This is a genomic window from Noviherbaspirillum suwonense, assembly GCF_900182955.1.
GTDB lineage: Bacteria > Pseudomonadota > Gammaproteobacteria > Burkholderiales > Burkholderiaceae_D > Noviherbaspirillum_A > Noviherbaspirillum_A suwonense.
The window spans coordinates 114,230-165,126 of sequence record NZ_FXUL01000015.1; the positions used below are offsets into that span (position 1 = coordinate 114,230).

53 protein-coding genes and 1 tRNA gene (1 of these 54 cut by a window edge) are annotated in these 50,897 nt (G+C 63.7%); 18 read left to right on the forward strand and 36 right to left on the reverse strand.

Features of this window, described 5'->3' with window-relative positions:
• Positions 1 to 464, reverse strand: partial view of an adenosine deaminase gene (locus tag QOL82_RS18205; RefSeq protein ID WP_283443717.1) — the start only. Its footprint begins 553 nt before the window's first position; only the first 464 of its 1,017 coding nucleotides appear in the window; it begins with the start codon at positions 462 to 464; the stop codon falls past the left edge of the window.
• Positions 465 to 716: 252 nt separating this feature from the next.
• Here QOL82_RS18205 and QOL82_RS18210 point away from each other — a divergent pair, with 252 nt between their 5' ends.
• Entirely contained in the window at positions 717 to 911 is a 195-nt protein-coding gene (locus QOL82_RS18210; RefSeq protein ID WP_283443718.1) for a hypothetical protein, read from the forward strand.
• Between the two features lie 82 nt (positions 912 to 993).
• Here the strand turns inward: QOL82_RS18210 and QOL82_RS18215 are convergent, their stop codons facing one another.
• On the reverse strand, positions 994 to 1,398 hold the full coding sequence (locus QOL82_RS18215; protein ID WP_283443719.1) for a DoxX family protein: 405 nt from the start codon (positions 1,396 to 1,398) through the stop codon (positions 994 to 996).
• 256 nt (positions 1,399 to 1,654) lie between these two features.
• On the opposite strand from QOL82_RS18215, the gene QOL82_RS18220 reads away from it, so the two are divergent.
• Positions 1,655 to 1,822 (forward strand): hypothetical protein, encoded by a 168-nt coding sequence (locus QOL82_RS18220; RefSeq protein WP_283443720.1) that lies wholly within the window; start codon positions 1,655 to 1,657, stop codon positions 1,820 to 1,822.
• Positions 1,823 to 1,890: 68 nt separating this feature from the next.
• On the opposite strand, the gene QOL82_RS18225 is transcribed toward QOL82_RS18220, so the two are convergent.
• On the reverse strand, positions 1,891 to 2,229 hold the full coding sequence (locus QOL82_RS18225; RefSeq protein ID WP_283443721.1) for a hypothetical protein: 339 nt from the start codon (positions 2,227 to 2,229) through the stop codon (positions 1,891 to 1,893).
• A gap of 127 nt (positions 2,230 to 2,356) precedes the next feature.
• Here QOL82_RS18225 and QOL82_RS18230 point away from each other — a divergent pair.
• Both QOL82_RS18230 and QOL82_RS18235 read left to right on the forward strand, forming a co-directional pair.
• Positions 2,357 to 2,446, forward strand: a tRNA-Ser gene (locus tag QOL82_RS18230).
• A gap of 468 nt (positions 2,447 to 2,914) precedes the next feature.
• The gene (locus tag QOL82_RS18235) at positions 2,915 to 4,006 is read left to right on the forward strand and encodes an acyltransferase family protein (protein WP_283443722.1); all 1,092 of its coding nucleotides are present in this window, start codon (positions 2,915 to 2,917) and stop codon (positions 4,004 to 4,006) included.
• A 179-nt stretch (positions 4,007 to 4,185) separates the two neighbouring features.
• Here QOL82_RS18235 and QOL82_RS18240 read toward each other — a convergent pair whose 3' ends face one another.
• On the reverse strand, positions 4,186 to 4,488 hold the full coding sequence (locus QOL82_RS18240; protein WP_283443723.1) for a DUF4148 domain-containing protein: 303 nt from the start codon (positions 4,486 to 4,488) through the stop codon (positions 4,186 to 4,188).
• A 321-nt stretch (positions 4,489 to 4,809) separates the two neighbouring features.
• A complete protein-coding gene (locus QOL82_RS18245; protein WP_283443724.1) occupies positions 4,810 to 5,094 on the reverse strand; it encodes a hypothetical protein in 285 nt (94 codons plus the stop codon).
• A 315-nt stretch (positions 5,095 to 5,409) separates the two neighbouring features.
• On the opposite strand from QOL82_RS18245, the gene QOL82_RS18250 reads away from it, so the two are divergent.
• Both QOL82_RS18250 and QOL82_RS18255 read left to right on the forward strand, forming a co-directional pair.
• Positions 5,410 to 6,402, forward strand: coding sequence for a bile acid:sodium symporter family protein (locus QOL82_RS18250; RefSeq protein WP_283443725.1), 993 nt, complete (start codon positions 5,410 to 5,412; stop codon positions 6,400 to 6,402).
• A 34-nt stretch (positions 6,403 to 6,436) separates the two neighbouring features.
• On the forward strand, positions 6,437 to 8,044 hold the full coding sequence (locus QOL82_RS18255) for a gamma-glutamyltransferase family protein (protein WP_430438508.1): 1,608 nt from the start codon (positions 6,437 to 6,439) through the stop codon (positions 8,042 to 8,044).
• 116 nt (positions 8,045 to 8,160) lie between these two features.
• Here the strand turns inward: QOL82_RS18255 and QOL82_RS18260 are convergent, their stop codons facing one another.
• The 3 genes from QOL82_RS18260 to lptF are packed head-to-tail and all read right to left on the reverse strand — an operon-like array spanning position 8,161 to position 10,814.
• Positions 8,161 to 8,541 (reverse strand): sirohydrochlorin chelatase, encoded by a 381-nt coding sequence (locus QOL82_RS18260; protein WP_283443726.1) that lies wholly within the window; start codon positions 8,539 to 8,541, stop codon positions 8,161 to 8,163.
• Positions 8,542 to 9,690: an LPS export ABC transporter permease LptG gene (gene lptG, locus QOL82_RS18265; protein ID WP_283443727.1), complete on the reverse strand. Its 1,149-nt coding sequence runs from the start codon at positions 9,688 to 9,690 to the stop codon at positions 8,542 to 8,544.
• Complete coding sequence (lptF, locus tag QOL82_RS18270) at positions 9,687 to 10,814, reverse strand: LPS export ABC transporter permease LptF (RefSeq protein ID WP_283443728.1); 1,128 nt, start codon at positions 10,812 to 10,814, stop codon at positions 9,687 to 9,689. The genes lptG and lptF overlap by 4 nt, the downstream gene beginning before the upstream one ends.
• Before the next feature lie 37 nt (positions 10,815 to 10,851).
• On the opposite strand from lptF, the gene QOL82_RS18275 reads away from it, so the two are divergent.
• From QOL82_RS18275 to QOL82_RS18285, 3 genes are all read left to right on the forward strand, one after another.
• Complete coding sequence (locus tag QOL82_RS18275) at positions 10,852 to 12,363, forward strand: leucyl aminopeptidase (RefSeq protein WP_283443729.1); 1,512 nt, start codon at positions 10,852 to 10,854, stop codon at positions 12,361 to 12,363.
• A 73-nt stretch (positions 12,364 to 12,436) separates the two neighbouring features.
• Positions 12,437 to 13,204 (forward strand): exodeoxyribonuclease III, encoded by a 768-nt coding sequence (gene xth, locus QOL82_RS18280; protein ID WP_283443730.1) that lies wholly within the window; start codon positions 12,437 to 12,439, stop codon positions 13,202 to 13,204.
• 515 nt (positions 13,205 to 13,719) lie between these two features.
• On the forward strand, positions 13,720 to 13,977 hold the full coding sequence (locus QOL82_RS18285) for a hypothetical protein (protein WP_283443731.1): 258 nt from the start codon (positions 13,720 to 13,722) through the stop codon (positions 13,975 to 13,977).
• Between the two features lie 85 nt (positions 13,978 to 14,062).
• Here the strand turns inward: QOL82_RS18285 and QOL82_RS18290 are convergent, their stop codons facing one another.
• From QOL82_RS18290 to prpB, 6 genes are all read right to left on the reverse strand, one after another.
• Positions 14,063 to 14,332, reverse strand: a complete 270-nt coding sequence (locus QOL82_RS18290) for a hypothetical protein (protein ID WP_283443732.1) — start codon at positions 14,330 to 14,332, stop codon at positions 14,063 to 14,065.
• Between the two features lie 58 nt (positions 14,333 to 14,390).
• Positions 14,391 to 16,292, reverse strand: coding sequence for a propionate--CoA ligase (locus QOL82_RS18295; protein ID WP_283443733.1), 1,902 nt, complete (start codon positions 16,290 to 16,292; stop codon positions 14,391 to 14,393).
• Positions 16,293 to 16,350: 58 nt separating this feature from the next.
• A complete protein-coding gene (prpF, locus tag QOL82_RS18300; RefSeq protein WP_283443734.1) occupies positions 16,351 to 17,541 on the reverse strand; it encodes a 2-methylaconitate cis-trans isomerase PrpF in 1,191 nt (396 codons plus the stop codon).
• A 64-nt stretch (positions 17,542 to 17,605) separates the two neighbouring features.
• Positions 17,606 to 20,200: a Fe/S-dependent 2-methylisocitrate dehydratase AcnD gene (gene acnD, locus QOL82_RS18305; RefSeq protein ID WP_283443735.1), complete on the reverse strand. Its 2,595-nt coding sequence runs from the start codon at positions 20,198 to 20,200 to the stop codon at positions 17,606 to 17,608.
• A gap of 12 nt (positions 20,201 to 20,212) precedes the next feature.
• On the reverse strand, positions 20,213 to 21,367 hold the full coding sequence (gene prpC / locus QOL82_RS18310; protein ID WP_283443736.1) for a bifunctional 2-methylcitrate synthase/citrate synthase: 1,155 nt from the start codon (positions 21,365 to 21,367) through the stop codon (positions 20,213 to 20,215).
• Positions 21,368 to 21,385: 18 nt separating this feature from the next.
• Positions 21,386 to 22,276 carry a methylisocitrate lyase gene (gene prpB, locus QOL82_RS18315; RefSeq protein WP_283443737.1) on the reverse strand — a complete coding sequence of 297 codons (891 nt, stop codon included), beginning with the start codon at positions 22,274 to 22,276 and terminating at the stop codon, positions 21,386 to 21,388.
• A gap of 208 nt (positions 22,277 to 22,484) precedes the next feature.
• Here prpB and prpR point away from each other — a divergent pair, with 208 nt between their 5' ends.
• Positions 22,485 to 24,128, forward strand: coding sequence for a propionate catabolism operon regulatory protein PrpR (gene prpR, locus QOL82_RS18320; protein ID WP_283443738.1), 1,644 nt, complete (start codon positions 22,485 to 22,487; stop codon positions 24,126 to 24,128).
• A gap of 569 nt (positions 24,129 to 24,697) precedes the next feature.
• On the opposite strand, the gene ntrC is transcribed toward prpR, so the two are convergent.
• The 4 genes from ntrC to glnA all read right to left on the reverse strand — a co-directional run bounded on the left by ntrC (position 24,698) and on the right by glnA (position 29,534).
• Positions 24,698 to 26,230 carry a nitrogen regulation protein NR(I) gene (gene ntrC / locus QOL82_RS18325; RefSeq protein ID WP_283443739.1) on the reverse strand — a complete coding sequence of 511 codons (1,533 nt, stop codon included), beginning with the start codon at positions 26,228 to 26,230 and terminating at the stop codon, positions 24,698 to 24,700.
• 62 nt (positions 26,231 to 26,292) lie between these two features.
• On the reverse strand, positions 26,293 to 27,366 hold the full coding sequence (gene glnL / locus QOL82_RS18330; RefSeq protein ID WP_283443740.1) for a nitrogen regulation protein NR(II): 1,074 nt from the start codon (positions 27,364 to 27,366) through the stop codon (positions 26,293 to 26,295).
• 70 nt (positions 27,367 to 27,436) lie between these two features.
• Positions 27,437 to 27,961 carry a DUF4124 domain-containing protein gene (locus QOL82_RS18335; protein ID WP_283443741.1) on the reverse strand — a complete coding sequence of 175 codons (525 nt, stop codon included), beginning with the start codon at positions 27,959 to 27,961 and terminating at the stop codon, positions 27,437 to 27,439.
• A gap of 157 nt (positions 27,962 to 28,118) precedes the next feature.
• Positions 28,119 to 29,534, reverse strand: a complete 1,416-nt coding sequence (gene glnA, locus QOL82_RS18340; protein WP_283443742.1) for a type I glutamate--ammonia ligase — start codon at positions 29,532 to 29,534, stop codon at positions 28,119 to 28,121.
• 374 nt (positions 29,535 to 29,908) lie between these two features.
• On the opposite strand from glnA, the gene QOL82_RS18345 reads away from it, so the two are divergent.
• Positions 29,909 to 30,373, forward strand: coding sequence for a rhodanese-like domain-containing protein (locus QOL82_RS18345; protein WP_283443773.1), 465 nt, complete (start codon positions 29,909 to 29,911; stop codon positions 30,371 to 30,373).
• Positions 30,374 to 30,376: 3 nt separating this feature from the next.
• Here the strand turns inward: QOL82_RS18345 and QOL82_RS18350 are convergent, their stop codons facing one another.
• The 7 genes from QOL82_RS18350 to QOL82_RS18380 all read right to left on the reverse strand — a co-directional run bounded on the left by QOL82_RS18350 (position 30,377) and on the right by QOL82_RS18380 (position 35,243).
• Positions 30,377 to 32,050: a peptide chain release factor 3 gene (locus tag QOL82_RS18350; protein WP_283443743.1), complete on the reverse strand. Its 1,674-nt coding sequence runs from the start codon at positions 32,048 to 32,050 to the stop codon at positions 30,377 to 30,379.
• A 115-nt stretch (positions 32,051 to 32,165) separates the two neighbouring features.
• Positions 32,166 to 32,783, reverse strand: coding sequence for a DUF2799 domain-containing protein (locus QOL82_RS18355; RefSeq protein ID WP_283443744.1), 618 nt, complete (start codon positions 32,781 to 32,783; stop codon positions 32,166 to 32,168).
• Positions 32,784 to 33,031: 248 nt separating this feature from the next.
• Positions 33,032 to 33,322 carry a hypothetical protein gene (locus QOL82_RS18360; protein ID WP_283443745.1) on the reverse strand — a complete coding sequence of 97 codons (291 nt, stop codon included), beginning with the start codon at positions 33,320 to 33,322 and terminating at the stop codon, positions 33,032 to 33,034.
• Positions 33,323 to 33,470: 148 nt separating this feature from the next.
• A complete protein-coding gene (locus QOL82_RS18365) occupies positions 33,471 to 33,674 on the reverse strand; it encodes a hypothetical protein (RefSeq protein WP_283443746.1) in 204 nt (67 codons plus the stop codon).
• 146 nt (positions 33,675 to 33,820) lie between these two features.
• A complete protein-coding gene (locus QOL82_RS18370; protein WP_283443747.1) occupies positions 33,821 to 34,156 on the reverse strand; it encodes a hypothetical protein in 336 nt (111 codons plus the stop codon).
• A 40-nt stretch (positions 34,157 to 34,196) separates the two neighbouring features.
• Positions 34,197 to 34,658, reverse strand: a complete 462-nt coding sequence (locus QOL82_RS18375; protein ID WP_283443748.1) for a universal stress protein — start codon at positions 34,656 to 34,658, stop codon at positions 34,197 to 34,199.
• A 135-nt stretch (positions 34,659 to 34,793) separates the two neighbouring features.
• Positions 34,794 to 35,243, reverse strand: coding sequence for a hypothetical protein (locus QOL82_RS18380; RefSeq protein ID WP_283443749.1), 450 nt, complete (start codon positions 35,241 to 35,243; stop codon positions 34,794 to 34,796).
• A 209-nt stretch (positions 35,244 to 35,452) separates the two neighbouring features.
• On the opposite strand from QOL82_RS18380, the gene QOL82_RS18385 reads away from it, so the two are divergent.
• A complete protein-coding gene (locus QOL82_RS18385) occupies positions 35,453 to 35,845 on the forward strand; it encodes a DUF2237 family protein (RefSeq protein ID WP_283443750.1) in 393 nt (130 codons plus the stop codon).
• A 30-nt stretch (positions 35,846 to 35,875) separates the two neighbouring features.
• Here QOL82_RS18385 and QOL82_RS18390 read toward each other — a convergent pair whose 3' ends face one another.
• Both QOL82_RS18390 and QOL82_RS18395 read right to left on the reverse strand, forming a co-directional pair.
• Positions 35,876 to 36,097, reverse strand: coding sequence for a hypothetical protein (locus QOL82_RS18390; protein ID WP_283443751.1), 222 nt, complete (start codon positions 36,095 to 36,097; stop codon positions 35,876 to 35,878).
• A gap of 51 nt (positions 36,098 to 36,148) precedes the next feature.
• Positions 36,149 to 36,274, reverse strand: a complete 126-nt coding sequence (locus QOL82_RS18395) for a hypothetical protein (RefSeq protein ID WP_283443752.1) — start codon at positions 36,272 to 36,274, stop codon at positions 36,149 to 36,151.
• Positions 36,275 to 36,441: 167 nt separating this feature from the next.
• Here QOL82_RS18395 and QOL82_RS18400 point away from each other — a divergent pair, with 167 nt between their 5' ends.
• From QOL82_RS18400 to QOL82_RS18410, 3 genes are all read left to right on the forward strand, one after another.
• Positions 36,442 to 37,371 (forward strand): LysR family transcriptional regulator, encoded by a 930-nt coding sequence (locus tag QOL82_RS18400; RefSeq protein WP_283443753.1) that lies wholly within the window; start codon positions 36,442 to 36,444, stop codon positions 37,369 to 37,371.
• A gap of 161 nt (positions 37,372 to 37,532) precedes the next feature.
• The gene (locus QOL82_RS18405; protein WP_283443754.1) at positions 37,533 to 37,790 is read left to right on the forward strand and encodes a hypothetical protein; all 258 of its coding nucleotides are present in this window, start codon (positions 37,533 to 37,535) and stop codon (positions 37,788 to 37,790) included.
• A 193-nt stretch (positions 37,791 to 37,983) separates the two neighbouring features.
• A complete protein-coding gene (locus QOL82_RS18410) occupies positions 37,984 to 38,316 on the forward strand; it encodes a thioredoxin family protein (RefSeq protein WP_283443774.1) in 333 nt (110 codons plus the stop codon).
• 42 nt (positions 38,317 to 38,358) lie between these two features.
• Here the strand turns inward: QOL82_RS18410 and QOL82_RS18415 are convergent, their stop codons facing one another.
• The 8 genes from QOL82_RS18415 to QOL82_RS18450 form a co-directional block, all read right to left on the reverse strand.
• Complete coding sequence (locus QOL82_RS18415) at positions 38,359 to 39,111, reverse strand: endonuclease/exonuclease/phosphatase family protein (protein ID WP_283443755.1); 753 nt, start codon at positions 39,109 to 39,111, stop codon at positions 38,359 to 38,361.
• A complete protein-coding gene (locus QOL82_RS18420) occupies positions 39,099 to 41,255 on the reverse strand; it encodes a VTT domain-containing protein (protein ID WP_283443756.1) in 2,157 nt (718 codons plus the stop codon). Before QOL82_RS18420 ends, QOL82_RS18415 begins: the two co-directional genes overlap by 13 nt.
• Positions 41,256 to 41,440: 185 nt before the next feature.
• Positions 41,441 to 43,246, reverse strand: a complete 1,806-nt coding sequence (locus QOL82_RS18425; RefSeq protein ID WP_283443757.1) for an O-linked N-acetylglucosamine transferase, SPINDLY family protein — start codon at positions 43,244 to 43,246, stop codon at positions 41,441 to 41,443.
• 224 nt (positions 43,247 to 43,470) lie between these two features.
• The gene (locus QOL82_RS18430) at positions 43,471 to 44,637 is read right to left on the reverse strand and encodes an ABC transporter substrate-binding protein (RefSeq protein WP_283443758.1); all 1,167 of its coding nucleotides are present in this window, start codon (positions 44,635 to 44,637) and stop codon (positions 43,471 to 43,473) included.
• 80 nt (positions 44,638 to 44,717) lie between these two features.
• Positions 44,718 to 45,425, reverse strand: coding sequence for an ABC transporter ATP-binding protein (locus tag QOL82_RS18435; protein ID WP_283443759.1), 708 nt, complete (start codon positions 45,423 to 45,425; stop codon positions 44,718 to 44,720).
• Complete coding sequence (locus QOL82_RS18440) at positions 45,412 to 46,176, reverse strand: ABC transporter ATP-binding protein (protein ID WP_283443760.1); 765 nt, start codon at positions 46,174 to 46,176, stop codon at positions 45,412 to 45,414. Before QOL82_RS18440 ends, QOL82_RS18435 begins: the two co-directional genes overlap by 14 nt.
• Positions 46,169 to 47,200, reverse strand: a complete 1,032-nt coding sequence (locus QOL82_RS18445) for a branched-chain amino acid ABC transporter permease (RefSeq protein WP_283443761.1) — start codon at positions 47,198 to 47,200, stop codon at positions 46,169 to 46,171. Before QOL82_RS18445 ends, QOL82_RS18440 begins: the two co-directional genes overlap by 8 nt.
• A 2-nt stretch (positions 47,201 to 47,202) precedes the next feature.
• A complete protein-coding gene (locus QOL82_RS18450; RefSeq protein WP_283443762.1) occupies positions 47,203 to 48,066 on the reverse strand; it encodes a branched-chain amino acid ABC transporter permease in 864 nt (287 codons plus the stop codon).
• Between the two features lie 44 nt (positions 48,067 to 48,110).
• Here QOL82_RS18450 and QOL82_RS18455 point away from each other — a divergent pair, with 44 nt between their 5' ends.
• From QOL82_RS18455 to QOL82_RS18465, 3 genes are all read left to right on the forward strand, one after another.
• On the forward strand, positions 48,111 to 48,431 hold the full coding sequence (locus tag QOL82_RS18455; protein WP_283443763.1) for a hypothetical protein: 321 nt from the start codon (positions 48,111 to 48,113) through the stop codon (positions 48,429 to 48,431).
• A 132-nt stretch (positions 48,432 to 48,563) separates the two neighbouring features.
• A complete protein-coding gene (locus QOL82_RS18460; RefSeq protein WP_283443764.1) occupies positions 48,564 to 49,544 on the forward strand; it encodes a tripartite tricarboxylate transporter substrate binding protein in 981 nt (326 codons plus the stop codon).
• Positions 49,544 to 50,587 (forward strand): cyclase family protein, encoded by a 1,044-nt coding sequence (locus QOL82_RS18465; protein WP_283443765.1) that lies wholly within the window; start codon positions 49,544 to 49,546, stop codon positions 50,585 to 50,587. Before QOL82_RS18460 ends, QOL82_RS18465 begins: the two co-directional genes overlap by 1 nt.
• A gap of 39 nt (positions 50,588 to 50,626) precedes the next feature.
• On the opposite strand, the gene QOL82_RS18470 is transcribed toward QOL82_RS18465, so the two are convergent.
• Positions 50,627 to 50,897 (reverse strand): hypothetical protein (locus QOL82_RS18470; RefSeq protein WP_283443766.1); only part of this gene is annotated, 271 nt, incomplete at its 5' end.

Below are 50,897 nucleotides of genomic sequence, written 5' to 3' on the forward strand. Positions count from 1 at the left end.
TCCAGCGTCGCAAAGGCTTCCGCTTCCGACAGGTGGCGCAGGAAGCACAGGATCAGCGACGCGCTGAGGCCCCACTCCTTTTGCGCGTCGGTCAGCGCGCGGTGTATGCCGCCGATCACGATCGGGAAACCGATGCCGCGCTCGGTGTGCGTTTGCGGGTCGAAGAAGATCTCGGTATGCAGCACGTTATCGGCATGCGCCCGTTCCAGGTAGGCCCAGGTCATGTCGTAAAAGTCGCGCTCGGTCTGCAGCACGCTGGCGCCGGCATAGTAGATGTCGAGGAAGGATTGCAGGTCGGTGAATGCATAGGCGCGCCGCAGGTCTTCCACGGACGCATAAGGCAGCGTCACGCCATTGCGTTCCGCCAGCGCGAAAATCAGTTCAGGCTCGAGCGAACCTTCGATGTGCATATGCAGCTCGGCCTTGGGCATGGACCTGACGAGGTCCGATAATGCTTCAGTCATTGCGTTCTCCAGATGGGTACGACCGCCATGGTAAGCGCTGCGACGGCTTGCTGCAAAAACGCTTTGTTATCGGCCTGGCAGCAAATGGCGACGAAGATGTTAGCAGTCCGAAAACACCACTATGCGCAGACGCATTGAAACGACGAAACGACGCAACGCGCGCCGTTTCAGGTTGATCCTGCTCAAGCATTGCCCACCAGATCTACTTAAGATTCCCGCTAGACACTTCCCAACCCAGTTCACGGATTTGACATGGATACCTTGCGGGACACGGATCAGGCAATCATCGCCCTCATCGAGGCGGCCGGCACAATGAATGCGCGTGAACGTTATTTCTATCGTCAATCGTTACAGGCGCTGGTCAGGCTGGCAAAGACCGAACAGATGAACGAGGTTCGCGCCAGCGTCGGCATGTTGATCGGCTCGCCGGCCTACGCCGCCTCCTGACCCGCACGACCCGCGCACAATCGCATTCTCGACCGTAGCACCTGCAGGGCGCCGCCGCCCTGCAGGCGTTCGCCTGTCGTGCCTAGTTCCACTTCCCCGTTCGTCCACCGATGCTGTAGCTTCCGGCGCCCAGCAGGGCGACCGCAACGGCGGTGAAGAAATAGAAGCCCTGCAGCTCGAGCGCCCAGCCGCCGTTCTTGGTCATCGTGAAGATCTGGGGGATATGCGCGAGCGCCACGGCCACGATCATGTTGATGGCGACAATGACCGCGCCCAGCCGCGCCCAGATGCCGAACAGGATCATCAGCGGCGCAATGACTTCGCCGATATACACCAGGAAGGCCAGGCCGCTGGGCAGGCCCGCCTTGGTCACCATGCCCATGATCGGGTCGATGCCGCCGATCAGCTTGGAGACGCCGTGGAAGAGGATCAGGATCGCCAGCGTTGCACGCAGGACCAGCTTGCCGAAGTCATCATTGGATTGCATCTTTATTGTTCCTTTTTGGTTGATGAGGTTGAGCAGCCGATGCCAGCGCAAGTGCAATGGCCCTGCCGCAAAATGCACCACGACGATAAAAGACTTTTAAAACAAGCAGCTAACAAACGAAAAGGCAAGTTATCCACAGCCTTTTCCACGTTGGCCGGGGATAAGGCCGGCGCAGATAAGCGACGCGCTGGCCGAACTAACTTGCCTTGACCGTATCTTACACTGTGTATTAATTATCAACAGACTGGAGCAAGTTATGCAGAATCCGATCAAACACATGCCCACAGAAGCGGATGTCGGCAGCGGCGAAAAGGGGCCGGGTCAGAAGGAGACCGAAAAAATGATCGAGCAGGTAGGCGACAAGGTCAATGAGACCCATGCTGACCAGGGGAAGGACGTCAGCAAGGACAAGCCGGCAAGCTGATTGCGCAGCCCGTTCGGCACAAATGAAAAAGGCCTGCGACAAGCAGGCCTTTTAGCTGGTGCAGCTTGTTACTTGCCGGCGCCCGGCGCGGCTTTCGGGTGGTCGCCGCGCATCGGGTGATGGCCATGATGCGGGCCGTGATGCGCGCCACGGCGTGGACCGTGGTGGCGCATGCCATCCGGCCCGGGAGGACGGCGGTCATCCGCCATCGGCATCGGCATCCGCCCCTGGCTGCCCGCGCCCATCGACGGCTGCCCGCTGCGCAGTTCCTGCGCCCGCCGCTCGATCTCGGCTATCCGCGCTGGATCGGTGCTCTCACGAATGCTGCTTTCCGGCGCCTGAGCGAACGCTGCGGCAGCGCTGAACAGCAGAGGCAGGACAGCGATCGTAATCCGGTTCATTTTCATGATGACCTTTCGTTAATATGGATGAATGGCCTGTTGAGTGGCAAATCAGGAAATTGGTTCCTGGCAGCCTGGTACCGCCGCTGCTTCCGTCATTCTTGCACGGTATGGCATAATGCCGCTTCTTTCCGGAAGCGTGGCCGAGCGGTTGAAGGCACCAGTCTTGAAAACTGGCGACGGGGTGACCCGTTCGTGAGTTCGAATCTCACCGCTTCCGCCAGATTCCTCTGCAAGAAATCTTTCACATCTTCCTTGTTCTGACCAACTTCCCTAAAAAATTCGCGCTTAGATCGTATTGAATAATGCTGTCTACAGCTTTTTGAAGTGCGATAGCACAACTTAATTATCCAAAATTGATTTCGACGTTTATTCAAAATGCGTTGAATGTCGAATTGACTTCATAAGTCAATTCATCCTTTTGCAAGCTGCAGAATATGCGTCGTTTACATCTGCCTCCCTTTTAAAGACTACCTATTCAGCGAAGGCCTTCAAACTTAACGAACTGGAATACCGCAAATAAGACTCGGGACCAGTTGATTTTCCAGGCTGGCTGCACATGATGTTCATGTTTGCATATCCATTGCAGCGCAATAATTTCCCAGCTTATTGATAGACGTCGATACATTGGGAATATTTCTATTGGAAAGTATTTCTAGAAATACATATAATCAGGATCAGAGGAGACCACATGAATCGTCACACCGACTCGTCTGCTGGAGCGAGAAAGCTCTCCAGCATCGAGGCCGCACGCGGCATTGCCGCGATAATGGTCGTGTTTTATCACACCGCGCGGCATCTGAATTTAAACTTTGGTGTCCTGCCCTGGCATGGTGTGTCGAAGTTTGGGCATGCCGGCGTAGATTTCTTTTTCGTGTTGTCCGGCTTTATCATTTTCTTTGTCCATAGCAAGGATGTCGGCAATCCTTCGCGCCTCTGGGTATATTTCGAGCGTCGCTTCACCCGTATCTATCCATTGTTCTGGGTGTCTTTAGCGATCTCGCTGGGACTTACCTGTCTATCCAGCACGGTGACACTGCCAAGCGTTGGCACCATCCTGCAACACGCGACCTTGTTACCGTTTGGGGGCGACGTCGGGGTCGCATGGACGTTGGAGCATGAGATCCTTTTTTATCTGATCTTTGCAGCTGCCATGATCCATAGACGCACAGGCATTGCGGTGTTTGCTCTCTGGCTGTGCTTTGTCCTGGCTTCGTGGGTATACGGCCAAGCATATGAATCGTCGCCGCTACTGGCCCGACTTGCGTCTACCTACAGTCTTGAATTTTTCTTCGGTATGCTCGCCGCGTACCTGGTGATTATCCTGCCGACCGGGCTGATTTACACTTCCTTGACCATCGGCATTGGCGCTTTTGGCGGCTTTGCGCTCGCAGAAGACCTCGGACTATTTGACGGCTATGCTTCATCGGCTCGCGTTGCTTATGGCATCAGTTCCATGCTAATTGTCATAGGCATTGCCGGTGCCAACCTGAACGGGCGTCTCGCCGCGCCCCGGTTCCTTGCGCATCTCGGTACAGCGTCTTATTCAATCTACTTGCTGCACCTTGCCGCCGTCGGAATCATCTATAAACTGCTGACCGTTGCCGCGCTGCAGAAGGCTCTGCCGCTGAACCTGCTTTATCCCCTGCTGGTAGCCGCCGCAATCGCATCCTGCATCATGATTTCACGCCTGGTGGAATATCCGCTGATGCACTGGATCAGACGACTTATTTCGGATCGCATTCGAGGCCGCAAGGCTCAGATACAACCAGTGCCCGAGTAGTCCCCCGCACCCGCCCTAACTTTACCTTGCCCCGAAACACGCGGCGCGTGAAGGCATGTCGCCAGGCTGGCCTGCTGCCGCCGGGCCAGACGCAACAAAGCCGGCGCGAGGCCGGCTTTGCATAGCCCGAAGGCAGGAGCGCGCTGCCGTTGCGGCAGGCGCTGCCCTACCCTGGCGAATCAGCCGCCGAAATACAGGCTGTTCACGTCGCCGGCGCGGTGCAATTGCGCCGACTGGACTGCTTCTGCACGGACTTCCTGGCGGCTGCGGGTGCTTGCCGCGTAGACCGTGTCCTGGCCGTCATGCTGGCGCTGGGCGATGGCGCCCTGGGCAGCAGCCTGGGCCAGGTCCTGGCGCACTTCGGCGCGAGTCAGGCTGGACTTGAAGTTGGCGTCCGGTGCGACGAATTCGGTTTGCTGGGCAAAAGCGGAACCAGCGGCGGCGAATACGGCGACAGCGGCGATCAGATTCTTGACGTTCATGGTGTTCTCCAAAAAGTGTGAGTGACTCGGGGCTCGGCGGTCCAGGCATCGTTGCTGCCCGTCGGGTCCTGCCTCGCTGAGTCGCACTGGTTTGCTCGTGTGCTCATCGATGAAGCACAGTCTAATCACTCTTAATGGATCAATAAACAACGTTTTATGAAATGCATTATTGCTGATTACGGAACAATCACCGGTTCGGCTGAGGGACTTGCCTTACTTCCCAATGTATCCGCCGCATGGCGTAGTCACAGGAGCCGCTGACCCGCGCCACGCGGCAAGCCGTCAGTGCGCGCCGACCGCCCAGCCGACGCACCTGTCCTCTCAGAGCTCAGGCGGTATGCGCGCAATGGCCTTGAAATGGTGAAATCCCTGGTCCCGCAGCGGCTCGATCCGATAACGCAAATCGCGCACCCTATCGATCAGCGTCGCGTAGACCATGTCATTTTCCGCGCCGACGATGCGGTAAATTTCGCCTTCGCTGTTTTCGATGCCGAACTGCCGGATGCTCTGCCTCGTGAGGGAATCGACTTCGGGCGTTCCCAGAAACGCAATCAGCGCGCTGTCGAACTTCGGAATGGCCTTCCCTTTGATGAGTGCTGTCTCCATGCTTTTTTCCTTTTTGGAACCCGCCGGTAAAAATCACGATCCACGGACGTTGAATCGTGCGGGTTGTGATCCCATACCTTGCATAAAGCGCGCCAACGGAAAAAACCCACATCAATTCAAAGAGTTGACTAAAGCCTGGCAGCACGGGATTTCCCAACTGTAAAGCCGACCGACAGTGTTTTATTTACACAATTACAATTGAGAAACTTTTTCGCTGTTGCAGCCGGCATACGACTTGCTTGAACCGCAAGGCTTTTTTTGCGGGACGCGTATCATGCCGGCTGTTCCTGCCAACCCATAGCCCAGTAGATCGTCATGACTCGCCCCACTTACCTGCCCGATAATTTCACCTTCGCCATTCTCCTCACCGTCATCCTGGCAAGCGTGCTGCCCTGCTCCGGCCAGTTCGCGGAGGTTGCGCATGGCGTTGCCAGCGTCGCGATCGGACTGCTCTTTTTCCTGCACGGCGCCAAGCTGCCGCGCGAGGCCATCGTCGCCGGCGCGACCCACTGGCGCCTGCATGTGCTGGTGCTGTGCAGCACCTTCCTGCTCTTCCCGCTGCTGGGATGGATGATCAAGCCGTTGGCCCTGAAACTGGTCACCCCCGAGCTGTACACCGGGCTGCTGTTCCTGTGCGTGCTGCCGTCTACGGTGCAATCGTCGATCGCGCTGGTGGCCGTGGCGCGCGGCAATGTGCCCGCGGCGATCTGCAGCGCGTCGGCGTCCAACCTGATCGGCATCTTCCTCACGCCGCTGCTGGTCGGCCTGCTTGTGGTGCATGGCGCGTCGGCCGGTGCATCGCTTGAGTCGGTCGTGCCCATAATCATGCAGCTGCTGTTGCCATTCACGCTGGGCCAGCTGCTGCGGCCGCGCATCGGCGCCTGGGTCGACAAGCGCAAGGCGACGCTGCGGCTGGTGGACCAGGGTTCCATCCTGCTGGTGGTTTATACCGCCTTCAGCGCCGCGGTGATCGAAGGCCTGTGGGACAGGCTGCCGATGACGGCGCTGGCAGGGCTGGTCGTGGTCAACCTGCTGCTGCTGGGCCTGGCCCTGAGCATTTCCACGCTGGTCAGCCGGCGCATGGGCTTCAACCGCGAAGATGAGATCACGCTGGTGTTCTGCGCATCGAAAAAAAGCCTTGCGAGCGGGCTGCCGATGGCCAAGGTGCTGTTCGCCAGCCAGAGCGTGGGCATGATCGTGCTGCCGCTGATGCTGTTCCACCAGATACAGCTGATGGTATGCGCGGTCCTGGCGCAGCGCTATGCGCGGCGCGCGGACGTGCTGCTGCCCGAGACTGCGCATCGATAACGTGACACTGCCAACAATCCACAGGGAGACAGCAATGAATGCAAGCCCCAACCCGGCGCGCGGACGCCACGGCATGGCGACCGCGCCCAACGCGCTGGCGTCGCAAAGCGCAATGGCCGTGCTGCGCGAAGGCGGCAATGCGGTCGAGGCGATGATCGCCGCCGCGGCAACCATCGCGGTCGTCTATCCGCACATGAACAGCATCGGCGGCGACGGCTTCTGGCTCATCGCCAGGCCGGGGGAAGCGCCGCGCGGCCTCGAAGGCTGCGGCGCGGCCGCCGGGGCGGCCAGCATCGACAGCTACCGCGAGCGCAATCTCTCCGCCATCCCGTTCCGCGGCGGCGCCGCGGCCAACACCGTGGCCGGCACCATCTCGGCATGGGACGCCGCACACGCCTATTCGCGGGACGCGCTCGGCGGGCGGCTGCCGCTGTCGCGGCTGCTGCAGGATGCGATCGACTACGCGCGCGACGGCATACCGGTCACGCGCAGCCAGTCGCTGGGCACCGCCGCCAAGCAGGACGAGTTGGCCGCGATCGCCGGCTTTGCCGACACCTTCCTGCCGAACGGCGCAGCGCCGCCTACCGGCAGCCTGTTCCGCCAGCCGCGGCTGGCGGACACGCTCGAACACCTGACGCGCGCCGGCCTTGCCGACTATTACCAGGGTGCGCTGGCGGAAAGCATCGCGCAGGACCTGGCGAAGCTCGACAGCCCGCTGATGCTGGCGGACCTGCAGCGCCATCGCGCCGAATGGAAGACGCCGCTGGCGTTGAAGCACAGCCTGGGCACGGTGTACAACATGCCGCCGCCGACGCAGGGGCTGGTGTCGCTGCTGATCCTGGGCCAGCTTGACCGCCTGCTCGACGCCGGCATGGACCCGGTCGGCCCGGCGTTCGTGCATGCCTGCGTCGAGGCGACCAAGCTTGCGTTCGCGATCCGCGACCGAGAAGTCACCGACCCCGGCTACATGTCGGTGGTGCCGCAGGACCTGCTGGCGCCCGATGCGCTGGACCGGATGGCGGCCGGCGTCGACCGCGACCGCGCCGCGCCCTGGGGCAAGGGTCTCGGCCCGGCCGACACCGTGTGGATGGGCGTCATCGACGGCAACGGCGTCGCGGTCAGTTTCATCCAGAGCATCTACCACGAGTTCGGCAGCGGCCTAGTGCTGCCCGCCTCCGGCATCAACTGGCAGAACCGCGGCTGCAGCTTCAGCCTGGACCCGCAGTCGCGCAATCCGCTGACGCCCTTCCGCAAGCCCTTCCACACGCTGAATCCGGCGCTGGCCCGATTCGACGACGGGCGCACGCTGGTCTACGGCAACATGGGCGGCGATGGACAGCCGCAATCGCAGAGCGCGGTGTTCAGCCGCATCGCGATGTTCGGCATGAACCCGCAGGAAGCGATCAGCGCGCCGCGCTGGCTGCTGGGCCGTACCTGGGGCCAGAGCAGCGACAGCCTGAAACTGGAAGCGCGCTTTCCGCAAGAGACGGTGGCGGCGCTGCGCGCAATGGGGCACGAAGTCGACGTGATGGCCCCGATGGATGAAACCATGGGACACGCCGGCGCCATCATCCGGCATGCCAACGGGCTGCTGGAGGGCGCATCGGACCCGCGCAGCGACGGCGCGGCTGCTGGCTGGTAAGTCGATGAACCGCGGTTGAGCCGCGGTTCAATTTCGATTGAACCGCGGTTGAACCTGTCAGCTGCCCGCAGGGTGCATCGGGCGCAGCGCCCGGCACCCTGCGAACCCGACCGCATTTACGCTGCCGGATCCGGCACTGCGGCCACGCAGTACCTTGCAATCGCCTCCAGCACCGCCGCATCCTCGCCCACCGCCGGCGCAACCGTGATCTCCAGGCCCGGATGGGCGCTGCGCAGCTCGTCCACCAGCAGCGGCAGGTCGCGCAGCACATGTCCGCCCTGCCCGAGGAACACCGGCACCAGGGACACTTTCCCGCATCCCTCCTGCACCAGGCCGGCCACCGCTTCCGGCAGCCGCGGCGACATCAGCTCGAGAAACGCGAGCCTGACCGCGGTCTCCGGCAGGGCGGCCTGCGAAATCTCGCGCAGGCGCTCGAACGGCGCGGCCCAGCGCGGGTCTCTTGCGCCATGCGCAAACAGGATCAATGCTTGTTTCATCTAACGCCTTTCAACCCACATCAATGTGGCGATCGCCGCCAGCAGGAACAGCACGCTGGGCAGCACTGCGGTGGCAAACGGCGGCCAGGTATTGAGCATGCCGATATGGGAAAACAGGCGGTTCACCAGCTGGAAGCTCACGCCTATCATGATGCCCGCGAAAATCTTGAGGCTGACGCCGCCGGCCCGGAAATGCAGGTAGGCGAACGGCAATGCGACCGCCATCATCACGAAAACGGCGAACGGATAGATCAGCTTGCGCCAGTAGGCGATTTCATAGCGCTCGGTGCGCTGCTTGTTTTCGGCAAGGTGCTTGCTGTACAGCGAAAGATTGGCCGCCGACATGCGCTCCGGGTCGGCGAACAGCACCGACAGGATCGCCGGCGTGATCTCGGAGATCAGCGGCATCGCGTCGAGCTTGTGCGTCGACACCGCGGCGGTGAGATCCAGGGTGCCCGGGCCGCTGCGGGTGGCATCGCGCTTGAAGCGGCTCTCGGACACCTGCGCCAGGGTCCAGGTGTTGTTGCCGGCATAGTCGGCCCGGGCGGCAATGATGTAGGCGCTGAGATGGAAGTCGGCATCGAATTCGTAGATGCGCAATGTCAGCAGTTCGCCGCTCGGACGCATCTCGCGCACGTTGAGGAAGCGCGTGCCGACCACCTTGCCGCCGACGCCGTTTTCACGGATCACGTCCTTGGCCCACAGGCCGGAACGGAATTCCTGCGACACCGCGGCGCCCTTGACGCTCAGCTTGAGTTTTTCGGCGGACTCGGTCGCCCGCGGCGCAAGGTATTCGCCGAACACGAAAGTGAGGATGGCGAAGACGATGCCTATGCGGGCCAGCATCGCGGCCGTCTGGCGCGTCGACAGGCCGGAGACGCGCATGATGGTGAACTCGGAACGCGACGCCAGCTGCGCCAGCACATAGATGGTGCCGATCAGCGCGGCGATCGGCATCAGCTCGTAGGCATAGCCGGGCAAAGCCAGCAGCACGTAGAGGAATGCATGCTGGAGCATGTAGCCGCCGGTGCCGACCGACTGCATCTCGCTCATCACGTCGAAGAACGCGAACAGCGCCAGGAAGGCCAGCAGCACGAATGCGCTGGCGCGCAGGATCTCGGAGGCGAGGTAACGCTGCAGGACTTTCATGCGCTGCGCCTGTGGAACAGCGAGCGCTTCAGCGCATTCCAGTACGCCAGCGGATGGTGGCGGCTATTCATCAGGATGCGCCAGGAAAACAGGAAGGCGACCAGCACGGCGGTCAGCAGGTGCAGCGGCCACCATCCCGTCATCAGGCTCATGCGCTCCTGGCTCACGGCGGCCTGCAGGACGCTGACCATATTGCTGTAGACGACGAACACCAGCAGCGCCAGCAGCAGGTTGGCCGAGCGGCCGCCGCGCGGATTGACGAAGCCCAGCGGTATTCCCAGCAGCATCAGAAGCATGCCCATGAAGGGCAGCGCGATGCGCCACAGCAGTTCGCCGCGGTTCTGCGGCGTCGGGTTGTCCACCAGCTGGCCCAGCGACAGCGCGCGCGCCGAACTGGTCGCGGTGGCGCCTTGCGGCTGGCTGTTGATCAGCACGCCATACCGTTCGAACTCCATCAGCTGGAATTCCGGCTCGGATGGCGTGCCGTCGTAGCGCCGGCCATTCTTCAGCACGAGGAACTTGTCGCCCTTGGCATCGACTTCCGTCGTGCCTTCCCGCGCGACGATGACGCTGGACTTGCCGTCGCGGACGCTGTTGATGAACACGTTCTTCACATTGCTCACGTCTTCCGTCAGGCCTTCGACGAAGAACACCCGGTCGGAGGACGACGATTCCTGGAAGCGCCCGGGCGAGACCCGGGAGACGTCTTCACGCTGCTCGAAGCGTTCGCGGAACTCGGCGCTCTGGCGGTTGGCCCACGGCGTCACCGCGAGGCTCAGGACGGCGATCAGCAGCACCAGCGGCATGCCGACGGTGAGCACCGGCCTGATCCAGGCGGTGAGGCTCATGCCGGAGGCGAACCAGACCACCATTTCCGAGTCCTGGTAAGTGCGCGTCAATACCAGCAGCACGGATATGAAACCGGTCAGGATCAGGATGATGGGCAAATAATTCAGCGCCGAAAAACCGAGCAGCGCCACCACGTCCTGCGACGCGACCTTGCCGCCGGCAGCCTGGCCCAGGATGCGGATGAGCATGACGGTGATGGTGATCGAGAACAGCGTGGTGAAGACGGCGCCGGCGGTGCTGAGCAATTCGCGACGTAGAGCGCGTTGAAAAATCATTCGATACTATAATTGCGTGGACTAAAAAGGAGCATTCATGGACTTTAGCATAAAAACATTCGACGCCCGGACCACCCTGGCCCAGGCAAAAAGCGGCGTGATCGTCGTGGGCGTCTTTGAGAACAAGGTCATGACGGCAGCCGCCGCCGGACTCGACGGCGACGGTGCAATCACCGCCGCGCTCAAGTCCGGCGACCTCAGCGGCAAGGCCGGCAGCACGCTGCTGCTGCGCGGCGCGGCCGGCGCAACGGCCGAACGGGTGCTGCTGCTGGGCCTCGGCAAGGAAGAACCCGTCACGCCCAAGGACTACTCCACGGCTGTCCAGGCGCTGGCGCGCACGCTGTCCTCGCTGGGCGCAGCCGATGCGCTGGTGTCGCTGCCCTTCGAGCGCGTCAAGGAACGGGACGCGAACTGGGCCATGCAGGCGCTGGTGCTGGCGCTGTGCGAATCGCGCTATCGCTTCGACGAACTGAAGAGCAAGAAGGAACCGGCGCCGGCCGGCGTGCGCAAGGTCGCGCTGGTGGTCGACGCCTCGAGCGCCGCCGCCGGACGCGCGGTGCTGGCGCAGGCGCAGGCGCTGGCCAACGGCGTCGAGCTGGCCAAGGACCTCGGCAACCTGCCGCCGAACGTCTGCACTCCGACCTATCTCGCCAACACCGCCAAGAAACTGGCCAAGCAGTTCGGCTTCGGCGTCGAGGTGCTGGACCGCAAGCAGATGGAAGCGCTGAAGATGGGCAGCTTCCTGTCGGTCACCAACGGCACAGTGGAGCCGCCGAAGTTCATCGTGCTCAAGCACCAGGGCGGCAAGTCCCGCGAAGCGCCGACGGTCCTGGTCGGCAAGGGCATCACCTTCGACTCGGGCGGCATCTCGCTCAAGCCGGGCGCGGCAATGGATGAAATGAAATACGACATGTGCGGCGCGGCCTCGGTGCTGGGCACCTTCCGCGCGATCGGCGAGATGGGGCTGAAGCTCAACGTGATCGGCGTCATCCCGACCACCGAGAACATGCCTTCGGGCACGGCGACGCGGCCGGGCGACATCGTGACATCGATGTCGGGCCAGACCATCGAGATCCTGAACACCGACGCCGAGGGCCGCCTGATCCTGTGCGACGCACTGACCTATGTCGAGCGCTTCAAGCCGGCCGTGGTGGTCGACATCGCGACGCTGACAGGCGCCTGCATCACCGCGCTGGGCCATCACAACTCCGGCCTGTTCACACGCCACGACGACGCGCACGACGCGCTGGCCGATGCATTGCTCGCCGCCGGCAAGACCGCGGACGACACCGCCTGGCGCCTGCCGATCGAGGACAGCTACCAGGAGCAGCTGAAGTCCAACTTCGCCGACATGGCCAATATCGGCGGCGCGCCGGGCGGCAGTATCACCGCTGCCTGCTTCCTCGAGCGCTACACCCGCGCCTACACCTGGGCCCACCTCGACATCGCCGGCACCGCCTGGAAAGGCGGCGCGGCCAAGGGCGCAACCGGGCGCCCGGTGCCGATGCTGACCACCTTCCTGATCAACCGGGCCCAAGCCGCGCGTTGACCAGGCTGTAGACAGGCATTGCGCCGGTCCTGCCGCGAGCGGGGCCGGCGCTTTTCATTTCATCGGGGACACCATGAAACTAGCAAGCTGGAATGTGAATTCGCTGAAGGTCAGGCTGCCGCACGTGCTGCAGTGGCTGGCCGACACGCAGGTCGACGTGCTGTGCCTGCAGGAGACCAAGCTCACCGACGACAAGTTTCCGGTCGCGGAGATCGAGGCGGCCGGCTACCAGGTGGCGTACAGCGGCCAGAAGACCTATAACGGCGTCGCCATCCTGTCGCGCCACCCGCTGGCCAACGAGGTGAAGAACAACCCGCTGTTCCCGGACGAGCAGCAGCGCATCATCGCCGCCACCATCGAGGGCATGCGCATCGTCTGCGCCTACGTCCCCAACGGCCAGACCGTGGGCTCGGACAAGTATGCATACAAGCTGAACTGGCTGGCGTCGCTGCGCGACTGGCTGGCGGCCGAGCTGCAGGCGCATCCGTCGCTGGCGCTGCTGGGCGACTACAACGTCGCGCCGGCCGACCGCGACGTGCATGACCCGGCGGCCTGGGTCGGTTCGGTGCTGGTATCGGAACCGGAGCGCGCGGCGTTCCAGGCGCTGTGCGCGCTGAACCTGACGGACGCGTTCCGCCTGTTCGAGCAGCCGGACAAGGTGTTCAGCTGGTGGGACTACCGGCAGATGGCGTTCCGCCGCAACATGGGCCTGCGCATCGACCACATCCTTTTGTCGCCGCCGCTGGCGGCGCGCTGCACGGCCTGCATCATAGATAAGGCGCCGCGCAAGCTGGAGCAGCCGTCGGACCATACACCGGTGATTGCGACGCTCGCGTCCTGAGCGGAGGTCGATGCGGTTGCGGTTGGCTCCGCGCAGCGACGGTTGCGGTTGCCGTTGCCGTTGCCGTTGCCGTTGCCGTTGCCGTTGCCGTTGCCGTTGCCGTTGCCGTTGCCGTTGCCGTTGCCGTTGCCGTTGCCGTTGCCGTGGCCGTTGCAGTGGCCGTTGCCGTTGCCGTTGCAGTGAATCCCCGTCGATGGCGACACGTCGCCAGTGCCGAAATCGGATAAAGAAGCGTCCGCTGTCTGAGCGAAGCGAGTTTCGGACGCTTCCCGATTTCGGTGCCAGCGGCGTGTGCACCCCGCGCAGCGGGGCGCCATCATCGGGGTCGCCTTTTCTTAGTTACTTCTTTTGGCGAAGCAAAAGAAGTGACCCGGCCGCCGGGACGGACTCCCGGCTAGGTCGTCCGGCAGGACACACGTATCGCTTCACCCGCCCGCCGCCGCACCGTCGCGAAGCCGCTTCTGCAGTTTGCGACGGCTGCACGTTACGAGAACGCGCCACAGCGCAAGGCGCCGATGCTGCGTCTGCTGACGGGTGAAACCATTGAGGATTCACTGCCGTGGGGAGTAGCCGGGTGTTCGGCCCGGCAGCCGACCCGCTTTTTTGCTTCGCCAAAAAAGTGGGGCAAAAAAGGCGACCCCTACGATGGCGGTCCGCTGCGCGGACTGCACGCGCCGCCAGCACCTGAAACGGGAAGCGTCCGAAACTCGCTACGCTCAGACAGCGGACGCTTCTTTATCCGTTTCAGGCACTGGCGACGCGTCGCCATCTAACGGGGATTCGCTGCAACGGCAACGGCCACTTCACGAGCAACGGCAACGGCAACTGTCGCTGCGCGGGCAACGGCATCCGCATCCGCTACGGCTTGCCACCCACCCTACCCTTCAATTGCTTCTCGAACGCCACGTCAAGCTTGCTGACCCGCTTGATCTCCTGCGGACCAAAGGCATTGACGAAAGCAACGAACTCGTCCTGGTCCAACGGCGGGCTCAGCTGTTCCATGTCGCCGTTCTCGGTGACGATGGCCAGGGTGAACAGGCCGCTGGCGCTGCGCACCATTGAAAAATCGGAACTGCCGCTGCGGCGCTTGAGCCGCTCCACTGCCGCGCTTGCTCTGGTTGATCGCATTGCCCGTTCCCCGCTTTCCTAAGATGCAGCGATGATAAGGCAGATTGCGGGCGCGCTCTTAGCGCCGCATCACGTCCCGGATCTGCTGCAGCGACGCCGGGTCTTCCATCGTGGTCAGGTCGCCGGCGTCGCGGCCTTCGCAAACGGCCTGGATCGCGCGTCGCAGCAGCTTGCCCGAGCGGGTCTTGGGCAGCATGGAGACGATGTGCACCTGCGCCGGGCGGGCCACGGCGCCCAGCTGGCGGTCGACGGTGGCCATCAGTTCCGCGGCCAGCGCCTGGCGCGCGTCCTCGCCGGACAGTCCGTCGTTATGGCGCGGGATCACGAAAGCGATCGCGACCTGGCCCTTGAGCTTGTCCTCGACCCCGACCACCGCAACTTCCGACACGTTGGGATGGCTGCAGATGCTTTCCTCGATCTCGCGCGTGCCGAGCCGGTGGCCGGCGACGTTGATCACGTCGTCGGTCCGGCCCAGGATGAAGTAGTAGCCATCGGCATCGCGTATGCCCCAGTCGAACGACGAATAGACCGGGCGGTTGAAATTGGACCAGTAGGTGCGCTTGAACCGTTCATCGTCGCCGTAGACGGTCTGCATGCAGCCCGGCGGCAGCGGCGCTTCCAGCACCAGCACGCCCTTTTCGCCCGCCGCGCATTCGTCGCCGCTGACTTCGCTGATCACCTTGACCTTGTAGCCCGGCATCGGCACGCCGGGGCTGCCCAGCCGGGTCGGCCGGTCATCCACTGCGCGGGCGATCGACAGGATCGGCCAGCCGGTCTCGGTCTGCCAGTAATTGTCGATGACGGGCACGCCCAGCGCGCCCTGTATCCAGGCCGAGGTGGTCTCGTCCAGCGGCTCGCCGGCCAGGTAGAGCGCCTTCAACGACGACAGGTCATGCTTGTCCATCAGTTCCTGCGGTTGCTTGCGCAGCACGCGGATCGCGGTCGGCGCCGAGAACATCCGGCTGACCCTGTACTTCTCGACCAGCCGCCACCAGATGCCGCCGTCGGGCCGGGTCGGCAAGCCCTCGTACATCACGGTGGCCATGCCGGCCAGCAGCGGGCCATAGACGATGTAGGAATGGCCGACCACCCAGCCGATGTCGGATGTCGCAAAGAAGGTCTCGCCGGCTGCGCCGCCGAAGATGTGCTGCATCGACGAAGCCAGCGCGACCGCGTAGCCGCCGACGTCGCGCTGCACGCCCTTGGGCTTGCCGGTGGTGCCGGACGTGTAGAGGATGTAGGACATCTCGTTGGACTCGAGCCATGTCACCGGCACCTGCGCATCGATGTGCTGTTCGCGCAGGGCGGCGTAGTCGACGTCGCGGCCGGGGACCAGGTCCATCGGCACCATGCCACGGTCCACCAGCAGCACGGTGGCGGGCTTGTGGCTGGCAAGCCGGATTGCTTCGTCGAGCAAGGGCTTGTACGGCACGCGCTTGCCGGAACGCGAGCCGGCATCGGCCGAGATCACCAGCCTGGGCTGCGCATCGTCGATGCGGGTCGCCAGGCTGTTGGACGCAAAGCCGCCGAACACCACCGAGTGCACCGCGCCGATGCGGGCGCAGGCCAGCATCGCGAACACTGCTTCGGCAATCATCGGCATATAGATCAGCACCCGGTCGCCGCGGCCCACGCCGAGCGCCAGCATGATGGCGGACATGCGCTCGACTTCGGCCTGCAGTTCGCGGTAGGAATAGATCCGCTCGACCGGCTCGCCGTCGGCGCTCACCTCGGTGCTCACCGCGATCAGCGCGGCCTGCCCGGGCTGCGCCTGCGCCCAGCGGTCGACCGCGTTGTAGCAGAGATTAGTGCGGCCACCGACGAACCAGCGGTTGAGCGGGGCCTGGCTGTCGTCCAGCACGCGGGTGTAGGGCGTTTCCCAATGAACGCGGCTTGCTTCCCCGCCCCAGAATTCCTGCGGCTGCTCAATCGAACGTCGGTAGAAATCTGCGTAATTCATGGCCTTGCCCCCGTGTGGTCTGGTGATCGTTGCGGACTGCCCTATCCTCTGCCCTGCCTCAGAATGCGTCGCCCGGCACGCGCACCCAGCCTTCCATCAGCACCCGCGCGCTGCGGCTCATGATGGCTTTTTTGACTTCCCATGCGCCATCGACCTGCGCTGCCTGCGCGCCGACGCGCAAGGTGCCTGACGGATGGCCGAAGCGCACTGCCTCGCGTTCGCTGCCGCCGGCAGCGGCGTTGACCACTGTGCCCGGTATCGCCGCCGCGGTGCCGATGGCGACCGCCGCCGTGCCCATCATCGCGTGATGCAGCTTGCCCATCGACATCGCCCGCACAAGCAGGTCTACGTCGCTGGCAGCCACTGCCTTGCCGCTCGACGACACATAGGCCGCAGGCCGTGCGACGAAGGCGACCTTGGGCGTGTGCTGCCGTTTCGCCGCCTCGCTTACGTCCTTGATCAGGCCCATGCGCACCGCGCCGTAGGCACGGATCTTCTCGAAGCGGGCCAGCGCCTCCGGGTCGCCATTGATGGCGTCCTGCAGCTCGGTGCCGGTATAGCCGATCGCGTCGGCATTGACGAAGATGGTCGGTATGCCGGCATTGATCATCGTCGCCTTCAGCGTGCCGATGCCCGGCACCTCGAGGTCGTCGACCAGGTTCCCGGTCGGGAACATCGCGCCGCCCGCGCCTTCTTCCTCGGCGGCCGGGTCCATGAATTCAAGCTGCACTTCGGCCGCCGGAAAGGTCACGCCGTCGAGTTCGAAGTCGCCGGTTTCCTGCACCGCGCCATTGGTCATCGGCACATGCGCAATGATGGTCTTGCCGATATTGGCCTGCCAGATGCGCACGGTCGCCATGCCGTCGCGCGGCACGCGGTCGGCGTCGATCAGGCCGTTGCTGATGGCGAACGGGCCGACCGCGGCGGACAGGTTGCCGCAGTTGCCGCTCCAGTCGACGAAGGCGCTGTCGATGGAAACCTGGCCGAACAGGTAGTCGACGTCATGCTCCGGCCGGCTGCTTTTCGACAGGATCACGGTCTTGCTGGTGCTCGACGTCGCTCCGCCCATGCCGTCGATCTGCTTGCCGTACGGGTCAGGGCTGCCGATCACGCGCAGCAGCAGCGCGTCGCGCGCCGCGCCGGGGACCTGTGCCGCCTCGGGTAAATCCTGGAGGCGGAAGAACACGCCCTTGCTGGTGCCGCCGCGCATATAGGTCGCGGCGATCTTTATCTGGGCTGTATGTGCCATGGAGAAGAATTCCTTGTAGCGCCCAGCGGCGCATCGCTGCGCCGCCGGGACATTGATGCCTGCGTCAGGCGGCCTTTTCCGATTCGAGGAAGTCCTGCGCGAAGCGCTGCAGCACGCCGCCGGCCTCGTAGATCGACACTTCCTCGGCGGTGTCGAGCCGGCAGGTCACCGGCACCTCGACCTGCTCGCCGTTACGGCGCTTGATGACCAGCGTCAGGTCCGAGCGCGGCATGCGCTCGCCGACCACGTCGAAGGTCTCGGTGCCGTCGATGGCCAGCGTCAGCCGGTTCACACCGCGCTTGAACTCCAGCGGCAGCACGCCCATGCCGACCAGGTTGGTCCGGTGGATGCGCTCGAAGCCTTCGGCGACGATGGCTTCCACGCCGGCCAGCCGCACGCCCTTGGCCGCCCAGTCACGCGACGAGCCCTGGCCATAGTCGGCGCCGGCGATCACGATCAATGGCTGCTTGCGCTCCATGTAGGTCTCGATGGCTTCCCACATCCGCATGACCTTGCCTTCCGGCTCGACACGGGCCAGCGAGCCGGCCTTGACCTTGCCGTTCTCCGTCACCATTTCGTTCTTCAGCGTCGGATTGGCGAAGGTGGCGCGCTGCGCGGTCAGGTGGTCGCCGCGATGGGTTGCATAGGAGTTGAAGTCTTCCTCGGGCAGGCCCATCTTCGCCAGGTATTCGCCGGCGGCGCTGTCGGCCATGATCGCGTTCGACGGCGACAGGTGGTCGGTCGTGATGTTATCGCCCAGCACAGCCAGCGGCCGCATGTCCTTCAGCGGACGCGCGCCTGCCAGCGCGCCTTCCCAGTACGGCGGGCGTCGGATGTAGGTCGTCATCGGCCGCCAGTCGTACAGCGGGCTGACCCTCTCGCCATTGTCCACGGTAAGCGCGAACATCGGTCCGTACACCTTGCGGTACTGCTCGGGTTTCACGCTGGACGCGACGATGGCGTCGATTTCCTCGTCCGACGGCCAGATGTCCTTCAGCGTCACCGGCTTGCCATCCTGGTCAAGGCCAAGCACATCCTTCTCTATGTCGAAACGGATGGTGCCGGCAATCGCATAGGCCACGACCAGCGGCGGCGATGCCAGGAAAGCCTGCTTCGCATACGGGTGGATGCGGCCGTCGAAGTTGCGGTTGCCCGACAACACCGCCGTCGCATACAGGTCGCGCTCGACGACTTCCTTCTGGATCGCCGGGTCCAGCGCGCCGCTCATGCCGTTACAGGTGGTGCAGGCGAAGGCGACGACGCCGAAGCCGAGCTTTTCCAGCTCGGGCATCAGGCCGGCTTCTTCCAGGTACAGCGCAACCGTCTTCGAGCCAGGCGCCAACGAGCTCTTGACCCAGGGCTTGCGGCCCAGGCCGAGCCTATTGGCGTTGCGCGCGATCAGGCCGGCGGCAATCATGTTGCGCGGGTTGTTGGTGTTGGTGCAGCTGGTGATCGCGGCAATGATGACGGCGCCGTCGGGCATCAGGCCCGGCTCGTTCTCCACCTTGCCGCTGATGCCGCGCGCAGCCAGTTCCGAGGTCGGCACCCGCTTGTGCGGGTTGCTGGGGCCGGCGATATTGCGCACCACCGACGACAGGTCGAAGCTCAACACGCGCTCGTAGCTGGCGTTTTCCAGGCTGTCGGCCCACAGGCCGCTTTCCTTTGCATAGGTCTCGACCAGCTTCACGAGCTCGTCGTCGCGTCCGGTGAGTTTCAGGTAGGTGATGGTCTGCTGGTCGATGTAGAACATCGCCGCGGTCGAGCCGAACTCGGGCGCCATGTTGGAGATGGTCGCGCGGTCGCCCAGCGTCAGGTGAGCCGCGCCGCTGCCGAAGAATTCGAGATAGGACGACACCACCTTTTCATTGCGCAGGAACTCGGTGAGCGCCAGCACGGTGTCGGTCGCGGTGATGCCGGGCTGCGGCTTGCCGTGCAGCTCCACGCCGATGATGTCGGGCAGGCGCATCCAGGAGGCGCGTCCCAGCATCACGCTTTCCGCTTCCAGCCCGCCAACGCCGATGGCCAGCACGCCCAGCGCGTCGACCATCGGGGTGTGCGAATCGGTGCCGACCAGCGTGTCGGGGAAGGCGACGCCATCCTTGACCTGCACCACCGGGCTCATCCGCTCGAGGTTGATCTGGTGCAGGATGCCGTTGCCCGGCGGGATCACGTCGACATTGCGAAACGCCTTCTTGGTCCAGTTGATGAAGTCGAAGCGGTCCTCGTTGCGACGGTCCTCGATTGCCCGGTTCTTGTCGAACGCGTCGGGGTCGAAGCCGCCGCATTCCACGGCCAGCGAATGGTCGACGACCAGCTGGGTCGGCACCACCGGGTTGACCTTGGCCGGGTCGCCGCCCTGCAGCGCAATGGCGTCGCGCAGGCCGGCGAGGTCCACCAGCGCGGTCTGGCCGAGGATGTCATGGCAGACCACGCGGGCCGGGAACCACGGGAAGTCCAGGTCCTGCCGGCGCTCGATCAGCTGCTTCAGCGCATCGGTCAGCATGGCCGGATCGCAGCGGCGCACCAGGTTTTCAGCCAGCACGCGCGAGGTGTACGGCAGCCTGTCGTAGGCGCCGGGTTCGATGTCGTCCACCGCGGCGCGCGCATCGAAATACTCGAGCGCGGTGCCGGGGAGCTTCTTGCGGTATGCGGAGTTCATGGTCTCTTAGCCTTACTTGCGGTCCTGGATGGGCACGAACGTCAGGTCGTCGGGACCGACGTAGTTGGCGCTCGGGCGGATGATCTTGTTGTCGATGCGCTGCTCGATGATGTGCGCGGCCCAGCCCGACGTGCGGGCTATGACGAACAGCGGCGTGAACATCGCGGTCGGCACGCCCATCATGTGATAGGACACGGCCGAGAACCAGTCGAGGTTGGGGAACATCTTCTTGATCTCCCACATCACGGTCTCGAGGCGCTCGGCGATGTCGAACATCTTGGTCGAGCCGGTCTCCTCGGACAGCTTGCGCGCGACTTCCTTGATGACCACGTTGCGCGGGTCGGAGATGGTGTAGACCGGGTGGCCGAAGCCGATCACGACTTCCTTGTTCTCGACGCGCTTCCTGATGTCGGCCTCCGCCTCGTCCGGGTTGTCGTAGCGCTTCTGCACTTCGAACGCCACTTCGTTTGCGCCGCCGTGCTTGGGGCCGCGCAGCGCGCCGATGGCGCCGGCGACTGCCGAATACATGTCCGAGCCGGTGCCGGCGACCACGCGGGCGGCGAAGGTCGACGCATTGAACTCATGCTCCGCATACAGGTTCAGCGACACGTGCATCGCCCGCACCCAGGACTCGCGCGGCGCGTGGCCGTGCAGCAGGTGCAGGAAGTGGCCGCCGATCGAGTCGTCGTCGGTCTCGACCTCGATGCGCTTGCCATTGTGGCTGTAGTGATACCAGTACAGCAGCGCCGAACCCAGCGACGCCATCAGCCGGTCGGCGATGTCGCGCGCGCCCGGCGCATTGTGGTCGTCCTTTTCCGGAAGCGTGCAGCCCAGCACCGAGACCGCGGTGCGCATCACGTCCATCGGGTGGGCCGACGCCGGCAGCGCCTCGAGCACGGTCTTCAGGTTGCTCGGGATGCCGCGCAGCGAGCGCAGCTTGGCCTTGTAGCCCTTCAGCTCGCCGGTGTTGGGCAGCTTGCCATGCACCAGCAGGTAGGCGATTTCCTCGAACTCGGAGGTGTTGGCGACGTCGAGGATGTCATAGCCGCGGTAATGCAGGTCGTTGCCGGTCTTGCCCACCGTGCACAGCGCGGTATTGCCGGCGGTGACGCCGGACAGCGCGACGGATTTCTTGGGCTTGAAGGTGGATGCCTGTTGTTCGCTCATATTTTTCTCCTGAATTGATTAGCGGTTCTTCTGCTGCGCAAACAATGCGTCCAGCTTTTGCTCGAAGTCGTGGTAGTTGATGCGGTCATACAGCTCCATCCGGGTCTGCATGGTGTCGACCACATTCTTTTGCGTGCCCTCGCGGCGCACCGTGTTGTAGACATTCTCGGCCGCCTTGTTCATCGCGCGGAACGCAGACAGCGGATACAGTGCGATGCCGACATCGGCCGTCTTCAGCTCTTCCACCGTGAACAGCGGCGTCGCGCCGAACTCGGTGATGTTGGCCAGGATGGGCACGCCGACGGCCTGCGCGAACTGCTTGTACATCGCCAGCTCGGTAATGGCTTCCGGGAAGATCATGTCGGCGCCGGCCTCGACGCAGGCCACCGCGCGCTCGATGGCGGCGTCCAGCCCTTCGACTGCCAGCGCATCGGTGCGCGCCATGATCACGAAGTCGGGATCGGTGCGGGCGTCGACGGCGGCCTTGATGCGGTCGACCATTTCCTGCTTGCTGACGATTTCCTTGCCGGGCCGGTGGCCGCAGCGCTTGGCGCCGACCTGGTCTTCGATATGGATGGCGGCGGCGCCGAACTTGATCATGGACTTGACCGTGCGGGCGACATTGAATGCCGACGAGCCGAAGCCGGTGTCGACGTCGACCAGCAGCGGCAGGTCGCAGACGTCGGTGATGCGTCGCACGTCGGTCAGCACGTCGTCGAGGTTGGAGATGCCAAGGTCGGGCAAGCCGAGCGAACCAGCGGCGACGCCGCCGCCGGACAGGTAGATCGCGCGGAAACCGGCGCGCTTGGCCAGCAATGCATGGTTGGCGTTGATCGCGCCGATGACCTGCAGTGGAGATTCTTCCTTGACGGCCTGCCTGAATGCAGCGCCTGCGGAGCGTAGGGTCATGTTGTGGGCCTGTTCTTCTGTTTCAGGTTGATCGGTATGGATGCACTTATTGCAATGGCCATGCCAGATTTGCGTGAAATCGATGGTCAACGGATATTTCTATATATATCAATGATTTACAAATGTTTTTCCGCAGAAATTTATCCTTGAACTTGCCTGACGAGGCTTTCGGTGTTTCAATCCATGTTTCATATCGAAACACTGAAACATGAGCCGCCCCTACTCTGAAACAGACTATCAGGCAGACAAGCCGGTGTTCTGGACCGTGTCGATTTCCCGGCTGTTCAAGATGTTCCGGGACATCACGCCGGAATTCGATGACCGTGCGGTCATCGTGCCGATCAATCTCGGCTTCGAGGAAGCGGTCGACCATATTCGCAGCCGGCTCGAAACCGAGCGCTGCGACGCCGTGATCGCCGCCGGCTCGAATGCGGCCTACCTGAAAAGCCGGCTGTCGGTGCCGGTGGTCGTTGCCCGTGCCAGCGGTTTCGACGTAATGCAGGCGCTGGCCAAGGCGCGCCGCATCTCGCCGCAGCTGGGCATTATCACCTACCAGGAAACCCTGCCGCAGCTGGTCGATTTCCAGAGCACCTTCGGGCTGCGCATCGCCCAGCGCACCTATGCGACTGCCGAGGATGCGCGCGCCCAGATCGGCGAACTGAAGGCGGCCGGTGTCCGGGCCATCGTTGGCGCCGGCCTGATCACCGACCTGGCCGAGGAAGCCGGGCTGGACGGCGTGTTCCTGTATTCGGCGGCGTCGATCCGGCAGGCATTCGAGGATGCGCTCGAGATTGCCCGCTTCACCCGCCTGGAAAATGGCCGCAGCCGGCCCTCGCCGTCCGGCGACGCAACCCGCGCCCGCCATGGCCTGAAAGACTTGCGCGGCGACTCGCCAGCCATGCAGGCCGTGCGCGAGACCGTGATGCTGTACGCCCGCTCGCCGGCGACGGTGCTGATCGAGGGCGAGACCGGCACCGGCAAGGAACTGGCGGCGCAGGCGATCCACCGCGAAAGCATGCTGGGCCAACCGGGCGGCAAGCCCTTCGTCGCGGTCAACTGCGGTGCGATCGCGGAGTCGCTGCTGGAGTCCGAGCTGTTCGGCTACGAAGAAGGCGCATTCACCGGCTCGCGCCGCGGCGGCCGCCCAGGCCTGTTCGAGGCCGCGCACCGCGGCACGCTGTTCCTCGACGAGATCGGCGAAATGCCGCTGGCGCTGCAGACGCGGCTGCTGCGCGTGCTGGAAGAACGCGAGGTCATGCGCGTCGGCTCGACCCGGCCGATACCGGTCGACGTGCGCATCGTCAGCGCGACGCATTGCGACCTGGACGCGCGAGTGCGGGAAGGCCGCTTCCGAGCCGACCTGTTCTACCGGCTGTCGGTGCTGCGCCTGCGGCTTCCGCCGCTGCGCGAGCGGCCGGAAGACCTGGCGCCGCTGGCCGAATGGCTGTTGAAAAATGCGCTGGCCGCGCTGGGTGTGCGGCCGCATGCGAACCTGCATGCGGAGGTCGAGCGATGCGCGGGGCTGTTGGCGGCGCATACATGGCCGGGCAATGTGCGGGAACTGCGTAACCTGATGCAGCGGCTGGCGTTGTTTTTGTCGGCTGCGCCGCTGCAGGCGTTGACGCCGGGGTTCGTGGCGTCGGTGGCGCCGGAGTTGGGGGTGGCGGCGGTGCCCCAGGCACACATCGACCTGGCCCCGCCTGCGCGAGAGGACGACATCACAGCGGTGCTATCCCGTTTTGGCGGTGATCGGGCGGCGGCGGCGCGGCATTTGGGGATTAGCCGGACGACCTTGTGGCGTCGGCTGCGCAGCGAAGGCGGCAGCGGAAGTGGAAGTGGAAGGCTGGGGTGAGTTATGTGTGGGAAAGGCGTTTGATGCTTGCGCATACCGGAGTGCCCGCGGAAGGAACAGCCGCTAACTACTAAAGCAAAAATTCCGGTGATCTATAAGCGCGACTCTTTCCAAAGTGGTCGCATTTTATGCTCTTCCGTATAAGTGCCGAAATCCACGAATTTTTCGACAGCAATTTTTTCCTTTTCAAACCATGTTGCCTCGCATTCTTGGCACACAAAAATGACTTGAGCCGTTTTTTTAGTTTGAGCCTCGACTACGTCTCCTTGCTCACATCTAGGACACAACATTTTTGGCCTCACTTAACCGGATAAGCAGTGATGATTTGGTTCGTCACTGATCCCGGGCGGTGACATTCAGGACAGAGCCGAAAAGACGTGGGGTCCCGCGCGCGAGCTGCGAGCCGTGTCGCGATTGGCCGCGCGCTTCAAGTCGAGCGCCATCGAAGGTGGTGTGATTACTTTTCTCCACTGCCTGACAGTGGAAATGGGCAAGCCCCCTGGAATGCCATCCCGGGAACTGCTTCGGGAAAACCCGGCCAGCCACTTACATGGCCGAGCTTACCGTCCCTACTCGTCTTTCGCCCCATCGATCCCCAATTCATGGATCTTGCGCGTGATGGTGTTGCGCCCTATTCCCAGCCGCACCGCCGCGTCGTTCTTGCGACCGTGCGTATGCCGGAGCGCGGTCTTGATCAGCGCCGACTCGAACTGCCGGCCCAGCGCATCCATCACTTCGGGCCGCCCGGCGGCCAGCATCTGGGCCGCCTCGCTTTCCAGCAACGCGATCCAGTTCGGCCGCTCCGGCGGCGGCGCTTCGGCGAACGCCGGCGGCATCACGCTTGCGGCGGCCGCCATCGCGCCGTTGGCGGCTTCGCCGGCGGTGGATGGCGGTGACGCGAACTGCGGCACGGGCGCGGCCGCTTGCGGCGACAGCGATCGGGCCTGCTGGCCCTCCAGCAGTTCCGGCGGCAGGTCTTTTACTTCCACCGTCTGGCCGGGCGCCATCACGGTAATCCAGTTGCACAGGTTTTCCAGCTGCCGCACGTTGCCGGGCAACTCCAGCTGCGCGAGGAACTGCATCGCGTGCTCGGACATGCGCTTCGCCTCGACGCCCAGCTGCTTCGCGCTCTGCGCCAGGAAGTGGCGGGTCAGGATGGGAATGTCCTCGCGCCGCTCGCGCAGGCTGGGCAGGCGCAGCCGGATCACGTTGAGACGGTGGTACAGGTCTTCGCGGAAGAGCCCTTCCCTGACCCGCTGCTCCAGGTTCTGGTGGGTAGCGGCAATGACACGCACATTGGCCTTCAGCGGCTGGTGGCCGCCGACCCGGTAGAAGTGCCCGTCCGACAGCACACGCAGCAGGCGGGTCTGCAGGTCGAACGGCATGTCGCCGATCTCGTCGAGGAAGAAGGTGCCGCCCTCGGCCTGCTCGAAGCGGCCGCGCCGGGTTGCCTGGGCGCCGGTGAAGGCGCCGCGCTCGTGGCCGAAGAGTTCGGACTCGAGCAGGTCCTTGGGGATCGCGGCGGTGTTGAGCGCGATGAAGGGCTGCGATGCGCGCGGGCTATGCTTGTGCAGCGCGCGGGCGACCAGCTCCTTGCCCGAACCGGATTCACCGGTGATCAGCACGGTCACGTTGGATTGCGACAGGCGGCCGATCGCGCGGAACACGTCCTGCATCGCCGGCGCCTGCCCGAGGATCTCGGGCGTCTCGGAAATGATCTGTTCCTCATTGACCTCGCGCAGGCTCTCCTCCAGCGCCCGGCGGATCAGCTCCACCGCTTTCTCGAGGTCGAACGGCTTGGCCAGGTATTCGAACGCGCCGCCCTGGAAAGCCGCGACGGCCGAGTCGAGGTCGGAGAAGGCAGTCATGATGATGACCGGCAGGCCGGGATAACGCGCCTTGGCCGCCTGCAGCAGCGCCAGGCCCGATTCGCCCGGCATCCGGATGTCCGACACCAGCACCTGCGGCGTCGTGGTTTGCAACGCATCCATCGCGTCCCGGGCATTTGAAAAGCTCCGGGTCGCAAGGTTCTCCCGTGCCAGCGCCTTTTCAAGTACCCAGCGTATCGACTCGTCGTCGTCAACTATCCAGATTGGTTTCATATGGTTCTGCATCCTGTCACGTTGTTCTTGAACCTGCCGGCGCGCGGCGCCGGCAGCTTGCATCAGGGCAGAGGAATCAAGATCCGGAAATCCGTGCAGCCTGGCCGGCTTTCGCATTCGATCACGCCCATGTGCTGCTGTATGAACGTTTGCGCCAGCGTCAGCCCCAGCCCGCTTCCACCGTCGCGGCCGGAAACGAGCGGATAGAAAATACGGTTTTGAATCTCAGGCGGAATCCCCGGCCCGTTATCCATGATATGCAAGTCTAATGCCAGCCTGTAACGCACCTTGACCAGCGTGACCTGGCGCGCCACCCGGGTCTGGAATGTCAGCATCGCATCGCCGGCCTCGATCCGTTTTGCAAGCGCCTGCGCTGCATTGTGTGCGATGTTCAGCACCGCCTGGATCAGTTGCTCCTTGTCGCCGCGGAACTCGGGCACCGAGAGGTCGTAGTCGCGCCGTATCGTCAGGCCGTTCGGAAACTCGGCCATGATCAGGCTGCGCACCCGTTCGAACACCTCGTGGATATTGACGTCGCCGACGATATGCGGGCGGCGATGCGGCGCCAGCAGCCGGTCCACCAGCGTCTGGAGCCGGTCGGCTTCCTTGATGATGACCTGGGTGTATTCCCGCAGCGGGTTCAGGTGCCGCTCGGGAAGCTCCAGTTCCAGTAGCTGGGCCGCGCCGCGGATGCCGCCCAGCGGGTTCTTGATCTCGTGCGCGAGGTTGCGTATGAGTTCCTTGTTGGCCTGGCTCTGGTCGATCAGCCGCTCCTCCCGGTCCAGCTTCAATTGCTGGACGTTCTCGCGCAATTCGATCAGCACCGGCGCCTGCGGATCGTCCAGCGCGGTGACGATCACATGGACCTGCAGCGGGTCGCGCCCGGCCCGTTCCAGCACCAGGTCCTGGCGCTTGTCGTCGAACTGGTGCGCGACGGCCTGGGAAAAAATGTCCTGAAGCTTGTCGCCGTTGAGGAACATCTCGGTCAGCCGCTGGTGCTGCATGACTTTCAACGAACTTTCGAGCAGGTTTTCAGCGGCCGGATTGGCGTAGCTGATGCAGCCGTCGGCGTCCAGCACCAATACGGCGGAGGCCAGCAGGTCGAGCCCTGCTAGCGAATGAGCTTGGTTATTCACGGCGGATCTGGGAAAGAGAAAAAAGAAAGGGCCGCAATTGGCGGCCCGGTTAGCGAACACAGATCGTATGCTATTTCAGATTGCCGATCTCGCGCTTCAATGCTTCGATATTTTTTTCGGTGCGGCTGACGTCGTCCTTCATCGAGGCGACGCGGTCCTGGTACTTGGCGAAATTGCGTTCGTCGCCGCGGCGCTCGGGTTCGCCATTGTTGTAGTCCTGTTTCAGCGCGGCGAGCTTGCGTTCCTCGACCTTCATTTCCTCGGTCAGGATCTGCATGCGGTCGGTGTCGCGCGCCTTCTGCGTGCCGCTGTCTATCTTGGGGAAGTCGCCGGGGCTGGCGGGGCTGGCCGCGGGTCCGGCGGGGCGGCTGAACGAGGCGGTCTGCACGACGGGCTTCTTGTATGGCGAGGGGATCATCGAGATTCCCTGCATGTCCACCCGCTTGCAGCCCTTGGTCTCGCCGGTGTTCTTGTATTCGCGGGTGCCGTCGCCATTCATGCAGACATAGACGTCGGACTGCGCATGCGCGGGCGCCAGCACTGCGGCGCACAGCACGACCGGGGAAACAATGAGGGCTAAGGAGAGAGTTTTCATAACTTTCTTCCAGGAAATAAAAGAAGAATGTTAGTGTATGGCAATAAGTTGGGGCTGCCAACCATTGTTAATGGATTTCTGCGTACGCACAACAGCAAAAATGTAAAAAAGCGGGAAAGGCGCAAGGCCTTTCCCGCTTTCGTTGTCGCGTTGACTATTACAGCGAGTAATACATATCGAACTCGATCGGGTGCGTGGTCATGCGGAAGCGCTGGACTTCCGTCATTTTCAGCTCGATGTATGCGTCGATCATCGAGTCGCTGAACACGCCGCCGCGGGTCAGGAACTCGCGGTCCTTGTCGAGGGCTTCCAGCGCCTGGTCGAGCGAGGAGCACACGGTCGGGATCAGCTTGTCCTCTTCCGGCGGCAGGTGGTACAGGTCTTTCGACGCTGCCTCGCCCGGGTGGATCTTGTTCTGCACGCCGTCCAGGCCAGCCATCAGCAGCGCGGCGAAGCACAGGTACGGGTTGGCCGAAGGATCCGGGAAGCGGGTCTCGATGCGGCGGCCTTTCGGGTTCGACACGTGCGGAATACGGATCGATGCCGAGCGGTTGCGGGCCGAGTAAGCCAGCTTGACCGGCGCCTCGTAGCCAGGAACCAGCCGCTTGTACGAGTTGGTGCCCGGGTTGGTGATCGCATTGAGCGCCTTGGCATGCTTGATGATGCCGCCGATGTAGAACAGCGCGAATTCCGACAGGCCGGCATAGCCGTCGCCTGCGAACAGGTTCTTGCCGTCTTTCCACACGGACTGGTGCACGTGCATGCCCGAACCGTTGTCGCCGACGACAGGCTTCGGCATGAAGGTCGCGGTCTTGCCATAGGTGTGCGCAACGTTCCAGATCACGTACTTCATGTTCTGGGTCCAGTCGGCGCGCTCGACCAGGGTCGAGAACTTGGTGCCGATTTCATTCTGGCCGGCGCCGGCGACTTCATGGTGATGCACTTCGACCGGGATGCCCAGCGATTCGAGGATCAGGCACATTTCCGAACGCATGTCCTGGAAGCTGTCGACCGGGGGGACCGGGAAATAGCCGCCCTTGACGGTCGGACGGTGGCCGGTGTTGCCGCCTTCGAATTTCTCGCCGGTGGACCAGGAAGCCTCTTCGGAATCGATCTTGACCGAGCAGCCGGACATGTCGACTTTCCACTGCACGCTGTCGAAGATGAAGAATTCCGGCTCCGGGCCGAAGTAGGCGGTGTCGCCCAGGCCGGAGGACTTCAGGTAGGCTTCAGCGCGCTTGGCGATCGAGCGCGGGTCGCGGTCGTAGCCCTTGCCGTCTGACGGTTCGATCACGTCGCACTGCATGAAGAGCGTGGTCTCTTCCATGAACGGGTCGATGTTGGCGGTGTTCGGGTCCGGCATCAGGATCATGTCCGATGCTTCGATGCCCTTCCAGCCAGCGATGGACGAGCCGTCGAATGCATGGCCCGATTCGAACTTGTCCATATCGAAATGAGACACGGGAACAGTGACGTGCTGTTCTTTGCCTCGTGTATCTGCAAAGCGGAAATCAACGAATTTGACTTCGTTGTCTTTCACCATTTTCAAGACCTCTGCGGCCGTCATTGCCATGCGAATCTCCTAAATTGAGCAAAATTGATGTTGGTTGGTCCGCCGGGTGTGCACGCGCCGGTAATGCTGGGACGAAGCCTGGAGTGCGACCGAACTCAGGCCGGAATGATAGCAGATTCCATGCCATCGACTTGATCAAAGCCAATGTTGGCAAGTCCTGCTAATGTTGCCGTTTTCGCCCGTCAATATCGCGATGGACACGATCTGGTGCAAGCTTGCGCCAAACTCGAACGCACGGGAAAAGTGCATATCCGGTGTATACGCACGAATAAAGTGCATCGTATTAAATATGCGCCGAATATGCACTTTTTTGGCGCGACGCCGGATTTTGCGATGCCGGCGCTATAATTTTCCATCCCCCACTGGAGATCATGATGAAAACGCCTGGCGAGATCCTGGACATTGCCCGTGAACGCGCACGGGCCGCCGGCCTGCCCTATGCAGGCGCCGTGACCCCCGACGAAGCCTATGCACTGCTGCAGTCGGAGCCAGCGGCCAGGCTGATAGATGTGCGCACAAATGCGGAACGGGACTGGGTGGGCAAGGTGAGCGTGCCGGAGACCCGGCATGGCGCGATCCAGTGGACGCTGTATCCGGGCGGCGCGCCCAATCCGGCCTTCCTCGAACAGCTCGAGCAGCAGGCCAGCCGGGACGAAGTGCTGCTTTTCCTGTGCCGCTCCGGCGTGCGCTCCCGGCATGCGGCCAAGCTCGCCACCGAGAACGGTTACCGGAATGCCTATGACATCCTCGAGGGCTTCGAGGGAGACAAGGATGCCGAAGGCCACCGCAAGAGCGTCGGCGGCTGGTGCAAGGCCGGCCTGCCGTGGACCGGCGCGTAGCGGCTAGTCGCCGACCTTCACCGAATGTTCGCGGGTGGCATGGAAGGTGATCTTGGGCCAACGCTCCTGCGTCAGCTTCAGGTTCACGCCTGACGACGCGAGATAGGCCATGTTGCCGGCGGCGTCATAGGCGATGTTGTGGCCGGCCGCCGATTTCTCGAAGTCCGCCAGCACCCGCTTGTCGTCGCAGGATATCCAGCGGGCGCTGCTGATGCTGGTGCCCTCGAACACCGCGTCGACGCCGTACTCGTTGAGCAGCCGGCTCGCCACGACCTCGAACTGCAGCACGCCGACCGCGCCCAGGATCAGGTCGCCGCTGTTGACCGGCTTGAACACCTGCACCGCGCCCTCCTCGCCCAGCTGCTGCAAACCCTTGTGCAGCTGCTTGACCTTGAGCGGATTGCGGATGCGCACCGAGCGGAAAAAGTCCGGCGCAAAATACGGGATGCCGGTGAACTGCAGCATCTCGCCCTCGGAGAAGCTGTCGCCGATCTGCATGTTGCCGTGGTTGGGCAGGCCGATGATGTCGCCGGCATAGGCTTCCTCGACCTGCTCGCGCGACGACGCCATGAAGGTCACGACGCTGGAGAGCTTGATGTCGCGGTTCAGGCGCAGGTGGCGGATCTTCATGCCGCGCTCGAAGCGGCCCGAGCAGACGCGCAGGAAGGCGATCCGGTCGCGGTGCGCCGGGTCCATGTTCGCCTGGATCTTGAACACGAAGCCTGAAAACGGCGTTTCGGTCGGCGCGACCGCGCGCACGGTGGCGTCGCGCTCGCGCGGCGGCTGCGCCCAGTCGAGCAGCGCGTTCAGGATTTCCCGGACGCCGAAGTTGTTGATTGCCGAACCGAAGAACACCGGTGTCTGCTTGCCGGACAGGAAAGCATCGAGGTCGAACGGATGGGACGCGCCGTGGACCAGTTCGACTTCCATCTTCAGCTGCTCGATCTCGAGCGGGAACATCTCGGCCAGGCGCGGATTGTCGATGCCCTTGAGCACCTCGAACGTCTGGTCGGCCTTCTCGCTGCCGGCGGCGAACAGCATGATCTCGTCGCGCAGCAGGTGATAGACGCCGCGGAAGGACTTGCCCATGCCGATCGGCCAGGTGATCGGCGCGCACTGGATGTCGAGCACCGACTCCAGTTCGTCCAGCAGTTCCAGCGGATCGCGGGTCTCGCGGTCCATCTTGTTCATGAAGGTGATGATGGGCGTGTTGCGCATCCGGCAGACGTTGAGCAGCTTGATGGTCTGCGCTTCCACGCCCTTGGCGGCGTCGATCACCATGAGCGCCGAGTCGACCGCGGTCAGCACCCGGTAGGTGTCTTCGGAAAAGTCCTGGTGGCCGGGCGTGTCCAGCAGGTTCACCACGTGGTCGCGGTATTCGAACTGCATCACCGAGCTGGCGACCGAGATGCCGCGCTGCTTCTCGATTTCCATCCAGTCCGAGGTTGCATGACGGCCGCTCTTGCGCGCCTTGACGGTGCCGGCCAGCTGGATCGCGCCCGAGAACAGCAGCAGCTTTTCGGTCAGCGTGGTCTTGCCGGCGTCCGGGTGGGAAATGATGCCAAAGGTGCGCCGGCGGGCGACTTCGCGGGCGATCAGTTCGCCCGACGCGCTGCGTGCTGCGGGAACTGCGGAGTCGCTGACGTCGTCGGTCGGCAGATCGGGAATGGAAGACATGGTGGGCGCTTGCGAAAAGCCGTAAAGTCTACCGGCTATTGGGCTCGAAGTCTAATGACCGGCAATGCCTGGCAGCGCCGCTTGCCGGCCGCATCCGGCGGCGACGCGGAGGCTGTCAGCGGCCCATCTCGCGCAGCCGCGCGGCGAGCCTGTCCTGCGCGATGTCCATTTCCCGCTGCAGGCCCAGCTGCCTGCCGCCGGTGTCCTGCTTCCTGTCTATCAGCCTTTCCATTTCGCCGAGCAGGGAGTTGCGCCGCTCGGGGCTGACATTGGGCCGGCGCAGTTCCCTGCGGATGTCCTCGATCCGGTCTTCGCGGCGGCGCATTTCGCGCCGCTCGTTATCCATCGAGCTGCGCAGGCTGTTGATCTGGCTTTCCAGCGCATTGATCTCGCGGCCCTGGCGATAGTTCTGCAGGAAGGCGCTGCGGACGTGCGGCGGGCAGTCGCCGGCATTGTCCGGCGCGCCGCGGCGGCCGACGTCGAACCCGTTCGGCGGCTGGCAGTAGCTGACCAGCCCTTCGAGGCGGCCAGACAGATAGGCCTCCATGTCCGGCTTCGCGCCGATCTTCGCGCAGGCGCTGGCATGCTCCTGGATGCGGCTGCCCGGCAGGCCATTGGCGCCGTCGGCATACCCGATCTGGCGCCAGTCGGCGTTCTGGCACTGCTCGGGCGACAGCGACGCGCAGGCGCTGACGGACAGAAGGATGCCGATGGAAATCAGGCGGCTGGACATGGATCATTCTCCGGCAAATTTAGTCTGTCGACGTTTCGGCCTGAAATATCCGTGTCGCCCTGGACGAGCGGCCAAAAAAAACCCGCGGTGTCGCCACCGCGGGAAGTCGCTGCCTGCATATTGCACAGGAAGATCACGTGACCACCTTACCGCAGGCGGACCGGATCGCTTTGCGTGCCAGCAAATGCGCTCGAAAAAGTCTGCCGTCCTTGCCGGCGGCAGACTTTCATGCCAGAACGAATCCCGGCTTAATGCTCGCGTGGCTTGAACTGCTTGTCGCTGATGCGAAACTTGTTGCGCCTGTCGCCCATCAGGCTGCGCAGCTCGGCAATGCTGAGGTCCGTGACTTCATGCATGCGGATCAGCAGCGACGCGCCAACCGGCAGGCGCCGATGGCGAATCTTGCTGATCACCGGCGGCGCCACTTCCAGCGCCCTCGACAGGGCGGCATCGTTCTTCAGTTTGAGCTTGCCGATGATCGAGGCGAGCAGGTGGTCGGGATCATATTTGACGGGTGACGATTCAGTATGGACGTTCATGTCGATCTCGCTCGTTGGTTGACGGTTCTTGCATTCTGGTCACGTCGACCCTTGCCATTTTGATATATCGCAAGCATCCTTTTGGCAACTCGGCCCAATCCCCCCGATGCCGTATCGGCAAATGCCCAACGCACCGGATGGCGAAATACTATTCGTCGCTGCCGAACTCGGCTTCTTCCTCAAGGTAATCGTCGCGGCAATGGCTGCTGCAAAAGCGCCGCACGCTATCGACCGGCTGGTCGCAATACCAGCAGCTTCCCTTGGGCTGCAATGCGAGCAGGCTCGCGTTGCGTGCTCCGCCCTGCCCTGCAGCGGGAAGATGCGACTCCTGATTGGAACGCGCTTCAATCATGATTTCCTCCTGAACTTCGCCGTTGAACCCGGTAGCAATAGCAATTAGCCGGGACAATATTACATTTATGACAACTACCGGACGTGCGTACAGTCAAGCTTGTGTTTCAGGTCATGTTGAAAAAGGAATTGCATGGTCGGGACTCCTCAGCCGCACTGGAGGAAATCGCCGCTGCGTACGCAGCGGCGGCCCTGCGGATCGAGGTAGACGCCGCTTTCCGGTTCGGCCGCGCGCCCGTTGTACCGGGCGCCATTCGGGTCGACGCAACCGCCCGCGTCGCAGCTATTGATGATGACCGGGGGCCGGGATTCCGGCGCAGGCGGCTGGCGCACGGCCGGCTCTTGGGCGGGCAGGCCCCGGCCGGCCTGGTACGAACAGCCGGACAGCGACGGGCAGCCATCGTCGGCCCCGCTGGCGGCGCCGGCCAGGAGCAGCGCCAGTGCGCCGGCAAGGACCGCGCTTATGAAGTGGCGAGGCGTCATCGCTGTAACCCGAGCCTGTCCTGCCCTGGTCCCGTCGCGGCTAGGCCGGCTGGCGCGGCCCGGCGGCCACGAGCAGGCTGCAGCGTATTTTTTCCAGCAGCACCGCATCGATCGAGCCGCGCCACCAGCGCAGCGCGAACGGCTTCTGCCGGGAATGCCCGACGATGATCAGGTCGGCATTCAACTGGTTGGACAGCGACTGGATGACGTCGGCCGGCTCGCCGACTTCCAGGTGATCGGTGACGTTCAGGCCGGCCTCGGCCAGCAGCGCGTGCCCGGCCGCGATTTCCTGTTCCATTTTCTGTTTTTCCGCGACCAGCCCTTCCTCGACGCTGAGCACCGCGGCCGCCGCGTATTCGCCGACCAGCAGATAGGGAGGCGGCGTGACGACGACCACCAGGTGCACCTGCGTTTCGCTGCCGGGAGCCAGCTTGATGCATTCATGCAGAGCGTAGCGGCTCTCCGGGCTTCCGTTATAAGCAACCAGGATCGTGCGGTACATGCGGGCCTCCTTCACATGATGGTGCGGTAATCGTGTCGCGGGATGGTAACCTGCTAATAGCCAGTCTAGCAATACGAACCGGATTTAGGCAGTCCGACGCAATATTCCCGCATTCGGCGCGACGTTCGGGCCCGTTCAGGCCGACGCGGCCTCCTGCAGCGCACGTTCCTGGGTCCGGAAGAAAAGCTGGATCAACTCCCGCACCAGGCGGCGCTCGTCCGCTTCCAGCGCATGCAGGGCCTCCACCAGCTTCAGGTCCTCGCGGCTCATCGCGGCCAGCATGGCGCCCAGCGTCTTGTCGACCGGCGCCTGCCCTTCCTTGCCGCCGCCGGTTGCGAGCCCGCCGAAACGCAGCCATTCCGCCGGCACCTGCAGCCATTGCGCCAGCGAGCGCAGCTTGTCCTGTGTCGGGATCGATTCCGCCATCAGCCACTTGCGCGCAGCATGCACGGTGATCGCCCTGCCCGGGAAATGACTGTTAAAACCGCGGGCCAGCGCGGTCGGGCTGTCCGCGGGCTGCCTTGCCTGCCGCAACGCGCTTTGCAGCCGCTCGGCAAATTCTTTTCTTTCTTGGGAAATATTCATTAGAACCTTTATCGACCCCGAACCGATTCCCGTCGCCCTGAATCGCGGCAAAGCAGGCATCCCGGTGTGCAGTGTTATATTTATGATGATGAATAGTAGGATTTCCCTAATTCCCTATCTGTACGGCAACGAACATTTAGATAGTTTCAGGGCGATTGCGAAGGTTCGATGACCATGGCATTCTTTGCCCAACTTGCTAGGAGTGTTCGATGAGCGACCAAAAAGCCGAGATAGGCAGAAATGTCTTTAATGAACCCCTGGTTCCATGCTCATTCGACCCGCTCACCGGCTACTTCCGGGACGGTTGCTGCCGGACCGACGATACCGATACGGGCACGCATGTCGTCTGCGCGATCATGACGAGGGAGTTTCTGGAGTTCAGCCGTTCGATGGGAAATGACCTGATGCTGCCGCGCCCGGAATATGGGTTTCCGGGGCTGTTCGCAGGCGACCAGTGGTGCCTGTGCGCGCTGCGCTGGGAGCAGGCCTATCGCGCCGGCAAGGCGCCGCAAGTCGTGCTGGAGAGCACGAACATCCGCGTGCTGGATATCGTCGACCTGGCCGCGCTGAAAAAGCACGCGTGGGCGCCGGACCTGGCCTGACCGGCCCGCGGCCTTGCAGTCTGTGAGGATTTATTGCTGGTCGTAGTTTCGGCGGCGCGCCGGCTGTAGCAGCACGCGCAGCGCGACGTCGATGTCGACACGGCGGTTGCGCAGGAAGTTTGCCGCATAGCCGGTTCCGTGGATGCTTTGCATCCGGATACCCTGTTTCACGAAACGGGCCGTGTGCCAGTCTGGACGAGTAGGAGTGGACGCGGGAAAGTCCCACGGTTCTTCATTTTTTTGCGTCTGCATGGTCTTTTTTTGCTAAAGGGGATGGATGCGGGAGAGGAAACGGTATATCTGTCAATGCGGCTGCAAGCTTAAGTTTTCGATAATGGCCTGTCTGTACGGAACCGCACCGAAAATCGCCGCTCCAATATTTGCCCAGCCCGGATCCATCGACGTTGTATTGTCGAAATGAGCAGTCATTGTAGTTCTCCTGCGCGCCAGTTCAATTACTCCTTATCAACACGGCAACAGAAAATTGCGGAAATCGATAGAATCTGTGCATGATGTTGTTAAATTGTAAATTAATTCCGTACTGATTTATTACACACCTCTTGTTTCACTGTTTCGCTTGATTTATTGCCTACGCCATGAATTCAGACGATCTGGAATGTTTTGCAAGGGTGGCCAACTGCGGCAGCATCTCGCGTGCCGCGCTGGAGCTTGGCAGCGACCAGTCGACGGTAAGCCGCCAGCTGCTGCGGCTCGAAGCGTCGATCTGCTCGCGCCTTTTTCATCGCAGCGGCCGGGGCGTGGTGCTGACGGACGCCGGGCGGACGCTCCTGGTGCATGCGCGCCGCGTCACCGAAACGGTCGAGGAAGCGCGGCGCGCGATCCACGCGTTTTCCAGCCACGGCCCGGCTGCGCTCGTCATCGGCGCGCAGGCGACCATCGCCCGTACGATACTCGGCCCGGTGGGCACCGCATTGCGCGAGCATTTTCCACGGACCCGGCTGCGCTTTGCCGACGGCACCAGCAGCGACATGCTGTCATGGCTGGCGTCGGGCACCATCGACGCCGCCGTGCTGTACCTGCCGGCGCAGACCGCCGGCCTGAAGATCGACGTGCTGCTGCAGGAACCGGTGCGGCTGGTCGCGCCAGGCAGCATGCCAGGGCTCGAAGACGAATTCCCGGTGCGCCGGCTCGGCGAGGTGCCGCTGGTGCTGCCGAGCGCGCCGCATGGCCTGCGGCTGCTGGCGGAGGCGCTGGCCAGCCGGGCCGGCATCGCGCTGCATGTCGCGATCGAATGCGATGTCTCGATCAGCGTCACCAAGCGCCTGGTGCAGAACGGCTGCGCCTATACCCTGCTGCCGCTGGCCGCAGTCGCGGACGAGGTGGCCAGCGGCACGCTGCACACGGCGCGGCTGGTGGGCGCCGACGTCAGCCGCGAGGTCGTGCTGGCCACCGCGCGCAACCACGCGGGAGCCGCGGAACTCTGGAATGTTCTCCAGACCGTCCGGCAGCAGATATGCAATACGGTCACCAGCGGCGGCTGGCCGGACGCGCGCTTGCGCAGTTGACGACAGGACGGCCACTGCTCGCGCCTCGCGGAAATATTTACGATCAGAAACAATGTTTATTTAAAAATAGTTGCTCTGCGGGAACATTTTGGCTATAAATACGGTCTGTATCAACGCGCGGGCACTCTTTTCCGCCCGCCGATAACAACCGATGGGAAATCATGAAGCAACCGAGTCTTGCCAAGCTTACGACCTACGATCCAAATCCCCTGCTGGACACAGTCACGGAATATCTGAATGTCAAGAACGATGCCGCCCTGTCACGTGCGCTTGCCATCGCGCCGCCTATCATCAGCAAGATACGGCATCGCAAGATGGTGGTCGGCGCCGCGCTGCTGATCCGCATGCATGAAATCACCAATATCAGCATCAAGGAACTGCGGGCGCTGATGGGCGACCGACGGCCGATCTTCTGCTGAATTCCTGACCCGTCCAGGCCCACGGCCTGGACGCCGGCAGCGTCAACCGTCCGCGTCCAGCGGACGCACAATCCCCCCTCCTCCCAGTCCGCATGCAACCAAGCCGCGCCAGCGCCGGTCTGATGCTCAATGCCGCATGTTTGCCCAGCAACAATTGCGCCCTCTCAGAACCGCCCAACCAGGAGAAAACGTGATGCCGATGACAAGCACCTATACCAAGCCAGAACCCGCACGCTCGGAGATCGACCAGATTGCCGGCGCCGCAGTGATCGAATTCGGTACGCCATGGTGCGGCTACTGCATGGCGGCGCAGGCGCCGATCGCACAGGCGCTGGACGCGCAGCCGGACGTGAAACACATCAAGGTCGAGGATGGCAAGGGCCAGCCGCTGGGCCGCTCGTTCCGCGTCAAGCTGTGGCCGACGCTGGTATTCATGAAAGATGGCCGCGAGATGGCGCGCCTGGTGCGGCCGGCCGATGCTGCGTCGATCACCCGGGCGCTGGCCGAACTGGACGCCGGAAACTGACATCTTGTCCCGGCGTCGCCGGCCCGCTCGCCCGGAGCGCATCTAGCCGGCGATATGCGCAATCAGCGGCAGGTGATCGGAAGCCAGCCGCGCCAGCGGCGTCGCATGCACCTCGACCCGCACCAGCCGGTGGCGCGGGCTGATCCAGAGCCGGTCCAGCGCGAATACCGGGAAGCGCGACGGGAAGGTCCGTGGCGCCGGCACCGGTTCGAAATGGGAGACCAGCCAGCGCAGCGGCCGGCCCCAGACGAACCACTCGTTGAGGTCGCCGGTCAGGATCACCGGCATGCGGTCGGTGTCGAAGGCCTGCAGCAGCAGCCGTATCTGGTGGCGCCGTTCGGCCGGCTGCAGGCCGAGATGGGTGGCGATGACCCGCAGCGGATGGCCGTGGCAGTCGATGTCGGCATCGAGCGCGCCGCGCGGCTCGCGGCTGCCGAATGACAGGTCGATCGTCCGCTTGGCGATGATCGGGTAGCGGCTCAGCACCGCATTGCCGTAACGGCGCTCCGGGCGATCTTCGGTCGGCCCTTCCACCGCATGAAAACCGGTGGCTTCTTCCAGCAGATCCAGCACGCTGGCGCGGCCCGCGCCGCCCAGCGGCACTTCCTGCAGCGCAATGACGTCGGCGTCGATTTCCCGCAGCACGTCGGCGATGCGCTGCGGCGCGAGGCGGCCGTCGGTGCCGATCGCCCCGTGGATATTGTAGGTGGCCACGGTCAGCGGCCACGGATTGAGGTCGGGTGCGACTGCCGTGTCCGTGTCCTGCCCCGATGCCGGCAGCATCAGTTTTTCCATGCCGCCTCCCGCCTCGCGAACAGCTTCTGCAGGCCCAGCGCGGACGCGATCAGGACCACGCCCATCAGCACCAGCACCGCGATTGTGCCGGCGGTGGGTCGGCGCGCCGCTTCGGCCAGGTGATGGACGAAGGTGACGGTCAGCACGATGCCGGGCGCCATGCCGAGCACGGTGCCGATCAGGAAGTCTCGCAGCCGGATATGCGACGCGCCGGCGACCACGTTGACCACCGCGAACGGCGCGACCGGCAGCACCCGCACCACCATCACCGCGAGGACGCCGCGCTTGGCGATGCGGCGGCTCAGCCGGTTGATCCGCGCGCCCAGCAGGTCGCGCACCGTCTCGCGCCCGACCCAGACGCCCAGGCCGTAGGTCAGCGCGGCGCTCAGCGTGGAGCCGACGATCGCATACAGCGCGCCGTAGAAAGGACCGAAGACAATGCCGGTGACCGCGATGAGCAGGGTCACCGGCACCATCAGCGACGCGGCGAGCATGAAGCTGGCGATCGCGATGGCCGGCGTGAAAGGCAGGTACTGCAGGCGTTCCGCCATGCCTATCATGGACGCCAGGTTCATCGTGTCCCGGAGCGGCGTCGCACGCCAGGCCACCGTCAGCAGCACCAGCGCCAGCGCCAGCAACCCCAGGCCGATCAGCCGCTGCGGCACCGGCTTCCTGGCGTCCTTGGGCACGAACTGCGCGACCAGTTCGTCCGGCGTGATCGGTCGCTCCGGGTCGAATACCACGTTATCGACCGTCAGCATTTCCATTTCCGGCGTGATCGCCGGGTCCATGGTCTCCAGCCGGCGCTCGTTGCGCAGCAGGTCGACCGTGCGGAGCAGGCCGTGCTCGCGCACCGTTTCCACCACGACGTCGGGCGCGGCGCCCAGGTGTTCGCCGAGCAGCCGCGCGCGCATCCGCGCAATCGCCGCGCGGACCGTGTCGCCGGCCTCGCCCGGCGGCGCTTCCAGCGCCAGGTTGCACTCGGTGTCGAAGGCCATCGAGCGGTTGCTCATGTTGGCCGAGCCGACGCAGAACAGCTCGTCATCGACCGTGAACACCTTGCTGTGCACGTTCAGGCAGCCGTCCGCCAGGCCCGGCAGGTACGGGCAGTACATCCGGTAGCGGCGGCTGTCGTCCGTTGCCTTCAGGCGCTGGTGGACGCGGGCGCGCAATGCGCCCATGGTCGCCTGCTCCAGCCAGCCGCTCTGGTTCTTGGGCGAGATCACCATGATTTCCGGCGGGTCTTCCTCGCGCAGCCGCTCCGACAACGCATTGCACAGCGTGTCCGACGTGAAATACTGGTTTTCGAAGAACAGGTGGCGGCGGGCCGACGCGATGGCGTCGAGGTAGAGCTGGCGCACCTCGAAGACGCCGGAAGCGCCGTCGAACGTCGGCTCGGTGCGGGCAATGGCGACATCGACATTGCGCACGTCCGGCTCGACCGCGGCCGGCCAGGCGTCATGGACGGAGGGCACGGACGGGGCCGCGGCATGCCCGGTCGCCCGGGTCCAGCGGGCGCGCGCCAGTTCGCCGAGCGCGGCGGCGGCCTCGCCGTCGAGCACCGCCTGGACATCGTGGAACGGCCCGTACGGAACGCCGTCCGCATCGCAGCGCAATGCATTGTCTGACGCATGCTCGGGCGTATCCCACCGGCATTTCGTGATGTCCAGCCCGCCGACGAAGGCGATGCTGTCGTCGACCACGACGACCTTCTGGTGATGCGACGCGCCGACCGGGTGCCGGCTGTCCATGTGGAACGCCATGCCGCGATGGCGCCGCCAGCTGGTGCGGTAGGCCGGCAGCAACTCGCGCTCGAGCGCATAGAGCATCGCGAAATCCCAGTTGAGCACGTAGATGCGCAGTTGCGGCCGTTCGGCCAGCACGGCATGCAGGAAGTCGCCGATCGCCGCCGGGTAGCCGTCGTCCGGGCTGCCCGGGGCCAGGACCGTGCGGCTGTCGATATCCCAGCTGAGGATGAACACGCTGTGCCTGGCCTGCAGAATTGCCGAACGCACTGCGGTGAAATAGGCATCGGCGTCGATCAGCAGGCCGAATCGGCTGCTGCGCTCGATGCGCCAGCAGTTGCGGCCGGGCTGCAGCAGCGGGCGCGCCGACGGAGAGGAACGGGTTTCTGGCGTGAGCACGTGGACGTCGGGACCGGTCAGTTGTAAAAACCATATCTTCGGCCAGATTTGCGCCGCAGGTTTTGCGCCGACGGGGCAGGACGGCACAAAGTTGCGGCTTTCATGGCCTGGCGGCAATCGCCGGGCCGGGACAACGCGGGAAACGCAGGCGGGGAGACGGCGGGCCGCCTACGTTGCGCGGCTGTTCAGCGCTTGACCAGTTCGGTGAAGAGCCGCTCGCACGAACGGACGAATTCACTGTCCTGGTACAGCTTGTCCCGGTTTGCCTCGATGCGCGACACCAGTTCGCGCCGGTGTTCCGGGCAGGTCGCCAGACGGACCGCCTTGTCCGCGTAGTCTTCCGCGTCCGCGGCGACCAGGTCGGCAAACAGCTGTTCGCCCATTTTCCGGTACATGCCCAGCGTGTGCCGGCCGCGCTGCATGGCGCCCGGCCAGGTCACGACCGGCACGCCGACCGAGAATGCTTCCAGGTTCGTGTTCTGCCCGTTGAAATGGACGGTATCGAGCATCACGTCGGCGCAGGCCAGCAGTCGCAGGTACTTTTCATGCTCGAGCCGCTTGATGAAGGTGATGCGTTCCGGCGTCCCGTGCGGCAGCGTGCGCCACCTGGCTTCAAGCTCCTGCCGGTAATGCGCCTTGGCAGGCTCGATGAAGACGATGCGCGCCCTGCTGTCGCGCCGCACGATGCCGGCAAGGACCGCTTCCATGTCCGGATGCACCTTGAAAAGCGTCTGCGGGCAAAGGTAGACCGACTCGCCCTCGTCGAGGCCGAATTCGGACCGCGGCACCGGGCCGGCGGGCGGCGTCGGGCGGTCGTAGTAGGACAGCGTGCCGGCATTCGGAATCGTGAGCAGGCGTTCCGAGTAATGCGCGGCGGCGCCTTCCGGCTCGTACAGGTCCGATGACAGGAAATAGTCCATGTTCGGCACGCCGGTCGTGTCCGGATGGCCGAACGATGTCAGCTGCACCGGCGCCAGCCGGGCGAAGGAAAGCAGGTAGGCAAACGGCTCCATGCCGATGTCCTGGTAGAACAGCACGTCGAGCGCAAGTTCTGCAATGCGTTCCCGCGCGGCGGCCAGGTCGTGCGTGCCCAGGGTCAGCACGGAAGACGCGGCGGCATCGATGCGCCTGGCCATCGCATCCCCGGGCGAACGGCCGAGGCGGATCACGATGACCTCGAAACGGTCGCGGTCCAGCTGCTCGACCAGTCCGCAGGTCGTGCCGCCTATGCTGTGGTTGGCAAGGTGCGCCGAAAGTATGCCGACCCGTATGCGGCCCTGCCGGCCGGCGGCATCGGCAAGCTGCGGCGCGGTCCAGCCGAGCTGGGGACAGACATGCAGGTAGGCCTGCGCGATCCTGGCGTGCAGCTCGCGGTTCGGCTTCCCGTGGTACGACAGGAAAAAATAAGGGGCCGTGAACGATTCCGGCCGGGTTGCCCGCAGCGGCGACGCCAGGCACTGGTCCAGCATGCGGTGCATCCGGCTGCGCACCCGGTCGGGATAGGCGGCGTCGGGAATGATGCCCCGCACCAGGGTGGCATTGCGCAGCAGGTAGAGCCCGGCGTTCTTTGGGTCCAGCTTCGCCAGCCGCTCGAACATCGCCGCGGCTTCGTCGAGCCGGTCCAGGTTCTGCAATCCCGTCGCCAGGTTGCGCGCCGCCTCCAGGCAGCGCGGGTCCGCCCTGAACGCCTGCTGGAAGTAGGACAGCGCTTCCGCGTGCCTGCCCTGCAGCAGGCGGATGCTGCCCAGGTTGTTCAGCGCAAGCGCGTACTTCGGATTGACTTCCACCGCCGACCGGAAGCGCTCCTCCGCATCGTCGAACATGCCGCCCTGCAGCAGCATCATGCCCTGGTTGTACAGGCATTCGACCAGGACCTGCCTGACCGCGCCGACCGGGCCGCCCGCGGTCAGCAGATGGCGGCACAGCGCTTCCGCGTCCGCGTAGTCGCCGGTGGCGACGAGGTGCCTGGCCTGTAGCAGCAATTTCGACATGTCAACTTTTTCCTGTGTTTGATCGGGCCGCGCGGCTTGTCGCCAGCGGTTTTCCGGCCGTGAGCTTACCCGGTCCGGCAATCCCGTGCGCGGCGCGGCAAGATTCTGTCCGCGCCGGGCCATCCGTGCAGGCAGCCGCAGGCGGCCGCCGACGAAAAAAAACCGCACCGTATCACCGGTGCGGTTCTTCGACGCCGCCGCGAGGCGGACGTCACGACGGGGAATTACTTCCCGGCGTTTGCGGTACGCAGGCTGACGTCCTTGATCTTGCCGCCTTCGACGACGCCCATCAGCACGTTGGCGATGGTGCCGCCCTTCGGATCCAGGCCTTCGATTTCCTGCGGGTTGTTTTCCGCCGGCAGGGTCTTGAATGCCTTGTCCATCTGCTCGCGGATCTTGACGCCGTCGGTGACGGTGCCGGCCAGCTTCATCGCGATCGCGGTTGCATGCACCGCGGTGTAGTTCAGGCCGATTTCCGAGGTCGGGTCGCGGTCAGGCTGGATCTTCTTGAAGTTGCTGACGAACAGCTTGGCGTTCGGGCGCGGATCGGCCGCCAGCGGCAGCACGCCGACCGAGCCTTCGAGCGGGCCGAGGCCGCCGATGACCTTGGCCATCTCGTCGATCTTGGCCTGGTCCATGATCAGGAAGCCGCCCTTGAAGCCGAGGTCGCGCGCCTGCTTGGCGACCAGCGCGCTAGGCTCGGAAGCGCCGCCGATGAACATGACGTCCGGCTTGTCCTGCAGCACCTTGGAGACGCCGCTGTAGAAGTCGGTTGCCTTGTTGTAGGACATCGGGTTCTCGGCGACGACCTTGCCGCCCGCCGCTTCCCACTTCGGCTTGAATGCCGCGGTCCATGCCTTCGCATAGTCGTGGTCGGCGCCGGCGATGGCGACGTTCTTGCCGAACTTGGCCATTTCAACCTTGATGAACGGGTCGATGTAGATCGTGAAATCCGGCGGGATGCGCACGCTCATCTTGTTGCCGCGCTCGGTCACCTGCGGCAGGCTGGTGTAGGCCAGCAGCAGCGTGTTGGCTTTCTCGTTGAACGCCTGCACCGCGAAGATGCCGCCGGAATGCGGCACCAGGACCGCGGGGGTCTTGTGCTGCTGGATCAGGCGCTGGACGTTGATCGCGGTCTCGGACGGGTTGTACTTGTCGTCGAGCGAAACGATCTCGAGCTTGTATTTCTTGCCGCCGACTTCCAGGCCCTTGGCATTGACTTCGTTCGCAGCCATTTCCATGCCCATCAGCACATTCTTGCCGTAGAGCGCGGCGCCGCCGGACAGCGGTCCGGAAAAGCCGATCTTCACGACTTCCTGTGCCAGCGCGCTGCCGCTGAAGGCCATCGCCACTGCTGCTGCAAGATAAACCGGTTTCATTTTGATACGCATTTTTTCAGTCTCCTTTTGTGAATCTCAGAATCTCTGGATGGGAATTGCACTGCAACGACCAGGTACAGCCGGGCGCCCGTTCAGGCGCCAATGTAAGCCTTGCGCACCGCTTCATTGTTGAGCAGCTCGTCCCGGCTGCCTTCCATCACGATGCGCCCGCCTTCAATCACATATGCGCGGCTGGCGATGCGCAGCGCGGCATAAGCATTCTGTTCGGCCAGCATCACGGTCGTGCCGGCCTTGTTGATCTTTTCGATGGCCTCGAACATCTGCTTCACCACCAGCGGCGCCAGGCCCAGCGACGGTTCGTCGAGCAGCAGCGCCTTCGGCCGCGACATCAGCGACCGGCCGATGGCGACCATCTGCTGCTGGCCGCCGGACAGCGAGCCGGCGTTCATCTCGCGCTTCTCGTGCAGGATGGGGAACATCGCGAACACCTCATCGAGCGTGCTCTTGATGCCCTTGCTGTCGCGCCGGTGCACGTAGCCGCCCAGCGTCAAATTCTTCAGCACCGACATCGCCGGAAACAGCTTGCGGCCTTCCGGGCACTGGACCACGCCGTGTTCGACGATGGCCGACGGCTTCATGCCGACCAGCTCGGTCTTGCCGAACCGGATGCTGCCGGACGCGGCCTTGTGCAGGCCGCTCGTGGTCAGGAAGATCGAGCTCTTGCCGGCGCCGTTCGCGCCCAGCAGCACCACCAGCTCGCCCTCCTTCGCATGGATGTTGATATTGTCGAGCGCGCGGAAGCTGCCATAGTTCAGCGACACATTCTCAAGCTGCAGCATTTTCACTCCCCAGGTAGGCTTCGATCACGATAGGGTTGGACCGAATCTGCGCCGGGGTTCCTTCCGCGATCTTCTCGCCGTAGTTCAGCACCATGATCTTGTCGGCCAGGTTCATGATCATGTCCATCTTGTGTTCGATCAGGCAGACCGTCATGCCGTGCTTGACCAGCTTCTGGATCAGTTCGGCGATGCCGACGGTCTCTTCCGGGTTCACGCCGCCAGCCGGCTCGTCGAGCAGCAGCATCTTCGGCTCGGTCGCCAGCGCCAGCGCGAACGCGACCCGCTTGCGCTCTTCCTGCGAGATGTCGGCCGCGATCCGGTGCGACACGTGCGACAGGCCGACGAAGTCCAGCGCTTCCTGCGCCTTGACCCGGCAGATGCGCTCTTCTTCCTTCAGCCGGCGGGTATTCAGCAGCACGTCCATCAGGCCGGACTTGGTGCGCAGGCGATGGCCGACGATCAGGTTGTCCAGCACAGACGCCCGTTCGAACAGCGTGGTGGCCTGGAAGGTGCGCGACACGCCCAGCTGGGCGACCTGGTCGGCCCGCAGGCCGGTCACGTCCTTGCCGTCGAACACGATCTTGCCGGACGTGGGCGGGATGGCGCCGCTGATCAGGTTGAAGAAGGTCGTCTTGCCGGCGCCGTTGGGGCCGATGATGGCATTGATCTTGTTCTTCTCGAACGAGATGCTGATGTCATGGACCGCGCTCAGTCCGCCGAAACGCTTGGTCAGGTTCTGGATTTCAAGCATGGGAGCTTCCCTTCTGCTGGCTGCGGCCTACGACGCCTGCGGCCGGGGTCTGACGGGCGGCGTTCTGGCTGGCCAGGCGCGACGCATTGCGCGCCTTCCATCCCAGATAGGAGCCGACGATGCCGTGCGGCACGAAGATCACCAGGATGATCAGCAGCGGGCCAAACACGATGAAGCGGTAGTCCTGCAGGAATTGCAGGTACTGGGTCAGCCAGGGCACGCCGATGGCGCCCAGCAGCGGTCCGAGCAGGGTGCCGATGCCGCCGACCAGCATGTACATGGTCATGTCGAAGGTGTGCTCGACGCCCGCGATGCCAGGGCCGAGGAAACGCACGAAACCTGCGTACAGGCCGCCCGCCAGGCCGGCGTAGAACACCGACAGCATGAACGCCAGCACCTTGTTGCGCATCAGGTTGATGCCCAGCGCCTCGGCCAGGTCGTCGCCGTTGCGGATGGCCATGAAGGTGCGGCCCAGCAGCGAATTGGCGATACGGTGCATGAAGAAGACCGCCAGCACCAGGAAGAACAGCACCAGGTAGTACTGCGCGCGCGGCGACTCGAACTCGAAGCCGGCGATCGGCGACGGCGCCGGGATGCCCATGATGCCAACGGTGCCGTGGGTCAGGCCTTCCCACTTCTCGATCAGCAGGTACATGATGTAGCCGACGCACATCGTGAAGATCGAGAAGAAGTGTCCCTTGAGGCGCAGCGACACCAGGCCGACGAAGAAGCCCAGCCCGGCCGCGACGAAGCCCGACAGCGCGAACGCGATCCAGAACGGCACGTTGTGGTCGACGGTCAGGATGCCGACCGTGTAGGCGCCCACCGCCATGAAACCGCTGTGCGCCAGGTTGAACTGGCCGGTGTAGCCGGTGATCAGGTTCAGGCCTATGGTGGCGATCGCGAAGATATACGCGGTCGCCATCACGGTCAGGTAATAGTCGTTGCCGGCCGCGATGAAGGGAAAGGCGATGCCCAGCGCCAGCAGCAGCATCCAGCCGATTTTGCCATCGATGAGTTTCATGATCAGCGGGCTCCGGTAGTGAACAGGCCTTGCGGACGCACCGACAGCACGACGACCAGCAGCACGAAGGCGATGATGTCCTTGTAATCGGTCGAGATATAGAACGCGCCGAAGGACTCGGCGAAGCCGATGATCAGCCCGCCCAGGATCGCGCCGGGAACGCTGCCCATGCCGCCCAGCACGATGATGACGAAGGCCTTGGTGATGACCAGGTTGCCCATCGCCGGGTAGACCAGGTTGATCGGCGCATACAGCGTGGCGGCGACAGCGGCCAGCACGCCGGAAATGGCGAAGGTCATCATCGCGACGCGGTTGGCGTCGATGCCGACCAGCGCGGCGCCGTCGCGGTTCTGCGCCATCGCGATGATGGTCGCGCCGGTCGTGGTCTTGCGCAGGAACAGGTGCAGCGCCAGCATCAGCGCGAAAGCGGCGACGATGATCAGCAGGCGCTGGGACGGCAGCGTCACGCCGCCCATGGAAATGATGCCGGCGTACGGCGTCTGCATGCGGCGGAAATCGGCGCCGAACATGGCCTGCGCGCTGGCTTCCAGGAACAGCAGGATGCCGATGGCGGCGATCATGTGATGCAGGCCCTCGTGGTGGCGCAGCGGGTGGAACACCAGGCGTTCGGCCAGCACGGCGATTGCCGCGACGATCACGCCGGCGCCGGCCATCGCAACCCAGTAGTTGAGACCGAAACTGGACATCAGGAAGAAGGCGGCAAACGCACCTACCATGTAGAACGCGCCATGCGCAAAGTTCGGCACATGCATGATGCCGTATACCAGCGTAAGCCCAAGTGCCACCAGGCTGTACACGCCGCCCAACGTCAGTCCGTTGAGGATTTGCTCCAGTATCAACTCCAAGATCCGTCTCCTTAATATTTCCACGATGCGCCGGCAAATGCGCGATGGCTGGCAGCAAGCCATGGCTGAAGTCCGCTTTTCAGGGTGAAATGCGAACGCTCGTTTTTATTTTTTCAGCGCAGTCGAACCGTATCATTACTAACAAATTCCGGTCAACCAAAATGAGCCATTATTTTGCAGTGCAGAACCGAAAGCTTGGGTTTTTCCGGTTTTTTATGATGAACGGTAGTTTGAAGTCAAATATGCGGAACTGGAAGTCGATTTTTAGTTCAATTAAGACGGGATCCGGCATGGACAACTACGCTTGGCAAGCGAGTTCAGGCCCGACTGTTTCGCTCTGCGGCACAGCATTCCGTTTTCATTGACGGTTACTTTACCGGATGGTAGGTTTGGGAACGGCGCATGCTAACAAAACTACAAGCCATGGACAATCCATCCGGGCATGCAAACCAACCGCGCCGCTGGCGGCGCATTATTCCACCAAGACAGGAGACAGCATGTTGAAAAGACTGATGCCGGCGATCGCACTCGCGGCCGCAGGTTTATGCGCGGCCGGCCAGGCGCAGGCGCAGGCGGCGGGCACCTACCCGACCAAGCCCATCCATATCATTGTCACGTTCACCAGCGGCGGCGCGCCGGACATCCTGGCGCGGCTGATCGGCGAGAAGCTCAATGCGGCCTGGGGCCAGCCGGTGATCGTCGACAACAAGCCGGGCGCCGGCGGCAACATCGGCGCCGACTATGTCGCCAAGTCCGCTCCCGACGGCTACAACCTGGTGCTCGGCACCGTGGGCACCCATTCGATCAATGGCGCGCTCTACCAGAACATGCCCTATGACATGGTCAAGGACTTCACCCCGGTGACCCTGCTGGCGTCCACGCCGAACATGCTGGTGATTAATAACGATGTCCCGGCCAAGAACCTGAACGAATTCATCGCCCTCGGCAAGAAGGAAGGCAAGATGACCTTCGCCTCGTCGGGCTCGGGCACCTCGATCCACGTGTCCGGCGAACTGTTCAAGACCATGACCGGCATCGAGATGCAGCATATCCCGTACAAGGGCCGCGCCAGCGCGATTCCCGACCTGCTGGGCGGACGCGTCACCATGATGTTCGACAACATGCCGTCCAGCCTGCCGCTGGTCCGCGAGGGCAAGCTGCGCGCGCTGGGCGTGACCAGCGCCAAGCGTTCCGCGGCGGCGCCCGACATCCCTACCCTGGCCGAAGCCGGCCTGCCGGGCTTCGAGGCGGTTTCCTGGTTCGCGATGTTCGCGCCGGCCAACACGCCGGCGCCGGTGGTCAACAAGCTGCAGGCGGAAATCAGCAAGATCCTGAAGTCGCCGGACATCTCGAAGAAACTGCTGGACCTCGGCCTGGACCCGTCCGGCTCCACCCCGGCCGAGCTGGCGGCCTACCAGAAGAGCGAGATCGCCAAGTGGTCGAAGGTGGTCAAGGATTCCGGCGCGAAGGTCGAGTGATGGCGGACACAGCACGCTGGACGCGCCGCCCCGACGGCGCAAACTGGGGCGACTTCGGCCCCGACGACCAGCTCGGCCGGGTCAACCTGATCGGCAGCGAGCAGATCCTGAAAGGCGCGGCCGAAGTCCGGGCCGGCCGCAGCTTCTGCCTGTCGCTGCCGCTCGACCTCCCGGGCGGCAACGCGCTCAACCCGCGCCGCCACCCGCCGAAGCTGCAGCCGACCTGGCGCGGCGACACGCCGGTGCTCAACTACGGCATGGACGGCGTCGTCGCCGACAGCATCGACGTGGTGTCGGACGACCAGGTGCTGCTTTGCCTGCAGTATTCGACCCAATGGGACGCGCTTGCCCATGTCGGCGCCCGCTTCGATGTCGACGGCAACGGCAGCGAGACCATGGTCTATTACAACGGCTACCGGGCCGAGCATGACGTCAAGGGTCCGGCGGAGATGGCGGCCGGCTGCTGCGACGGCGGCCACCAGTCGCATGCGGATGCGCTGGGCATCGAGAACATGGCGGTCCACGGCATGCAGGGCCGCGGCGTGCTGGTCGACCTGGCGCGCCATTACGGCCGCGAGCGCAAGCTGGTCGGCTATGACGAGATCGCGGCCGTGATGGCGCAGGACGGCGTGACGGTCGAACGCGGCGACTTCCTGGTGCTGCGCACCGGCTTCGCCGAACTGGTGATGGAAATGGGCGGCAAGCCGGACCCGCACCTGCTGCACGAGACCTGCCCGGTGATGAACGGCCGCGACCAGCGGCTGTTGCAATGGATCACCGATAGTGGGATTGCGGCCATCTGCGCCGACAATTACGCGGTCGAGGCGTATCCGGCGCCGGAGGTTGCCGGGCGCAAGTCCATCCTGCCGCTGCATCATCATTGCCTGTTCAAGCTGGGAATTCCGCTCGGGGAGCTGTGGTACCTGCGGGACCTGGCCGCCTGGCTGCAGGAAAACGGCCGCAGCCGTTTCATGCTGACGGCGCCGCCGCTTCGGCTGCCGGGGGCGGTTGGGTCGCCGGTGACGCCGGTGGCGACGGTGTAGCGGGGAGCCGGCTTCGGCGGAAGGGGTTATGCGATAGCGTCAGGGCTTCGCGCTGGCCGGGCGGGGGCAGTTGCGGTTGCAGTTGACTCCGCGTAGCGACAGTTGCCGTTGCTGTTGACGTTCCGCGTAGCGACAGTTGCTGTTGACGTTCCGCGTAGCGACAGTTGCCGTTGCTGTTCCGCGTAGCGACAGTTGCTGTTGCTGTTGCTGTTGCTGTTGCTGTTGCTGTTGCTGTTGCTGTTGCTGTTGCTGTTGCTGTTGCTGTTGCTGTTGCTGTTGCTGTTGCTGTTGCTGTTGCTGTTGCTGTTGC

Bases quoted from the DNA above. Each gene is read 5' to 3' on its own strand.
- QOL82_RS18210 (WP_283443718.1), top strand. From the start codon at position 717: ATGGATACCTTGCGGGACACGGATCAGGCAATCATCGCCCTCATCGAG.
- QOL82_RS18215 (WP_283443719.1), bottom strand. From the start codon at position 1,398: ATGCAATCCAATGATGACTTCGGCAAGCTGGTCCTGCGTGCAACGCTG.
- QOL82_RS18220 (WP_283443720.1), top strand. From the start codon at position 1,655: ATGCAGAATCCGATCAAACACATGCCCACAGAAGCGGATGTCGGCAGC.
- QOL82_RS18225 (WP_283443721.1), bottom strand. From the start codon at position 2,229: ATGAAAATGAACCGGATTACGATCGCTGTCCTGCCTCTGCTGTTCAGC.
- QOL82_RS18235 (WP_283443722.1), top strand. From the start codon at position 2,915: ATGAATCGTCACACCGACTCGTCTGCTGGAGCGAGAAAGCTCTCCAGC.
- QOL82_RS18240 (WP_283443723.1), bottom strand. From the start codon at position 4,488: ATGAACGTCAAGAATCTGATCGCCGCTGTCGCCGTATTCGCCGCCGCT.
- QOL82_RS18245 (WP_283443724.1), bottom strand. From the start codon at position 5,094: ATGGAGACAGCACTCATCAAAGGGAAGGCCATTCCGAAGTTCGACAGC.
- QOL82_RS18250 (WP_283443725.1), top strand. From the start codon at position 5,410: ATGACTCGCCCCACTTACCTGCCCGATAATTTCACCTTCGCCATTCTC.
- QOL82_RS18255 (WP_430438508.1), top strand. From the start codon at position 6,437: ATGAATGCAAGCCCCAACCCGGCGCGCGGACGCCACGGCATGGCGACC.
- QOL82_RS18260 (WP_283443726.1), bottom strand. From the start codon at position 8,541: ATGAAACAAGCATTGATCCTGTTTGCGCATGGCGCAAGAGACCCGCGC.
- lptG (WP_283443727.1), bottom strand. From the start codon at position 9,690: ATGAAAGTCCTGCAGCGTTACCTCGCCTCCGAGATCCTGCGCGCCAGC.
- lptF (WP_283443728.1), bottom strand. From the start codon at position 10,814: ATGATTTTTCAACGCGCTCTACGTCGCGAATTGCTCAGCACCGCCGGC.
- QOL82_RS18275 (WP_283443729.1), top strand. From the start codon at position 10,852: ATGGACTTTAGCATAAAAACATTCGACGCCCGGACCACCCTGGCCCAG.
- xth (WP_283443730.1), top strand. From the start codon at position 12,437: ATGAAACTAGCAAGCTGGAATGTGAATTCGCTGAAGGTCAGGCTGCCG.
- QOL82_RS18285 (WP_283443731.1), top strand. From the start codon at position 13,720: ATGCTGCGTCTGCTGACGGGTGAAACCATTGAGGATTCACTGCCGTGG.
- QOL82_RS18290 (WP_283443732.1), bottom strand. From the start codon at position 14,332: ATGCGATCAACCAGAGCAAGCGCGGCAGTGGAGCGGCTCAAGCGCCGC.
- QOL82_RS18295 (WP_283443733.1), bottom strand. From the start codon at position 16,292: ATGAATTACGCAGATTTCTACCGACGTTCGATTGAGCAGCCGCAGGAA.
- prpF (WP_283443734.1), bottom strand. From the start codon at position 17,541: ATGGCACATACAGCCCAGATAAAGATCGCCGCGACCTATATGCGCGGC.
- acnD (WP_283443735.1), bottom strand. From the start codon at position 20,200: ATGAACTCCGCATACCGCAAGAAGCTCCCCGGCACCGCGCTCGAGTAT.
- prpC (WP_283443736.1), bottom strand. From the start codon at position 21,367: ATGAGCGAACAACAGGCATCCACCTTCAAGCCCAAGAAATCCGTCGCG.
- prpB (WP_283443737.1), bottom strand. From the start codon at position 22,276: ATGACCCTACGCTCCGCAGGCGCTGCATTCAGGCAGGCCGTCAAGGAA.
- prpR (WP_283443738.1), top strand. From the start codon at position 22,485: ATGAGCCGCCCCTACTCTGAAACAGACTATCAGGCAGACAAGCCGGTG.
- ntrC (WP_283443739.1), bottom strand. From the start codon at position 26,230: ATGAAACCAATCTGGATAGTTGACGACGACGAGTCGATACGCTGGGTA.
- QOL82_RS18335 (WP_283443741.1), bottom strand. From the start codon at position 27,961: ATGAAAACTCTCTCCTTAGCCCTCATTGTTTCCCCGGTCGTGCTGTGC.
- glnA (WP_283443742.1), bottom strand. From the start codon at position 29,534: ATGGCAATGACGGCCGCAGAGGTCTTGAAAATGGTGAAAGACAACGAA.
- QOL82_RS18345 (WP_283443773.1), top strand. From the start codon at position 29,909: ATGAAAACGCCTGGCGAGATCCTGGACATTGCCCGTGAACGCGCACGG.
- QOL82_RS18350 (WP_283443743.1), bottom strand. From the start codon at position 32,050: ATGTCTTCCATTCCCGATCTGCCGACCGACGACGTCAGCGACTCCGCA.
- QOL82_RS18355 (WP_283443744.1), bottom strand. From the start codon at position 32,783: ATGTCCAGCCGCCTGATTTCCATCGGCATCCTTCTGTCCGTCAGCGCC.
- QOL82_RS18360 (WP_283443745.1), bottom strand. From the start codon at position 33,322: ATGAACGTCCATACTGAATCGTCACCCGTCAAATATGATCCCGACCAC.
- QOL82_RS18365 (WP_283443746.1), bottom strand. From the start codon at position 33,674: ATGATTGAAGCGCGTTCCAATCAGGAGTCGCATCTTCCCGCTGCAGGG.
- QOL82_RS18370 (WP_283443747.1), bottom strand. From the start codon at position 34,156: ATGACGCCTCGCCACTTCATAAGCGCGGTCCTTGCCGGCGCACTGGCG.
- QOL82_RS18375 (WP_283443748.1), bottom strand. From the start codon at position 34,658: ATGTACCGCACGATCCTGGTTGCTTATAACGGAAGCCCGGAGAGCCGC.
- QOL82_RS18380 (WP_283443749.1), bottom strand. From the start codon at position 35,243: ATGAATATTTCCCAAGAAAGAAAAGAATTTGCCGAGCGGCTGCAAAGC.
- QOL82_RS18385 (WP_283443750.1), top strand. From the start codon at position 35,453: ATGAGCGACCAAAAAGCCGAGATAGGCAGAAATGTCTTTAATGAACCC.
- QOL82_RS18390 (WP_283443751.1), bottom strand. From the start codon at position 36,097: ATGCAGACGCAAAAAAATGAAGAACCGTGGGACTTTCCCGCGTCCACT.
- QOL82_RS18395 (WP_283443752.1), bottom strand. From the start codon at position 36,274: ATGACTGCTCATTTCGACAATACAACGTCGATGGATCCGGGCTGGGCA.
- QOL82_RS18400 (WP_283443753.1), top strand. From the start codon at position 36,442: ATGAATTCAGACGATCTGGAATGTTTTGCAAGGGTGGCCAACTGCGGC.
- QOL82_RS18405 (WP_283443754.1), top strand. From the start codon at position 37,533: ATGAAGCAACCGAGTCTTGCCAAGCTTACGACCTACGATCCAAATCCC.
- QOL82_RS18410 (WP_283443774.1), top strand. From the start codon at position 37,984: ATGCCGATGACAAGCACCTATACCAAGCCAGAACCCGCACGCTCGGAG.
- QOL82_RS18415 (WP_283443755.1), bottom strand. From the start codon at position 39,111: ATGGAAAAACTGATGCTGCCGGCATCGGGGCAGGACACGGACACGGCA.
- QOL82_RS18425 (WP_283443757.1), bottom strand. From the start codon at position 43,246: ATGTCGAAATTGCTGCTACAGGCCAGGCACCTCGTCGCCACCGGCGAC.
- QOL82_RS18430 (WP_283443758.1), bottom strand. From the start codon at position 44,637: ATGCGTATCAAAATGAAACCGGTTTATCTTGCAGCAGCAGTGGCGATG.
- QOL82_RS18435 (WP_283443759.1), bottom strand. From the start codon at position 45,425: ATGCTGCAGCTTGAGAATGTGTCGCTGAACTATGGCAGCTTCCGCGCG.
- QOL82_RS18440 (WP_283443760.1), bottom strand. From the start codon at position 46,176: ATGCTTGAAATCCAGAACCTGACCAAGCGTTTCGGCGGACTGAGCGCG.
- QOL82_RS18445 (WP_283443761.1), bottom strand. From the start codon at position 47,200: ATGAAACTCATCGATGGCAAAATCGGCTGGATGCTGCTGCTGGCGCTG.
- QOL82_RS18455 (WP_283443763.1), top strand. From the start codon at position 48,111: ATGGCTGGCAGCAAGCCATGGCTGAAGTCCGCTTTTCAGGGTGAAATG.
- QOL82_RS18460 (WP_283443764.1), top strand. From the start codon at position 48,564: ATGTTGAAAAGACTGATGCCGGCGATCGCACTCGCGGCCGCAGGTTTA.
- QOL82_RS18465 (WP_283443765.1), top strand. From the start codon at position 49,544: ATGGCGGACACAGCACGCTGGACGCGCCGCCCCGACGGCGCAAACTGG.